General features: G+C 74.0%; 56 protein-coding genes, 1 tRNA gene and 1 pseudogene (1 of these 58 cut by a window edge). 27 read left to right on the top strand and 31 right to left on the bottom strand.

Translation table 11 applies throughout. The features are described from left to right. Positions 1-26, bottom strand: the beginning of a protein-coding gene (locus KIK08_RS05680; protein WP_250556363.1) for a LysR family transcriptional regulator. 889 nt of this gene lie to the left of the window's left edge; the window shows 26 of its 915 coding nt (coding positions 1-26); it begins with the start codon at positions 24-26; its stop codon lies beyond the left edge, outside the window. 68 nt (positions 27-94) lie between these two features. Here KIK08_RS05680 and KIK08_RS05675 point away from each other — a divergent pair, with 68 nt between their 5' ends. Then, entirely contained in the window at positions 95-1,087 is a 993-nt protein-coding gene (locus tag KIK08_RS05675) for an EamA family transporter (RefSeq protein ID WP_308257417.1), read from the top strand. Here KIK08_RS05675 and KIK08_RS05670 read toward each other — a convergent pair. Next, entirely contained in the window at positions 1,084-2,838 is a 1,755-nt protein-coding gene (locus KIK08_RS05670) for a sulfatase-like hydrolase/transferase (protein ID WP_250556362.1), read from the bottom strand. The genes KIK08_RS05675 and KIK08_RS05670 overlap by 4 nt on opposite strands. A gap of 98 nt (positions 2,839-2,936) precedes the next feature. After that, the gene (locus KIK08_RS05665) at positions 2,937-5,342 is read right to left on the bottom strand and encodes a phosphotransferase (protein WP_214401925.1); all 2,406 of its coding nucleotides are present in this window, start codon (positions 5,340-5,342) and stop codon (positions 2,937-2,939) included. 453 nt (positions 5,343-5,795) lie between these two features. Here KIK08_RS05665 and KIK08_RS05660 point away from each other — a divergent pair, with 453 nt between their 5' ends. Then, positions 5,796-6,839, top strand: a complete 1,044-nt coding sequence (locus tag KIK08_RS05660; RefSeq protein ID WP_214401924.1) for an FAD-dependent oxidoreductase — start codon at positions 5,796-5,798, stop codon at positions 6,837-6,839. A 7-nt stretch (positions 6,840-6,846) separates the two neighbouring features. On the opposite strand, the gene KIK08_RS05655 is transcribed toward KIK08_RS05660, so the two are convergent. Together KIK08_RS05655 and KIK08_RS05650 are read right to left on the bottom strand one after the other, a co-directional pair. Further along, positions 6,847-7,230 (bottom strand): hypothetical protein, encoded by a 384-nt coding sequence (locus KIK08_RS05655; RefSeq protein WP_214401923.1) that lies wholly within the window; start codon positions 7,228-7,230, stop codon positions 6,847-6,849. A 180-nt stretch (positions 7,231-7,410) separates the two neighbouring features. Then, complete coding sequence (locus KIK08_RS05650; protein ID WP_214401922.1) at positions 7,411-8,745, bottom strand: ferredoxin reductase family protein; 1,335 nt, start codon at positions 8,743-8,745, stop codon at positions 7,411-7,413. Positions 8,746-9,174: 429 nt separating this feature from the next. Between KIK08_RS05650 and KIK08_RS41545 the strand changes: the two genes are divergently transcribed. Next, the gene (locus KIK08_RS41545) at positions 9,175-10,317 is read left to right on the top strand and encodes a right-handed parallel beta-helix repeat-containing protein (RefSeq protein WP_214401921.1); all 1,143 of its coding nucleotides are present in this window, start codon (positions 9,175-9,177) and stop codon (positions 10,315-10,317) included. A 149-nt stretch (positions 10,318-10,466) separates the two neighbouring features. On the opposite strand, the gene KIK08_RS05640 is transcribed toward KIK08_RS41545, so the two are convergent. Then, on the bottom strand, positions 10,467-11,897 hold the full coding sequence (locus tag KIK08_RS05640; protein WP_214401920.1) for an Nramp family divalent metal transporter: 1,431 nt from the start codon (positions 11,895-11,897) through the stop codon (positions 10,467-10,469). Between the two features lie 146 nt (positions 11,898-12,043). Beyond that, positions 12,044-13,582: an amidase gene (locus tag KIK08_RS05635; RefSeq protein WP_214401919.1), complete on the bottom strand. Its 1,539-nt coding sequence runs from the start codon at positions 13,580-13,582 to the stop codon at positions 12,044-12,046. Between the two features lie 185 nt (positions 13,583-13,767). Here KIK08_RS05635 and KIK08_RS05630 point away from each other — a divergent pair, with 185 nt between their 5' ends. The 3 genes from KIK08_RS05630 to KIK08_RS05620 all read left to right on the top strand — a co-directional run bounded on the left by KIK08_RS05630 (position 13,768) and on the right by KIK08_RS05620 (position 14,809). Then, positions 13,768-13,959 carry a hypothetical protein gene (locus KIK08_RS05630; RefSeq protein ID WP_214401918.1) on the top strand — a complete coding sequence of 64 codons (192 nt, stop codon included), beginning with the start codon at positions 13,768-13,770 and terminating at the stop codon, positions 13,957-13,959. 125 nt (positions 13,960-14,084) lie between these two features. After that, on the top strand, positions 14,085-14,558 hold the full coding sequence (locus KIK08_RS05625) for a DinB family protein (protein WP_214401917.1): 474 nt from the start codon (positions 14,085-14,087) through the stop codon (positions 14,556-14,558). A gap of 62 nt (positions 14,559-14,620) precedes the next feature. Then, entirely contained in the window at positions 14,621-14,809 is a 189-nt protein-coding gene (locus KIK08_RS05620) for a hypothetical protein (protein ID WP_214401916.1), read from the top strand. Between the two features lie 12 nt (positions 14,810-14,821). Here KIK08_RS05620 and KIK08_RS05615 read toward each other — a convergent pair whose 3' ends face one another. Continuing rightward, a complete protein-coding gene (locus KIK08_RS05615; protein WP_308257416.1) occupies positions 14,822-15,556 on the bottom strand; it encodes a methyltransferase domain-containing protein in 735 nt (244 codons plus the stop codon). 98 nt (positions 15,557-15,654) lie between these two features. Between KIK08_RS05615 and KIK08_RS05610 the strand changes: the two genes are divergently transcribed. Then, a complete protein-coding gene (locus KIK08_RS05610) occupies positions 15,655-15,870 on the top strand; it encodes a putative signal transducing protein (protein ID WP_214401914.1) in 216 nt (71 codons plus the stop codon). Positions 15,871-16,242: 372 nt separating this feature from the next. Continuing rightward, positions 16,243-17,376, top strand: coding sequence for a right-handed parallel beta-helix repeat-containing protein (locus KIK08_RS41540; protein ID WP_214401913.1), 1,134 nt, complete (start codon positions 16,243-16,245; stop codon positions 17,374-17,376). Positions 17,377-17,426: 50 nt separating this feature from the next. Here the strand turns inward: KIK08_RS41540 and KIK08_RS05600 are convergent, their stop codons facing one another. Continuing rightward, a complete protein-coding gene (locus tag KIK08_RS05600) occupies positions 17,427-19,007 on the bottom strand; it encodes an ArnT family glycosyltransferase (protein WP_214401912.1) in 1,581 nt (526 codons plus the stop codon). Between the two features lie 50 nt (positions 19,008-19,057). Then, positions 19,058-20,382, bottom strand: a pseudogene (locus KIK08_RS05595) (MFS transporter). A gap of 74 nt (positions 20,383-20,456) precedes the next feature. Between KIK08_RS05595 and KIK08_RS05590 the strand changes: the two are divergent. Next, complete coding sequence (locus KIK08_RS05590) at positions 20,457-20,957, top strand: winged helix-turn-helix transcriptional regulator (protein ID WP_214401911.1); 501 nt, start codon at positions 20,457-20,459, stop codon at positions 20,955-20,957. A 188-nt stretch (positions 20,958-21,145) separates the two neighbouring features. Continuing rightward, positions 21,146-22,315: an LLM class flavin-dependent oxidoreductase gene (locus tag KIK08_RS05585; RefSeq protein WP_214401910.1), complete on the top strand. Its 1,170-nt coding sequence runs from the start codon at positions 21,146-21,148 to the stop codon at positions 22,313-22,315. A 5-nt stretch (positions 22,316-22,320) separates the two neighbouring features. On the opposite strand, the gene KIK08_RS41535 is transcribed toward KIK08_RS05585, so the two are convergent. Beyond that, positions 22,321-22,704 (bottom strand): DUF732 domain-containing protein, encoded by a 384-nt coding sequence (locus KIK08_RS41535; protein WP_214401909.1) that lies wholly within the window; start codon positions 22,702-22,704, stop codon positions 22,321-22,323. An 81-nt stretch (positions 22,705-22,785) separates the two neighbouring features. On the opposite strand from KIK08_RS41535, the gene KIK08_RS05575 reads away from it, so the two are divergent. Further along, the gene (locus KIK08_RS05575) at positions 22,786-23,166 is read left to right on the top strand and encodes a hypothetical protein (protein ID WP_214401908.1); all 381 of its coding nucleotides are present in this window, start codon (positions 22,786-22,788) and stop codon (positions 23,164-23,166) included. Positions 23,167-23,368: 202 nt separating this feature from the next. Here the strand turns inward: KIK08_RS05575 and KIK08_RS05570 are convergent, their stop codons facing one another. From KIK08_RS05570 to KIK08_RS05545, 6 genes are all read right to left on the bottom strand, one after another. Further along, a complete protein-coding gene (locus tag KIK08_RS05570; RefSeq protein WP_214401907.1) occupies positions 23,369-24,751 on the bottom strand; it encodes an alpha/beta hydrolase domain-containing protein in 1,383 nt (460 codons plus the stop codon). 85 nt (positions 24,752-24,836) lie between these two features. Next, a complete protein-coding gene (locus KIK08_RS05565; RefSeq protein WP_214401906.1) occupies positions 24,837-26,108 on the bottom strand; it encodes a glycosyltransferase in 1,272 nt (423 codons plus the stop codon). A gap of 120 nt (positions 26,109-26,228) precedes the next feature. Continuing rightward, positions 26,229-26,867, bottom strand: a complete 639-nt coding sequence (locus tag KIK08_RS05560) for an AmiS/UreI family transporter (RefSeq protein ID WP_214401905.1) — start codon at positions 26,865-26,867, stop codon at positions 26,229-26,231. Between the two features lie 79 nt (positions 26,868-26,946). After that, positions 26,947-28,200, bottom strand: a complete 1,254-nt coding sequence (gene fmdA / locus KIK08_RS05555) for a formamidase (protein WP_214401904.1) — start codon at positions 28,198-28,200, stop codon at positions 26,947-26,949. An 88-nt stretch (positions 28,201-28,288) separates the two neighbouring features. Then, a complete protein-coding gene (locus KIK08_RS05550) occupies positions 28,289-28,576 on the bottom strand; it encodes an FmdB family zinc ribbon protein (RefSeq protein WP_214401903.1) in 288 nt (95 codons plus the stop codon). Positions 28,577-28,665: 89 nt separating this feature from the next. Then, positions 28,666-29,760, bottom strand: a complete 1,095-nt coding sequence (locus KIK08_RS05545; RefSeq protein ID WP_408004642.1) for a substrate-binding domain-containing protein — start codon at positions 29,758-29,760, stop codon at positions 28,666-28,668. Positions 29,761-29,820: 60 nt separating this feature from the next. Here KIK08_RS05545 and KIK08_RS40895 point away from each other — a divergent pair, with 60 nt between their 5' ends. Further along, positions 29,821-30,252, top strand: coding sequence for a MarR family winged helix-turn-helix transcriptional regulator (locus KIK08_RS40895; protein ID WP_214401902.1), 432 nt, complete (start codon positions 29,821-29,823; stop codon positions 30,250-30,252). Between the two features lie 142 nt (positions 30,253-30,394). Here the strand turns inward: KIK08_RS40895 and KIK08_RS05535 are convergent, their stop codons facing one another. From KIK08_RS05535 to KIK08_RS41530, 4 genes are all read right to left on the bottom strand, one after another. Then, positions 30,395-30,583, bottom strand: coding sequence for a hypothetical protein (locus KIK08_RS05535; RefSeq protein WP_214401901.1), 189 nt, complete (start codon positions 30,581-30,583; stop codon positions 30,395-30,397). Between the two features lie 75 nt (positions 30,584-30,658). Then, entirely contained in the window at positions 30,659-33,091 is a 2,433-nt protein-coding gene (locus KIK08_RS05530; RefSeq protein WP_214401900.1) for an FtsX-like permease family protein, read from the bottom strand. After that, positions 33,091-33,795, bottom strand: coding sequence for an ABC transporter ATP-binding protein (locus tag KIK08_RS05525; RefSeq protein WP_214401899.1), 705 nt, complete (start codon positions 33,793-33,795; stop codon positions 33,091-33,093). The genes KIK08_RS05530 and KIK08_RS05525 overlap by 1 nt, the downstream gene beginning before the upstream one ends. After that, a complete protein-coding gene (locus KIK08_RS41530; protein WP_308257414.1) occupies positions 33,795-34,271 on the bottom strand; it encodes a M15 family metallopeptidase in 477 nt (158 codons plus the stop codon). The genes KIK08_RS05525 and KIK08_RS41530 overlap by 1 nt, the downstream gene beginning before the upstream one ends. Before the next feature lie 410 nt (positions 34,272-34,681). Between KIK08_RS41530 and KIK08_RS05515 the strand changes: the two genes are divergently transcribed. Continuing rightward, positions 34,682-35,359 (top strand): response regulator transcription factor, encoded by a 678-nt coding sequence (locus KIK08_RS05515; protein WP_214401898.1) that lies wholly within the window; start codon positions 34,682-34,684, stop codon positions 35,357-35,359. Then, a complete protein-coding gene (locus KIK08_RS05510; protein ID WP_214401897.1) occupies positions 35,352-36,446 on the top strand; it encodes a sensor histidine kinase in 1,095 nt (364 codons plus the stop codon). Before KIK08_RS05515 ends, KIK08_RS05510 begins: the two co-directional genes overlap by 8 nt. Before the next feature lie 123 nt (positions 36,447-36,569). On the opposite strand, the gene KIK08_RS05505 is transcribed toward KIK08_RS05510, so the two are convergent. From KIK08_RS05505 to KIK08_RS05490, 4 genes are all read right to left on the bottom strand, one after another. Further along, positions 36,570-37,649 (bottom strand): epoxide hydrolase family protein, encoded by a 1,080-nt coding sequence (locus KIK08_RS05505; protein WP_214401896.1) that lies wholly within the window; start codon positions 37,647-37,649, stop codon positions 36,570-36,572. Next, entirely contained in the window at positions 37,646-38,704 is a 1,059-nt protein-coding gene (locus KIK08_RS41525) for a Gfo/Idh/MocA family protein (protein WP_214401895.1), read from the bottom strand. Before KIK08_RS41525 ends, KIK08_RS05505 begins: the two co-directional genes overlap by 4 nt. After that, positions 38,701-39,780 carry a Gfo/Idh/MocA family protein gene (locus KIK08_RS05495; RefSeq protein ID WP_214401894.1) on the bottom strand — a complete coding sequence of 360 codons (1,080 nt, stop codon included), beginning with the start codon at positions 39,778-39,780 and terminating at the stop codon, positions 38,701-38,703. The genes KIK08_RS41525 and KIK08_RS05495 overlap by 4 nt, the downstream gene beginning before the upstream one ends. Positions 39,781-39,872: 92 nt before the next feature. Then, positions 39,873-40,337 carry a winged helix-turn-helix transcriptional regulator gene (locus tag KIK08_RS05490; protein ID WP_214401893.1) on the bottom strand — a complete coding sequence of 155 codons (465 nt, stop codon included), beginning with the start codon at positions 40,335-40,337 and terminating at the stop codon, positions 39,873-39,875. Between the two features lie 158 nt (positions 40,338-40,495). Between KIK08_RS05490 and KIK08_RS05485 the strand changes: the two genes are divergently transcribed. Together KIK08_RS05485 and KIK08_RS05480 are read left to right on the top strand one after the other, a co-directional pair. After that, the gene (locus KIK08_RS05485; protein ID WP_214401892.1) at positions 40,496-41,899 is read left to right on the top strand and encodes an MFS transporter; all 1,404 of its coding nucleotides are present in this window, start codon (positions 40,496-40,498) and stop codon (positions 41,897-41,899) included. Further along, positions 41,896-42,570, top strand: a complete 675-nt coding sequence (locus tag KIK08_RS05480) for an SGNH/GDSL hydrolase family protein (protein ID WP_214401891.1) — start codon at positions 41,896-41,898, stop codon at positions 42,568-42,570. The genes KIK08_RS05485 and KIK08_RS05480 overlap by 4 nt, the downstream gene beginning before the upstream one ends. Here KIK08_RS05480 and KIK08_RS05475 read toward each other — a convergent pair. Beyond that, positions 42,567-43,052 carry a hypothetical protein gene (locus KIK08_RS05475; protein ID WP_214401890.1) on the bottom strand — a complete coding sequence of 162 codons (486 nt, stop codon included), beginning with the start codon at positions 43,050-43,052 and terminating at the stop codon, positions 42,567-42,569. The two genes, KIK08_RS05480 and KIK08_RS05475, sit on opposite strands and share 4 nt — an antisense overlap. A gap of 114 nt (positions 43,053-43,166) precedes the next feature. Here KIK08_RS05475 and KIK08_RS05470 point away from each other — a divergent pair, with 114 nt between their 5' ends. After that, complete coding sequence (locus KIK08_RS05470) at positions 43,167-43,391, top strand: hypothetical protein (RefSeq protein ID WP_214401889.1); 225 nt, start codon at positions 43,167-43,169, stop codon at positions 43,389-43,391. Between the two features lie 735 nt (positions 43,392-44,126). On the opposite strand, the gene KIK08_RS05465 is transcribed toward KIK08_RS05470, so the two are convergent. Beyond that, positions 44,127-44,199 (bottom strand) — tRNA-Arg (locus tag KIK08_RS05465). Positions 44,200-44,220: 21 nt separating this feature from the next. Further along, positions 44,221-45,234: an SDR family oxidoreductase gene (locus KIK08_RS05460; protein WP_214401888.1), complete on the bottom strand. Its 1,014-nt coding sequence runs from the start codon at positions 45,232-45,234 to the stop codon at positions 44,221-44,223. Between the two features lie 79 nt (positions 45,235-45,313). Here KIK08_RS05460 and KIK08_RS05455 point away from each other — a divergent pair, with 79 nt between their 5' ends. Continuing rightward, positions 45,314-45,964: a TetR/AcrR family transcriptional regulator gene (locus KIK08_RS05455; RefSeq protein WP_214401887.1), complete on the top strand. Its 651-nt coding sequence runs from the start codon at positions 45,314-45,316 to the stop codon at positions 45,962-45,964. A gap of 94 nt (positions 45,965-46,058) precedes the next feature. Beyond that, positions 46,059-46,784 (top strand): SIR2 family NAD-dependent protein deacylase, encoded by a 726-nt coding sequence (locus tag KIK08_RS05450; RefSeq protein WP_214401886.1) that lies wholly within the window; start codon positions 46,059-46,061, stop codon positions 46,782-46,784. On the opposite strand, the gene KIK08_RS05445 is transcribed toward KIK08_RS05450, so the two are convergent. After that, positions 46,781-47,518: a TetR/AcrR family transcriptional regulator gene (locus KIK08_RS05445; protein WP_214401885.1), complete on the bottom strand. Its 738-nt coding sequence runs from the start codon at positions 47,516-47,518 to the stop codon at positions 46,781-46,783. The genes KIK08_RS05450 and KIK08_RS05445 overlap by 4 nt on opposite strands. A gap of 87 nt (positions 47,519-47,605) precedes the next feature. On the opposite strand from KIK08_RS05445, the gene KIK08_RS05440 reads away from it, so the two are divergent. The 8 genes from KIK08_RS05440 (at position 47,606) to KIK08_RS05405 (ending at position 54,808) form a co-directional block, all read left to right on the top strand. After that, positions 47,606-48,544, top strand: coding sequence for an ATP-binding cassette domain-containing protein (locus KIK08_RS05440; RefSeq protein WP_308257413.1), 939 nt, complete (start codon positions 47,606-47,608; stop codon positions 48,542-48,544). A 17-nt stretch (positions 48,545-48,561) separates the two neighbouring features. Next, entirely contained in the window at positions 48,562-49,362 is an 801-nt protein-coding gene (locus KIK08_RS05435; protein WP_214401884.1) for an ABC transporter permease, read from the top strand. Between the two features lie 90 nt (positions 49,363-49,452). Then, a complete protein-coding gene (locus tag KIK08_RS05430) occupies positions 49,453-50,151 on the top strand; it encodes a response regulator transcription factor (RefSeq protein ID WP_214401883.1) in 699 nt (232 codons plus the stop codon). A gap of 65 nt (positions 50,152-50,216) precedes the next feature. Then, positions 50,217-51,647, top strand: coding sequence for a sensor histidine kinase (locus KIK08_RS05425; RefSeq protein ID WP_408004644.1), 1,431 nt, complete (start codon positions 50,217-50,219; stop codon positions 51,645-51,647). A gap of 607 nt (positions 51,648-52,254) precedes the next feature. Further along, positions 52,255-52,980: a response regulator transcription factor gene (locus KIK08_RS05420; protein ID WP_214401882.1), complete on the top strand. Its 726-nt coding sequence runs from the start codon at positions 52,255-52,257 to the stop codon at positions 52,978-52,980. Between the two features lie 12 nt (positions 52,981-52,992). Then, complete coding sequence (locus KIK08_RS05415) at positions 52,993-54,027, top strand: sensor histidine kinase (RefSeq protein WP_214401881.1); 1,035 nt, start codon at positions 52,993-52,995, stop codon at positions 54,025-54,027. Between the two features lie 104 nt (positions 54,028-54,131). Next, positions 54,132-54,620, top strand: coding sequence for a MogA/MoaB family molybdenum cofactor biosynthesis protein (locus KIK08_RS05410; RefSeq protein WP_408004643.1), 489 nt, complete (start codon positions 54,132-54,134; stop codon positions 54,618-54,620). Next, on the top strand, positions 54,620-54,808 hold the full coding sequence (locus tag KIK08_RS05405) for a hypothetical protein (protein ID WP_214401879.1): 189 nt from the start codon (positions 54,620-54,622) through the stop codon (positions 54,806-54,808). Before KIK08_RS05410 ends, KIK08_RS05405 begins: the two co-directional genes overlap by 1 nt. A 54-nt stretch (positions 54,809-54,862) precedes the next feature. Here KIK08_RS05405 and mscL read toward each other — a convergent pair whose 3' ends face one another. Both mscL and KIK08_RS05395 read right to left on the bottom strand, forming a co-directional pair. Next, a complete protein-coding gene (gene mscL, locus KIK08_RS05400) occupies positions 54,863-55,279 on the bottom strand; it encodes a large-conductance mechanosensitive channel protein MscL (protein WP_214401878.1) in 417 nt (138 codons plus the stop codon). Between the two features lies 1 nt (position 55,280). Then, on the bottom strand, positions 55,281-55,846 hold a 566-nt coding region (locus tag KIK08_RS05395; RefSeq protein WP_214401877.1), incomplete at its 5' end, for an SAF domain-containing protein.

Below are 55,846 nucleotides of genomic sequence, written 5' to 3'. Positions count from 1 at the left end.
CGGGTCTCCACCACCGAATCGTCCATCTTCGACGAACGGTTTGTCCACGATCAGCGCGTGGACCTGGACGGTTTGTGGGACGTCTACTGGATCGGTGACCCCACCCCCCGCCGCCGGCCGCACCGGCGCCACCCTCGCCGTCGCCGCCATGACCTGCGTGCAGCTGGGCCTGGCCGTGTCGGTCGGGCTGCTCGACCAGCTCGACCCCGACGGCGTGGCCTGGCTCCGGCTGGCCTGGGCGGGCGTGCTGTTCGCGGTCGTCGTGCGCCCCCGCCCGTCGTGGTTCACCCGCTCCGGCTTCCTGGCCTGCGTCGCGCTCGGGATCGTCACCGGCGGGGTGACCATGCTGTTCATGGCCGCCGTCGCGCGGCTGCCGCTGGGCACCGCGAGCGCCCTGGAGTTCCTCGGACCGCTCGCGGTGGCGGTGTTCCGCGGCCGCGGGGGCGCCAGGCGGCTGCTGTGGCCGGCGTTCGCCGCCGTCGGCGTCCTGCTGCTGACCGAGCCCTGGCACGGGGACGTCGACCTGCTCGGCGTCGGGTTCGCGCTCGGCGCCGCGGTCTGCTGGGCCGCCTACATCGTGCTGACCCAGCGGGTCGGCGACGAGGTCACCGGCATCCGAGGGCTGGCGGTGTCGATGCCGGTCGCCGGGCTGCTCGCCACGGCGGTGGCCGGCCCGTCGGTGTTCGGGGAGCTCACCGCCGAGCTGGTGCTGGCCGGGCTCGGGATCGCGGCGCTGCTGCCGGTGATCCCGTTCTGCCTGGAACTGCTGGCGCTGCGGCGGCTGACGGCGGCGGCGTTCGGCACGTTGATGAGCCTGGAGCCGGCGATCGCGCTGGTGATCGGTCTGCTGGTGCTGCACCAGGTGCCCGGCACGGGGGCGGTCGTCGGGCTGGCGTTCGTCGTTGCCGCCGGCGTCGGCGCGGAGCGCACCGGCGCCCGGACACCCGCGCCCGCCCACGTCGCAGAGTCCGCCTACTCCTCGCAGAGGCCGCGGCCCCTGCGACGAGCACACAAACTCTGCGACGACGACCCGCCCGCCGCGCAGGAGCCGCCGGAGGCCCCAAGAAGCCGCCGAAGGCGGCTCTAACCGGGCCCGTACGCCGCCAGGAACCGGTCGCGGAACTCGTCCATCCGCCACACCGGGGAGTCCGGGGCCGGGGCGAGGCCGTCGCGCCAGCCCCAGTCGGCGATGCGGTCCAGAACGGCGGGGTCGCGGGCCAGGATCGTGATGGGCACATCACGGCCGGCGCCTTCGCCGGTGATGTTCGGGGCCGGCTGGTGGTCGCCGAGGACGACCATCACGGTGTTGTCGTCGCCGTAGGTCTCGGCGTAGGAGATCACGGTCTCCATCGTGTACTCCAGCGAGCGGCGGTACTCCGCGCGCACGCGGGACTCGTCGGCCCAGACCTCCTCGTAGGTGAGGCCCTCGGCGATCTGCGGGTTGAAGATCGAGCCGTCGCCGAGTTCGTCCCAGCCGACGGTGCGCGGCAGCGGGGCCCACGGCCAGTGGCTGGAGACGAGGGCGATCTCGGCCATCACCGGCGGGTGGCCGGGGGTGCTGAGCTCGCCTTCGTGCAGCCGCTTCATCGTGAACTGGTCGGGGATGGGGCCCCAGCCGAAGTTGGGGCCGTGGTAGTCGAGGGTGGGCTTGTCGTAGAGGTGCTGGTAGCCGAAGAAGCGGCCCTCCGGCCACTCCTTGGTGATGCCCGGCATCACGCCGACGGTCCGCCAGCCCGCCTTGCCGAACGCCTTGTTCAGGGTGAGGCGGTCGGTCTGCACGACCTGGTTGTAGCGCTGCTGGTCGTTGGTCCACACGCCGGCCATCAGGGCGGCGTGGGCGAGCCAGCTGTTGCCGCCGGACGTCGAGGAGGTCAGGTAGCCGGTGCGGGCGGTGAAGCCGGCCGCGGCGAGGCGCTGGGTGCCCCGGTCGAGCAGCGCGTTCATCTCCGGCGCGTACTCGGGGTTCTCCAGCGCGCTGCGGCCGTAGCTCTCGATGAACGTGAACAGCACGTCCTTGCCGCGCAGCGCGGTGAGGAGCTGGTCGCCGGGGGTGTCGCGGTAGGCGTCGACGGCGATCTCGTCGGCGAAGACGTAGCGGTCGCGGATGCTGCTGACGACCTGGACGCTGCGGTCGGTCAGCATGTCGGCCGCGTTGGCCGAGGCGACCGGGACGCCCGGGACGACCTGCACGCCGAGCAGGGCGCAGACGAGCCACACCGGGGCGGCGACGGCCAGCACCCGCAGCGCGAGCGGCCGGCGCCGGCCGGCGAGCCGGGTCAGCCGGTTGACCGCCAGCGGGAGCAGGACCATCAGCGCGACGGCCAGGGCGATGGCGCCGACCGTGGCGGCGGTCGTGGCGGTCTCGCCGATCGAGTCGCGCAGGACGTTGAGCGCGTCGCCGAGCTGCTTCCAGTCGACCAGCACGTTGAACTCGCGGTCGAGCACGGACAGGAAGCCGAGGTCGAGGATCCGCAGGATGAGCAGCACGGCCAGCACGAATCCCAGCACCGGCGCGAGCACCCGCCGCGCCCGCACGGGCAGCAGGAGCAGCACCGCGAGGCAGACGATGGCCTCGACCGGCAGCCGCAGGAAGGCGCCGACGGTCAGGTCGGCCAGCCGGCCCGGCGCGAGCAGCGCGACCAGCACGAGCAGCGCGGCCAGGGTGGTGAGCAGCCACGCGAGCGCGATCAGCACGGGCCGGCGGGGGCGCTGCGGCTCCACGGCGCCGTCGGTGTCAGCGCCGTCGGTGTCAGCGTCGGTGTCGACGCGGGCGTCGGCGACCGCCGTGTCGTCCCGCTCCGTGGTCGACGACCGGCGGAAGTGGGAGAGCAGCGACAAGACCGGGTCCTTCTGTCCGTGGCACGACCGGGAGGGCGCCGGTGCTGTGGGAGAACATCATGGCAACCCGGTGTGACCGGGCGGCCGGCAGGTCCCGGTCAGAGTGACACGCGGCCGTTCGTCGGCGGCACGAACAGCTGCTGCGGCTGCGGCCGGTGCCGCCGCGCCGGGCGCGACGGCCGCGACAGCAGCTCCGGCGCCCCCTGCACCACCGTGACCAGGTTGCGGCGCACCCACAGCGGGTTGGCCGCGAACTGCGACGACTTCTCGATGTTGTGGGCCACGTGCATGAGCCAGCCCAGGAGCATCACGACCCGGCTGTCGAGCACGTCGCTGCCCAGCATCCGCTGGGTGCGGGCGAAGAGCTGGTGGTCGGCGGGGCGGATGTCGGTGAGCCGGTTGAGCACGGTCGCGCCCAGCTCGGCGCCGTCGGTGACCATGAACGTGGCCACCAGGTGGAAGCCGCTGACGTCCATCAGCGGCATGCCCAGCTCGTCGGCCTGGCACCAGTCGATGACGGCGACGACCTGGCCGGCCGGGTCGGTGAGGACGTTGTCGGGGGTGTAGTCGCCGTGCGCCCACCCGGTGGCCACCACGGCGCCGCGGACGTGGTCGGCGAGCAGGTCGGCCAGGGCGAGCGCGGCCGGCCGGTGGGCCTTGGGCAGCGCCCCGACGACCTCGGCCATCGGCTCGTGGATCCAGCGGACCAGCTGGGCGTCGCCGGCGACCACCGGCGTGGAGGTGAGCCGGTGGAACTCCGAGATCGTGGCGATCGCGCTGGAGCGGAACCGGCGGGTGCGGCTCAGGTCGTAGAGCGCCCCGACGCCGCGCTCGCCCGGCAGCCGGGCCTCCACGATGCAGTAGCTGCCGCCGACGTAGCCGGCGCGCTCGATGGTGGGCACCAGCGACCGCCAGCCGCCGAGGCGGGTGTCGGCGTGCAGGCGGTCGAGCACCTCGGTCTGGCGGAGCAGCTGCGAGCGCCCCGCGACGCTGTCGGCGGCCTTGAGCAGCGCGCCGGTGCCACCGGAGAGGTTCTTGAAGTCGATGACGATGGAGTCGGACTTGCCGGCGATCAGCTCGCCGAGGTCCCACTCCTCCGGGGACGCGGCGTTGTGCTCGTGGGCCAGCGGGCGGACCCGGCGCACCAGCGCCGCGCTGCGCATGGCGTCGATGCGGGTGCTCAGCAGCGGCGGCAGCCACGGCGCGGTGGCGATCAGGATGCCGATGGCCATCAGGGTCTGGGCGACCAGCCAGGACAGGCCGACCGCGGTGATGCCGATGTGCGGCATCAGCAGCCAGGACCCGAGGATGACCGACACCGCGAGCGTGGCCGGCACCCCGAACAGCACGCCCATGCGCTGGCGCACGCGCGCGGCGTTGACCGTCGAGGCGGTGATGACGTTCGGGATCGCCGACAGCGAGGCCAGGATCAGCGCCATCGAGCCGTTGGCCGCGTAGTGGTCGCCGAAGACCATCAGCCACAGCGGCGCGCCGATGGAGACGACCGCGGCGACCGGGACGACCAGCGTCATCGCCCGGCGCACCATGGCCTTGCGGGCCTTCTCCAGGCCGGCCAGGTCGGAGGCGCTGTGCGCCACCATCGACTGGCCCATGCCGGAGGAGACGGTGTAGAGCGCCTGGGAGATCGTCCAGACGATGCCGTAGACGGCCGCGGACTCGGCATCCAGCCGGGCCAGGACGAGCAGCGGTAGGCCGAACAGGGCGCACTGCCACAGCACGGCGCCGGCGTAGTCGGCGCGGATGAACCGGGTGAAGCCACCGAGGGTGATCGGGGTGGCGTCGGAGACGGTGGCCCGGCCGTGCGCCGGCAGCACCTTGAGCAGCAGCCAGACGTTGATCCCCAGCACGATCACGGCGGTCGAGATGACCCAGGAGATCGCGATGCCGCCGTCGACGGCGCCCACGAAGGCCACCAGCAGCAGAGCGATCTTGAGCACCGAGAAGACGGCGTTCTCGGCGGGGACGGCGGTGGCCCTCTTGACCGCGGTGAGCACGAAGTCCTGGATCACGAACAGCGACCAGACGGGCGTTGCGACCAGGAAGAACACGATCAGCCGGCCGTGGCCCCAGCCCTCGACGAGCTGGGGGGCCCACACCCCGGCGCCGAGCGCGAAGACCCCGCCGACGATCGCGGCGAAGATGATGGCGGCGAGGTAGCCGAAGCCGACCAGCCTGCGGGCCGCCAGGCCGGCGACGGGCACGAACCGCAGCAGCGCGTAGGTCATGTTCAGGTGCGCCACGCTGCCGAGCAGCATCATCGTGTTCAGCGCGACCTGGTTGACGCCCAGCACGGCCGGCGGGAAGAGGCGCGCGGCGATGACCCAGTAGAGCAGTCCGACCGCCGAGGTCAGACCGGAGCTCAGCACCAGGGCGAGCCCGTCGCGGTGGGCGGGCGCGAGGCGCCCCCCGGGCCGTCCGCGGGTCTCCGGTCGAGGTGTGGCGCCGGGGGCGGGAACCACGACCTGCCGCTCCGCCGTCGTCATGGCGCCGGACTCTAGCAACCTGCCAGGACCCGCTCGTTCGCCGAGGCTTCACGTCGGGATCGATCACCTGGTTCACCGCAACAGCCGCGGGTGTCCGGTTTCTGTGCGCTCGCACCAATCCGTCGGCCTGCGGAGAGAAACTTTCCGTAGCGGTTGCTGGGCGCTCCGTCATCACTGTTCGTGAGCCACGTTGTAGCCGAATGGGGACCATTAGCGCTAGGGCGATGCCCCGAACGGCTCTCTCGTGTTTCCGGGGCCGGAATCGTCCGCGCCGGTGCCCGCTCGCCCACAATCGATCACAATTCGTGACCGTCGACCGTTCCTGGAGCGCGTAAAGCGGTCTTTGCCGTGGCAGTCGGGCCAGTGATCGTTACAACATGTGGCATGGGTCACATTTTTGTGACGTTCGGTAAGTGGCTGGGCCGTACGGGCCCGCCGTTATCGTCGGTCCCCGTGCGGATCGCCGTGATCGGGGCCGGGGTCGTCGGGCTGGCCACCGCTGCCGAACTGCTGGTCAGGGGCCACGATGTGGGCTGCTACGAGTCGGGGGCGCCGATGGCGGCGCGTTCGGTCGGCGACACCCGCATCTTCCGCCTCGCCCACCAGCGCCCCGAGCTCGTCGAGTGGGCCGCGCGGGCACGGGAGCGGTGGAGCGCATGGGGCGAACGGGCCGGGCGGCCCCTCGTCGGCGACGAGGGCACGGTCGTCAGCGGCGACATCGACGCCTGGGCCGCCGCCATGTCCGCGGCCGGCGCGCCCTTCGAGGTCACCGATGCGCCGCCCGCGCTCCCCGCCGCCGCGGCGGGCGGGCCGTTCCTGCGCGACCCGACCGGCGGGGTCGTCCGGGCCGCCGACACCGGCCGCTTCCTGCTCGACGTGGTCGGCCCCGCGCTGATCGGCGAGACCGTCGAGGAGTTGCGCCCCGTCGGTGGTGTGGTCGAGGTGGCCTCCGCGACGCGAACCGCGACCTTCGACGCCGTGGTGGTCGCCGCCGGCACGGGGACGCCGGCGCTGGCCGCGCAGGTGGGCGTCGCGGTGCCCGACGCGCTGGTCCACCACACCCGCTTCACCTTCGCGCTGCGCGACCCCGGCGCCGTCCCGCCGGCCTGGATCGACCGCTCCGGGAGCTGGCGCCCCGGGTTCGGCAGCTACGGCCACCTCGTCGGGCCGGGCCGCTGGGCGATCGGCGCGCACTCCGACCAGCTCGACGAGAGCTGGGAGTCCGGCCGCGAGGCCGTCGAGCTGCGTTCCCGGGAGCTGGTGACCGCCTACGTCGCCGAGCACGTGACCGGGGCGCTGCCCGAGGTCGTGGAGACCGTCTACTGCGCCTCCCCGCCCGGGCTCGGCGACGGCGTCCGCGCCGCGGTCGCCGGGGCGGTGGTCGTCGTGTGGGGCGACAACCTGTTCAAGTTCGCCCCGGTGCTCGGCCCGGCGCTGGCCGACGCCGCGCTCGACCGGGAGGTGCCGGCGCAGCTGCGCGCCGCCGCGCCCGGCTGACCGCCGGCTAGTGGTCGTCGACCAGCGGGGTGGGCCCGCGGTCGGCGGCCCGCAGCGCGGCCACCGCCTCCGGCACGGTCCGGGCGAACGACAGCGGCCCGATGCCGGCCAGGGCGGACAGGTCGGCCATCCAGCGCGGCGCCCCGACCAGGGCCACCGCCGGGAACCGCGCCGTGGCGTCGTCGACGCAGCGGATCGCGGCGGCCCCGACGAAGACCAGGGTGAGGTCGAGCAGCACGGCGTCGGCGTCGCGTACCGCGGGCCCGGTGATCTGGGTGCGGGCCGCGGCCTCGCTGGCGATGTCGAGGTCGGCGCGCGCCGTCAGCACCACCCCGCGCCGGCCCGGCCCCGGCACGTCGACGACGTCGGCGACGTCGAACACCCCGCTCATGCTGCCCCTTCCGCGTGCACGTCACAGGTCGCTTCCGCGGGGGCCACGGCGGATGGATGACGTCGAGCTTAATGCTCATCGCCGACATCCGCGCGCGCCGTCATCGGCGACGCCGCGCACGATGCGACCGAGCTCGCCCGCCGGCCGCGCCACGCGCCGGACGACCGGGGCGCCGGCGCCCTACCCGAGGCCGAAGCGCTCGGCGTGCACCTGCCGGGCCGGCACCCCCAGCGCCCGCACGCTCTTCAGCACCGCCTCGGTCATGGCCGGCGGGCCGCAGACGAAGACCTCGCGCTCGACGATGTCGGGCACCAGGGCCAGCAGGTTGCCCGGGTCGAACGGCGAGTTGCCCGGGACCGTCCGGCCCGTCAGCACGTGGAGCTGGGCGCCGCGGGACCGGGCCAGCTCCTGGATCTCGCCGAGCAGCACCGCGTCGGTGGTGGAGCGCGCCCGGTAGAGCACCACGGTGGGGCCGGTGCCCTCCTCCAGCAGCGCGCGGACCGGCGTCACGCCCACACCGCCGGCGATCAGCAGCGCGCCGGGGCGGACGCGGTGCATCCCGGTGAACGCGCCGTAGGGGCCCTCGATGAACACCCGGGAGCCGACCGGGACGTTCCGCAGCCCGGCGCTGGTCTTGCCCGCGGCCTTCGCGGTCAGCCGCAGGGAGCGCCCGTCGGGGGCGGCGGACAGCGAGAACGGGTTGGCCTGCCACCACGGGTTGTGGCCGACGAAGCGCCAGATCATGAACTGCCCGGCCCTGGCCGGCAGCCGGTGCAGGTCGCGGCCGGTGATGTGGACGGAGACGACGTCGTCGGACTCCGGCACGACCGCCGCCACCCGGTACCGGTGGCGGAGGTTGCGCCAGACCGGCACCCCGATCCGCCCGACGAGCAGCGCGAGGATCACCAGCGCCCACAGCGTCCACCAGTAGCCCGCGGCGATCGGCGAGCCCGGGAACGTGGTGCCCTCCAGGAGCTGGTGGGTCACGCCGAGGGCGATCGTGATGTAGAGCAGGAAGTGCACGGCGTGCCACGCCTCGTAGGACATGCGCCGCCGCGCGTAGCGGACCGAGGTCGCGGCCACCACGACGATGATCGTCGCGGCGACCATGCCGAACAGCGAGGCGGGCACCGCGGCCAGGCTCAGCCAGGTGGCCAGCGGCGTCATCGAGTACAGCGCCCCGTAGCCGGCGATGATGAACGACGCGTGCAGCAGCACCGTCCAGAACAGGCCGAAGCCGACCCAGCGGTGCCACGCGGTGAGCCGGTCCATGCCGACGCGCCGGTCCAGCCACGGCAGCCGGGCGATCAGCACCAGCTGCACCATCAGGATCAGCCCGGCGTGCAGCCCGAAGAACTTCGCGATCGTCAGGATGCCGTTCTTGCCGGTGCCGTAGGCGACGAACAGGACCTCGACGAGCAGCAGGTTGGCGAGCACGAACCCGCCCAGCACCAGGCGGGCGGTCTGGGCGGGGGTCGTCGCGACGCGGGGGACCGGAGGGCTCGTCGCCGTCATCGGGTGCTCCTGTTCTTCGGCGGCGGACACCGGTGGGCCGGCGGGGCAGCGGGAGCGTACGGCACCCCGGGTGACCGGACGATCATCTCGCGCGAGCGGTCGGGGGAAATCCCGCAGGGCCGACGACCAGCGGTGATGATCCGATCGACGGAGAGTTGCTAACGCGGGGGTCACCCGGTCGATACGTAGACGGCTTCTCGATCGGTCTGTCGGGGACGACGCGGAGCCCGTGCACGGCGAGCCCGCGCGCGGTCGGTCGCGCACCGGTCGGGCGGGACGCCGCGGCGGGTTCGCGTCCCCGCCCGGCGCAACCCCGGTCGGGGCCAGACCCACGCTCCTCCGGTCGGCGCTCCCCAGCGTCCCCGGCCCGTGCCCGCACGGCGCCGGTCCCGGCCGCGGGCGCGCGACCGACCGACAGGAGTACCGAACGTGCCAAGCCTCGTTGCGCTCGCCACCGCCGCCGTAGCGGCGGCGCTCTCCTTCTCCCCGGCGCAGCCGCCTCCGGGGCCGGTGCCGCCGGTGCCGCTGGACGGCCCGCAGAAGCTGTCCGTGGCGGAGCGGACCGTGCCGTGCCGCAACAGCCTGCGCGACGCCGACTCGATCAACCGCCGGATCGCCCAGAGCCAGCCCGGCGACGAGATCATCTTCGACGGCACCTGCCTGATCAACAAGACGATCAAGCTGATCGGCGGGCGCACCTACCGCGGCGGCTCGCGCACCGGCACCGTCATCAAGCAGGCCGACGGGGCCAACCTCGACGCGATCTTCGCCAGCGACGGCTACCTGGACAACACCACGACCACGGGCCTGCCGTTCGCGCTGCGGACGCTGACCGTCGACGGCAACGTCGAGAACAACCCGAACGCCAAGGACTCGATCGTCATCCGCTCCTGGCAGACCCAGGTCGAGGACATCGAGATCAACGGCAGCAAGCGCCACGGCGTGCGGGTCACCAGCCTGTCGCAGAACGGCACCCGCATCACCAACACCCAGGTCAACGGCCGCATCGCCAGCATGCAGATCAACGACTCCGGCGGCAGCGGGCTGTACGTGGAGGACCCGGGCAACAGCGTCACCGACTGGCAGTTCGCCGACAACTACGTCGCCGGCACCGGCGGCTACGGCGTCTCGCTCGACAACGCGGCCGGCTGGATGATCACCGGCAACCACATCTACGGCGTCGACGGCAACTACGGCCTGCGCGCCAACCGCATCTACGGCACCGGCATCAGCGACAACTACATCGAGGACTTCGGCACCGTCGGGCTCATCGCCCGCGTCCAGGGCGACGCGGCCAGCACCATCTCCAACAACCGCATCTTCAAGTTCAACGACGGCGACGGCACGTTCCTGCGCGTCGAGGGCAACTACGGCGACGGCAAGGTCGCGGTGACCGGCAACGCCATCCGCGGCAACGGCGGCGGGGTCGGGCTGGACTACATCAAGGGCAACGCGAACAGCCTGGAGGTCGTCTCGGCCGGCAACCTGGTCACCGAGGTGGCGATCCCGATCCAGGTCGGCCCGGGCGTCGTCGTCAGCTCGGGGCAGTTCGCCGCGCTCGGCGGCATCTGAGCGGCGCGCCCGTCACCCGGTCGGGTCGGGCGCACGCGCGCGCCCGGCCCGACCGGCCGGTCAGATGATCCCGACCAGCCACATCAGCCCGATGAGGACCAGCCAGATCGTCATGGCCGTGAGCACCCGCAGCCACAGCTGCCGCACCGTCAACCGGTGAGCCCCAACTCGTCGAGGACGAGCAGCACCGACAGGAAGCCGAAGAACAGGAACGACAGCCCCAGCACGGCCAGCCGGAACCCGCGGACCTTCAGCTCCGCCGGCAGCGCCCGCCGGTTCAGCAGGATCAGCAGCCCGGAGTAGATGAACATCTGCACGCCCGCGATCGAGGACGCGATCACCACGAGCAGGAACGGCCGGTCGACGCCCACCAGCAGGATCGTCGAGCCCACCGCGATCATGAGCCAGACGGTCGCGGCGTAGATCCGGCTCTCGGTCCAGACCGCGCTGTCCCGCAGGGCGTTGATCTTGAACTGGTCGGCGATCAGGCGGCTGGTGTAGTCGAGGATGCCGAGGTTGGTGGTGAAGAGCGCGATGGTGACGGCGATCCAGAACGCGGTGCCGAACCACGGCGCCACGGTCTCGGACAGGACCTCGCCCTCCAGCCGCAGGAAGGCGAGGTCGCGCTCCTGCACCTGGCCGACGCCGAGCGTGGAGTGCGCCAGCACCGCCAGCACCACCAGCGACGCGACGCCGATGAGGAAGAAGGTGATGAACTGCTCCCAGTTCGCCACCTTCCACCAGCCCCGCCAGCGCCGCATGTTCTCGGCGTCGGTCGGGAACATGAAGCCCAGCGAGGGCCTGGCCTCCTCGTGGCCGGTGATCGGGGAGACGATCCGGGGCATGTGCCGGCCCATCCCCATGCCCTTGTCGCGGATGTAGTTGCTCTGCACCAGGTTGTTCGCCCCGCCGGCGCCGGCGAAGGCCAGCGCCCCGAGCAGCAGGGCGATGGTCAGGTCCGACTGCCCGACGGGGAAGCCGACGCCGTCGGTGACCAGCGCGCCCCACGACGCCCCGGCGGTGGCGGTCGGGATGGCGACCAGCACGAACAGCATGATCAGCACCACCAGGACGCCCTGGATCTTCTCCACGGCCTGGTACACCACCGGCGACAGGGTCAACGTGAGGCCGATGGCGATCAGCGCCGCGATGGTGATCGGGACGATCGGCGCGTCATCGCCGAGCCCGAACACGAACGTCGCGGTGGTGGCCGCGCCGGTGGCCCAGCCGGGCCAGAGGTTCTGCAGCAGCGCGAAGACCACGAACAGCCACCACCACGGCTTCCAGAACCGGGTGAAACCGGTGATGGCGGACTCACCGGTGGCCAGCGTGTAGCGCTCGATCTCCATGTTGAGCACGAACTGGATGCCGAAACCCACCACGGCGGCCCACATGAAGATGAAGCCGACCTGCGAGGTGATGTAGGGCCAGAGGATCACCTCGCCGGAGCCGATGGCCGTGGCCAGGATGATGACGCTCGCCCCGGCGACCTTGCGCAGGGGAACCGGTTCTGGCAGGTCGCGGAAGTCGACCGGCGGTAGGTACTTGCTCGGAAGGGTGGTCTGGGTCTTCTCGGCCACCGCGCCTCCTAGCGCGTCCGGGGACGCCACCGACTGCCCCCGCGGAGCCGGACCGGCGTCCCGTGCGCACGGAGTGTCCCAGATCACGCCGGCCCGTCACGAGGGCTCCGGGCGAGCAGATCTTGCGCATCCGCACGTATGTGCGGTCAGGCGGTGCTCGCCGCCGCCGGTCGCGGCGCCGGGAACCCGCCCACCGCCTGCTCGAACGCGTGCGCCACGCGCAGCACGGTGGCGTCGTCGAACCGCCGCCCGACGATCATCAGCCCGGCCGGCAGGCCGCCGACCAGGCCCGCCGGCACCGTGCACGCAGGGTGGCCGCTGACGTCGAACGGCGCGCAGTTGCCGATCATCGACAGCGCCGTCGGCAGGTACTGCTCCAGCGGGGCGTCCAGCCCCACCAGCGGCTGGGCCACGAACGGCAGCGTCGGCATCACCAGCACGTCGTGGGTGGCCAGTGCGTCGTCGTAGGCCCGGCGCAGCTCCAGCGCGAGGTTGCGGGCCATCGCGTAGTACCGCCCGCCGCCCAGCTCGAACGTGTACCGGCCGGACAGCCCGACCAGCTTCACCGTCTTGGACAGCTGCGCCCCGTGCGTCGCCCGGCCCCTGGCGAAGTGCGCGATCAGCTCCGGGTCGTAGAGGCCCTGCCAGTTCATGCCGTAGCCGTTGCCGTCGAGCATCTGCAGGGCGGCGCCCTCGGTGGCGATCACGTTCCAGACGGCCATCGCGTCGGCGTGCCAGGGGACCGACACGTCCTGCGCGACCAGTCCGGCCCCGCGCAGCACGTCGACCGCCGCGTGGACGGCGTCGTCGACGCCGGGCTCGGACACCGGCGTGCCGAACCCCTCCGCGACCACGCCGACCCGCAGCCCCGCGACCGGTCCCTGCAGCGCGGCCAGGTAGTCGACCGGTTCCAGCGCCGTCGGCTGGCGGGGGTCGAACCCGTCGACACCGGCCAGCACGCCCAGCATCAGCGCGGCGTCGGCGACCGTGCGGGTCATCGGGCCGAGGTGGTCGATCGTCTGCTCGATCGGGAACGCCCCGGTGTAGGGCACGAGGCCGTGCGTGGGCTTGTGCCCGACGGTCCCGCTGAACGCGCTCGGGATGCGCACCGAGCCGCCCTGGTCGCCGCCCAGGGCCAGGTCGACCTCCCCGGTGGCCACCAGCACCGCGCTGCCGCTCGACGAGCCGCCCGCGTTGCGCGTCGGGTCCCACGGGTTGCGCACCGGGCCCGGGTGCGAGGTGAAGCTGCCCCCGGAGAAGCACAGGTCCTCGCACACGGCCTTGCCGGCGATCGTCGCGCCCGCCTCCAGCAGCCGGGTGACGACGGTGGCGTCGCGGGAGGGCACGAAGCCCTCCACCGTCCGCGAGCCGTTCATCATCGGCACCCCGGCCACCGCGACGTTGTCCTTGATCGCGACCGTGCGGCCGGCGAGCGGGCCCGCGGCCGCGCCCTCGATCGACGTCGTGACGTACCAGGCGCCGAGCGGGTTGTCGGCGGGCTCCGACCACGCCCGCTCCGGCGGCTGCGGGGCGCCGGCCGCGTACAGCTCCGCGACCCGTTCGGAGGAGGCGAACGTCGAGGCGACGGCCGGGCCGAACACCTCCAGCTCCTCGGGGGTGAGGCCGAACGAGTAGTGCTCGCTCAACGCGGCGAGGCGGGCGGCATCGGGGGGCGGGATCGGCACGGTGACTCCTCGGGACGAGGCGGGGGCCTACCAGCCGGAACGTAGGAGCGCCGCGGAGAACCTGTCAACGGGCCGGGCGACGGGGGCCGGCGGGGTTTCACGGAGTGTGATTCGGCGTCGCGCGAAGTGGGCACTCAGCTCCCGAGCGTCCCAGGCCGTCGTGGCCCTCGACCGGGAGGAAACCCGTGACCGCGATCATCTCCGCTGTTCTGTTCGGCCTCGCACTGCTCTTCGCCCTCTTCGGGCTCAGCCTCTCGGTCATCACCGCCGAGGTCCTGATGCTTGCCGGGCTGCTGTGCCTGGCGCTGCACCTCGGCGGCGTCGGCGGCGGGCCGGTGAAGGTGCGCAGCTACTCGCGCCGCCGCCCCGTCCGCTGACGATTCCGGTCCGCTCCCGACGCGCCCTCGCCACGGTGGGGGCGCGTCCGCGTTCCCGGGCGTGAACACGTCCCGATCCCCGCGACGGGGCCCGGTGGGCGGCGCGGGCGCGTAGCGTCCGACCCGTGGCCGATGGCGAACCCCCTCGGGTCGACGGCGACGACCGTCGTGTGCTCCGCGCCCTGCTCCAGCTCCAGCGGGAGTCACTGGTCCGCCAGGTGGACGGGGTGGACGAATGGGACGCCCGGCGCGCACTCGTCCCGAGCGGCACCTCGCTGCTGCGGCTCGTCCGGCACATGGCGTGGGTCGAGTCGAGGTGGGTCGAGGAGCGTTTCGCCGGCAAGGCCCCGGCGATCCCCGACGACGCCGTCGGACCGGACGACACCGTGGCCGCCGCCCTCGACGCGTACCGCGCGGGGTGGGCGCGCGTCGATTCCGTCGTCGAGTCCGCGGACCTCGACGACGCCTGCCGGAACGCGGGGCAGGACGATCCGCCGACGCTGCGCTGGGTGCTGGCGCACCTCCTGCAGGAGACCGCCCGGCACGCCGGGCACGCCGACATCATCCGCGAGCAGATCGACGGCGAGATCGACCGGTAGCGCCGCCGGCGTTGCTCCTCGCCGGTCGGCGGCGATGGGGCCCGGGCGGGCATCATCGCGGGATGCGCTTCCTCCTCCCCGCCCTCGGCGTGGTCCTGGCCCTGGTCGGCGCGGTCTGGACCCTGCAGGGCGCCGGCCTGCTGGGTGGCAGCTTCATGACCGGGTCCCGGCTGTGGCTGGTGATCGGCCTGGTGTGCCTGGTCGGCGGCGTGTGGCTGCTGGTGCGGGCCGTGCGCGCCAGGGCGCGGTGAGGCTGGACCCGCTCACACCGCGCCCGGTGCCGTGGCCGCGGCCAGGAACACCGGGACGGCGACCAGCACCCGCCCGTCCCGCGCCCGCCGCCGCTGCTCGTCCATCCAGGCGCCCGCCCCCTCGACGGGCGCGCCCGCGTACCCCTCCAGCATCGGGAGCGCCACCGCCGGGTCGGTGAACACGCTGACCCGGGCCTCGACCATGACGTCGGTGAACCCGTTGTCCAGCAGGGTCGCGCGGTAGGCGCGCGCGGACCGCGGAGCCGGCATCGCGTCCGCGCGAGCGCGCAGGAGGGCCCGCGTCGTCCCCGGGTCGTCGGAGTCGACGACGATCGCGTCCCAGTCCTGGCCGGTCAGCACGACGCGACCGCCGGGCGCCAGCACGCGCCGGGCCTCGGCCAGCGCCCGGGCCGGGTCGTCGAGCAGGTGGAAGACCTTGTCGGCCCGGTACCCGGCGACCTCACCGTCCGCCAGCGGCAGCGCGTACGCGTCGGACCGGCGGAAGTCGTGGCCGGGTCGGCGCCCGGCGGCCACCGCGAGCACCGCCGGATCGGGGTCCACGCCGATCGCGCGCACGCCCCGCGCGACGAGTTCGGCGACGGCGAGCCCGGACCCGCAGCCGACGTCGACCACCGCCGCGCCGGGCGGGACGGCGAGCAGGTCGTAGGAGCGCGCCCGCAGCCGGGCGGCGGCGGGCAGGGCGTCGGCGAGGTCGAGCCGGGCGAGGGAAGCAGGGGGAGTGGGCACGCCCGGAGCCTCGTGCTTCATGTCGACGTGAGGTCAAGCCGGCGTCGGCGCGGTAAAGGCGCACGACAGGGACCCGCCGCGTCAGTACGGTCGGGGTCATGGTGGAGCTGTTGCGGACCGCGGACCAGGTGCTGTTGAGCTTCGCCTCGGCGCTGCTGGCCGGTTCCGGCATCGATCACCACGTGGCCGACCGTCACGACAGCGACCTCGCGGTGGGCGGGATGCAACCCCGGCTGCTGGTGCCCGACGACCGGCTCGACGACGCCCGCTGGCTCCTGGTCGACGCCGGCCTGCTCGGCACCGCACCCCGCTGACCCGGCCGCCCCTACCGTCGAGAACGAACTTGTCGTTATAATCCCGCCCTGTCGATCACGACAAGTTCGTTCTCGACGGGGCCCTGTGTCGAACCGGTAACGCCGCGACCGCCCGTCACGATACGTAGACAGCCTTTCACTCGGTCGTGTCGGGGGACCGACGGGTGGGGCCCGCGCAGGAGCTCGTCGACGGCGGTGCCGGACGGGCGGTCAGGAGCGGGTCCGCCCGTCGACGAACATCCGATCGAGGCGTCTGGCACCCGCTCCCCGGTCCGGCTGCTCCCCGCCCGCCCGGTGATGGCGCACGCGCGCTCACCGGTCGGGCCGCACTCCGGCGACGGGCGCGCAGTCGAACGGACAGGAGTACCGAACGTGCAGAGCCTCATCGCCCTGGCCGCCGCCGCGGTGGCCGCCACGCTCTCCTTCTCGCCGGCGCAGCCTCCGCCGCCGCAGCCGCCGGACGCGCCGCTGGCCCCGGCCGTGCTGGCCACGCGCACGGTGCCGTGCACCAACACGCTGACGGACGCCCGGCTCATCAACAACCGGATCGCGGCGAGCAAGCCCGGCGACGAGATCGTCTTCAACGGCCCGTGCCTGGTCAACGAGACGATCAAGCTGCTGGGCAACCGCACCTACCGCGGCGGCTCCCGCACCGGCACGCAGATCAAGCAGGCCGACGGGGCCAACCTGCCGGCGATCTTCGCCAGCGACAGCTGGGTGGACAACTCCTCCACCACCGGCCTGCCGATCACCCTGCGGACGCTGACGATCAACGGCAACGTCGCGAACAACCCGACCGCGGGCGACTCGATCGTGCTGCGCTCCTGGCAGACGACCGTCGAGGACATCGAGATCAACGGAAGCGCCCGCGACGGCGTCCGGGTGACCAGCGTGTCGGCCAACGGCACCCGGTTGACCAACACCCAGGTCAACGGCCGGATCGCCAGCATGCAGATCAACCGGTCGGGCCGCCACGGCGTCAACGTGGACGACCCGGGCAACAGCGTCACCGACTGGCAGCTCGCCGACAACTACATCGCCGGGACCGGCAGCGACGGCGTCTCGATGGACAACACCGCCGGCTGGCTGATCACCGGCAACCACATCTACGGCGTCGACGGCGAGACCGGGCTGGCCATGAACCGGCTCTACGGGTCCTCGGTGCACGACAACTACATCGAGGACTTCGGCACCTACGGCATCTACGCCGCCGTCCAGGGCGGTGCGGCCAGCACGATCTCCAGCAACCGCATCTTCAAGTTCAACGACGGCAGCGGCACGTTCCTGCACGTGCGCGGCAACTACGCGAACGCGTTCGTGAGCGTGACCGGCAACGCCATCCGCGGCAACGGCGAGGGCATCGGCCTGGACTACCAGCGGGGCAGCGCGGAGAGCCTGGAGGTCGTCTCGACCGGCAACCTGGTCAGCGAGGTCACCATCCCCCGCCAGGTCGGCGAGGGCGTCACCCTCTCCTCCGGCACCCTGGCCGACGACGGCACCCTGTAGCCCCGTCCGGTGCGGCACCCAGGTCACGGGGTGCCGCACCCGGGCCGGTCTCAGCCCCGGTGCGTCAGCACCAGCGGGCTGCGCCCGCCCAGCGGCCCTTCGACCTCCCACACCCGGACCACCCGCCCGGTCGCCGCGGCGGGGTCGACGAAGTCGAGGCTCCACGGGGTGTCGATCGGCGGCGGGCTGCGGCGGTGGAGCCCGTTGAGCCGCATGAGCTCGGCGCGCAGCCCGCCCTCGGCGGCGCGGGCGCGCATGACCCGGTCGGTGCGGGCCGGTTCGCTGAGGAAGTCCAGCGTCGCGACCGGTGCCGCGTAGTAGGCCAGCGCGCCGAGCTCCCCGGGCCCGCTGATCGGCTCGCCGCCGGTCAGCGCGGGCAGCTCCGCGGCGACGGCGGCGTACTCCGAGGTCAGGGCCAGGTTCGCGACGAGCGGCGCGGACGTCCACGGCAGCGCCCCGGACGTCGCGACCCCGGCGCAGGCCGCCAGCACGACGACCCCGCTGCCCACCCCCGCCAACACCGGCCGACCCGCCGCGCCGACGGCGACGCCGAGCGCCGCGGCCGAGCACGCCACGGCCGGCCCGTAGTACCAGCCGGCGCCCTGCGCGCCGATCAGTTCGAGCGCGCCCAGGTGCGCCCACCCGGCCGCCACGAGCAGCAGCACCGCGACCGCCCAGCGCCGCCGCGGGCGCACGGCCGCGACGACGGCCGCCACCACGGCGAGCACGACGGGCACCGCGCTCGCCCCCGTCACCAGGGGGAAGGCCCGCAGCCACCCGAGCACCGCGGGCAGGATCGTGAGCCCCGAGCTGTCGTCGGTGCGTACCCACGTCGTGTCCGGAACCGCCCCGCCGAGGTGGAACCACGACCAGACGTGCCAGGGCAGCGCGACCAGCGCGGCCAGCCCGGCGGCGGCCGCGAGCCCCCCGACCCGTCGCCAGCGGGTCTTCGGTGCCGTGAGCAGGCCCAGCGCGAGGACGGCGGCGGGTACGGCCAGGTCGGGCCGGGTGAGCACGGCCAGCCCGCACAGCACCCCGGTGACGACCACGCGACCGCCCAGCGCGGCCTGGGCGAGCCCCAGCAGGACCGCGGCACCCAGGTAGGCCTCCAGGCCGATGGTCGCGGACAGCACGGGCGAGGTCGCGATGACGGCGACCGTCAGCCACCCCCCGGCGGGCGCGACGCCCACCCGACGCGCGAGCCCCACCGCGAGCCACCCGCACGCGGCCAGGCACAGCACCGCGAACCCGGACGCCACCAGCAGCGGCTGGTCGACGAGCACCATGCCGGCGGCCAGCAGCCACGCGTTCAGCGGGCTGGTCTGGGTGTTCGCCGTGATGCCGGGGAACACGCCCCACGTCCCGGACTCCGCGAGCGTCCGCGCGTAGCTGACGGTGATCAGCGCGTCGTCGCCCAGCGCCCGCTGCATCAGCCAGCAGACGACGACCCCGACCACCGCGCCGAGCAGCGCCCCGACGACCTGGACGCGGCGACCCGACGCCGTCCGCGGCCCGGCGTCGTCCGTGCTGGTGGCGGCCCGGTGCGCGGGCCGGCGACCGTGCTCGCCCGGCGCGGGACGCGGCGCACGTCGACCACGGCCGGTAGCCGCGTGCCTACCCGTCCCCACCATGGCTCACACGATAGGAGTACACCGCCCTGACCCGGAACTCGTGTCAGCGGTCACGAACGCGCTCCCGCGTCCGGCGTCCTGGTCGCCTCCGGGGTCTTCCCGGGCCGGCGCCGGTGCTCCCGCGCGACCACCGACAGCGCGGCCGCGATCGCGCACATCGCGGCCCCGCCCCACCAGGCGTAGGTGTAGGCGCCGAAGGTGTCGCGGATGACGCCGGCGCCGAACGCGGCGACGGCGGCGCCGATCTGGTGGGAGGCGAACACCCAGCCGAAGACGATCGTGCCGCGCTCGCCGAAGATCTCCCGGCACAGGGCGGCGGTCGGCGGGACCGTGGCGACCCAGTCGAGGCCGTAGATGACCACGAACAGGACCATGCTCGGGTGCACCTCGTCGGACAGCAGCCAGGGCAGTATGAGCAGGCCGACGCCGCGGAACGTGTAGTAGCCGACCAGCAGCTTGCGCGGGTCGAACTTGTCGGTCAGCCAGCCGGAGGCGATCGTGCCGGCGATGTCGAAGATCCCCACCAGGGCCAGCAGGCCGGCGGCGGTGGTGGCGGACATCCCGTGGTCGTGGGCCGAGGGGATGAAGTGGATGCCGATGAGCCCGTTGGTGGTCGCCCCGCAGATCGCGAACGCGACCGCCAGCGCCCAGAACGCCCGCCGGCGGGACGCGAAGGCCAGGCCCTCGACGGCGCGCCGGACCGCGCCGCCCACGGCCCGCGTCGGGGCGACGTAGGTGGCCGGGTCGGCGCCGTAGGGCAGGACGCCGCGCTCGTCGGGGAAGTCGCGGACGATCCACCACACCAGCGGCGCGACGGCGAGCGCCGACGCGGCGATGACCAGCGACGCCGCCCGCCAGCGACGTTCTCGGCGAGCGCGGCGACCGGGGGCAGGATCACCAGCTGCCCGGTGGCCGAGCCGGCGGTGAGCACGCCCATGACGAGGCCGCGGCGCTCGACGAACCACCGGTTGGCGATGGTCGCCGCGAACACCAGCGCCATCGCCCCGGTGCCGGTGCCGATCAGCAGGCCCCAGAACACCAGCAGCTGCCAGGAGGCCGTCATGACGATGCTGCCGCCGGAGCCGAGCGCCACCAGGACCAGGGCCGCGGAGATGACCCGGCGCATCCCGAAGCGGTCCATCAGGGCGGCGGCGAAGGGCGCGACGAGCCCGAAGAGCACCAGGTTGATGCTCACGGCCAGTGACATGACGCTGGTCGACCAGCCGAACTCGTCGTGCAGCGGCACCATCAGGGCGCCGGGTGCGCCGCGGAAGCCCGCGGCCCCCAGCAGCGCCAGGAACGCGACGGCCGCCACCCACCACGCCGGGTGGACGCGGGACCGGTGGGGTGCGCGCTCGTCTGACCGTGACGCCATGGATTCCTGACTTTCTTGAACGAAGCTATATGCTCGCGGCAGCCTAACCGAGGAACGAGCTGACGGGAACGGCCATGCCCCTGCGATCCGACTGGTCCGACGACATGTGCCCGATCCGCCGCTCGCTGGACGTGCTCGGCGACGGCTGGGTCCTGCTGATCATCCGCGACGTGCTGCACGGCCGCGGCCGCTTCGACTCGCTGCGCGACGGTCTCGGCATCTCCGAGGCGGTGCTCAGCCGCCGCCTGCACGCCATGGTCGACGCCGGCCTGCTGGTCCGCGTCGACTACGACAGCGGCGGGCGCACGCGCCAGGGCTACGCGGCCACCGAGGCCGCGGCCGAGCTGCTGCCCGTCCTGCAGTTGCTCGCGCTGTGGGGCGAGCGGCACACGGCGATGCCGGCCGGTGGCGGGCACATGGCGATGATCCACCGGACGTGCGGCAGCGAGACCGCGCGCGGGGAGGTGTGCAGCGCCTGCGGCGAGCCCCTCGTCCCCGAGCGCATGACGTGGGTCAAGCCGTGGAAGGGCACGCGCGACGCGCTCGTCCCGCCGGGGGTCCTGGCCGACTCCTGAGCTGTTCCACGCCATTCCGGGAAATGGCTGGGGCGAACCGCCGGCAATCGCCCGATGGTGTTTCCGTCGACCCCGTTCGCGCGCGATTGATGACCGGCCGTTCCGGCCCGTGGACCGAGCGTGCGACTTTGTGGCGGAGACGCCGCGGTCGCTGGTTCATTGCTCGCAGGACGAGCGGCGGAGGCCCGATGAAGATCGACCTGTTCAACGAGATCCAGAACCCCCGACCGTGGCCGGAGGGCCACGAGCAGCTGCGGTTCTCCCGGGCTCTCGAGCAGGCCGTCCTCGCCGACGAGCTCGGCTACGGGTGCTGGTGGCAGGTCGAGCACCACGGTGCGGGGGAGTTCAGCCTCTCCTCGGCGCCCGAACTCATGCTCGCGGCCCTGTCGCAGCGGACCAGCCGGATCCGGCTCGGGCATTCGGCCGTGCTCGCCCCGGGCCGCTTCAACCACCCCATCCGCATCGCTGAACGGGCCGCCACGCTGGACCACCTGAGCGGCGGCCGGGTCGAGCTCGGCCTGACCCGCTCGACGATCCCGGAATGGCGCCTGTTCGGTATCGAGCCCGACGACGCCCGCGCCCAGACCGGGCAGGCGTTCGAAATGGTGCCCCGGATGTGGACGTCGGAGCGCTTCTCCTACGAGAGCGAGCACTACCGCATCCACGACGTCCCCATTTCCCCGAAGCCGCTGCAGCGGCCCCACCCGCCGTTGTGGCAGGCGGCGGCGACCCCGCCGTCGTTCGAGGAGGCGGGCCGGCGCGGGGTCGGCGTGCTGGGCACCACGATGTGGCAGTCGCTGGAGCGCGCCGGCCGGCTGGTCGAGCTGTACCGGGCGGCCGCGGCCGCGTGCACCGACCCGGTCGGGGCGTTCGTCAACGACCAGGTCGGCTTCTTCACCTTCGTGCACTGCGCCGACACCGACGAGGAGGCCATGCGCAACGGCGCCGCCGCGGCCGCGGCCTGGTACACGGTGACGGCGCTGACCTTCTTCGAGGCGGCCGGCGAGTTCGTGCGGGCCACCGCGCGCCACGCCGAGATCGTGGCCGCCCCCGACGGCGGCGGCCTCACCGGCGAGTTCCTGCGCTCCGAGGTGCGCGACGCGCCGACCGAGGCGAACCTGCTGATCGCCCGGATCCTGCAGGGCGAGGCGGTGTCGGACGACGAGGTCTTCACGGTCCTGAGCGCCCAGGACTCGCTGATCGTCGGCAGCCCGGAGACCTGCCGCAAGAAGCTGCGGGCCTACGCCGACCTGGGGATCGACCGGATGATGTGCCTGCAGCAGATCGGCGGCATCCCGCACGAGGCGGTGATGAGGAGCATCCGGCTCGTCGGCGAGCTGATCCCCGACCTGGCCTGACCCGGTCAGCCGGCCGCGCAGAGCGTCTCCCGCGCCGCGTCGACGATCTTCGTGGCGTCGGCGTCGGAGAGTTCGACGCCGTCACCGCCGAACCGCTCGGCGGCGTCGGCGGCGAGCTTGTCGGCCGGCGAGTCGTTCCGCAGGCCGAAGCAGATGCTCTCGCCCCGGCCGACGGCCTGCTCGGGCCGCTGCGCGAGAGCGGGCGAGACCGCCCCGACCCGCTCGACGAACGCCAGTTCCGACGGCGTCAGCGGCGCGGTCGCGGACTTCCCGGCGGCCGTGGCCGGGGCGGCCGCGACGGGTGCGATGGCGGGTGCGGCGGCGGCGCAGCCGGCCAGCACGAGCAGGGGCAGGGCGATGGTGGTGGCGAAGCGCGGGGAGCGGGTCACTCCTGATCATCGCCGAGTGCGAGCGGCTGGTTACGGACCGGGTGGCGCGGGGCTAACCTGCGCTGGGGGCAGGGGGTGTCCATGGTCGGCATCGCGATGGTCACCGCGCTCGGCGGGGCGGTGGCGGCGGCCGTCCTGCTGGTGGTCGCCCGCCCCGCCGATGCCCGCCGCACCGTCCGGCTGGCCGCCGCGGCGATCGTCGTCCTGACCGCCGGCCTGCTCACGCCGTTCGCGGTCCAGGACTCCGGTCCGGCGGCGATCTACCTGCTCGGCGTCCCCGTCGTCGCGGCCGTAGTCCCACCGCTGGCCCGGCGCACCGCCGTCGACCTGCTCGCCGCGGCGGCGATCGGCGGGTGGGGCCTGCTGCTCGGACTCGGCATCGGCGGAGCCTTCCTCCCGCCGGCCCTCCTGCTCCTGGCCGCCCCCGCCCTGGCTCCCCCGTCGAGAACGACGTTGTCGTGATCAACAAGCCCTGTTGATCACCACAACTTCGTTCTCGACGGGACCGCGGGCGCGGGGGTCAGCGGCGGATTGGACGAGAACCGCTTTCGTCCAACCCGGCGCCGTCCCCGGGCAGCGCGCGGCGCGGGACGAGCGCGGCTTTCGTCCGGCCTCGTCGGGCGAAAGCCACTCTCGTCCACCAGCCCCCCGCCACGGGGCGGGGTCAGGTCGGGACGCGGTCCGTGGCGCAGGCCCGCCGGTACTCCTCGGCGGCCTCCGCGACCGCGGGGGCGACGTCGCGGGGCAGCAGCACCCCGGCCTCGACCGCCCGCTGCGCCGCCGCCTCGAAGCGGGCCAGGTAGCCGGTCTCGTCGCCGTAGAGCGCGTCGAGCTTCTCCCGGGTGAAGGGGTCGTTGGAGCCGCGGAGCGCGCCGACGAAGTCGGTGCTCAGCGGGACCGAGCTGTTGGTGGCCACCGGGGCCTCGACCTGCGGCAGCCGGATGCCGCCGCGGGCGATGCCGTGCTCGTCGCGGACCACGGTCGGCTCGGCGCCGGCGAACTCGACCAGCGGCTGGCTCGGGGCCGGGGCGCCGCCGCCGGCCCAGCGGTTCATGTGGTGCAGCGCCGCGTCGTAGAGCGGGGTGATCGCGATGCGGTTCATCCGCTCGGGCTCGGGCGGCGGGGCGACGCCGAAGTCGCGCCGGTACTTGCGGTTGCGCAGCAGCTGCGACTGCACCGCGACGTGCGTGGTGCCGGCCGACTCCCAGGTGACGACGCGGTCGGTGTCGGGTTGGCGCACGGAGTGGCAGGCGATCGCCTCCAGCTCGGAGTTGACCACCATGACCGGCACGTCGAGCTCGCGGAGCAGGTTGGCGCCGCGCGGCAGCCGGGCCGGGCCGGGGACGGCGGCGGGTGCCACGGTGCGGTCGCCGCCTTCCAGCGGGGTGCCGGCGCCGAAGTAGATCTGCAGGATGAAGCCGTCGAAGACGCGGCCGAGCGGGTGGATCGCGTTGACGTAGGTCGACAGCCTGCCGGCCGACTGGGAGGCGCCGAGTGCGATCACCCGCTGCACGTCGAGCCCGCCGAGCGGGTCGATTCCCGAGCGGTCGCGGTTGGCGCCGACGGCCCGTCCGACCTGGGAGAAGATGTCGTAGGAGCAGTCGTCGGTCGGGATGTCGAGCGATCCGTAGCGCCCCGGATCCCATGCGGCGAGGCCCTGCGGGGCGGCCGGGAAGCCGTGCACGCCGACGCGCTGCACGGTGGCGCCGACGAAGGCGTACCCGCCCTCGATGATCTCCGGGGTCTCGCCGTGGAACAGCTCGTAGCCCGCGGTGACGTTGTTCCAGCAAACGACCGCGGTGCCGTTGAACCGCTCGGGGTCGGCGGGCCGGTAGACGAGCAGCCGGGTGGTGAACGGCAGCGTGCCCTTGGGCTCGACGCGCCACAGCCCGTCGCGGCCCAGTTCGGTGCCCACGACGGGGCGGTAGGTGGTGGCGTCGCCGGAGAGGAAGAACTCCTCCTCGACGTAGCCGTGCTCGGCGAGGTCGAGGATCGGCCGGCCGAAGGCCCAGCCGTGGTCGCCACCGGTGACGGGTCCGTGGATCATCGCGCTCCCTGTTGGGCTGACGGCGTTGTCGTCCCCCAGGGTGACCGATAGTTGCCCTTGGGCAAAGACTTTGGAGCGGTCCCGGTCACGCCGAGGCACGGGTCGGGCCGGATCGGACCAGCCGCTCCAGGACCTCGACCGCCGTGCCCGTCCCGTCCTCGGCCCGGATCAACTCCCCGATCGCGGCCGCGCGGCGCCGGTAGGACTCGTGCTCGACGAGTTCGCCGAGGCGCCGGGTCAGGCCTGCGGCCAGCTTCCGGGCGGGCAGTGGCCGCGGGCCGGCGCCCGCCGCGTGCACCCGGGCACCCCAGAACGGCTGGTCGCCGAGGAACGGGCAGATCAGCGTCGGCTTCCCGGCGCGCAGGCCGGCCGCGGTGGAGCCGGCGCCGCCGTGGTGCACGACGGCGGCGACCCGGTCGAAGAGCCAGTCGTGCGGCACGGCGTCGACGACGAGGACGTCGTCGGTGGGCGCGTCGCCCGCGGTCAGCCCGCCCCACCCGGTGGCGACGATCCCGCGCACGCCGTTCGCGCGCAGCGCGCCGAGCACCGCCTCCCGCCGCTGGTCGGCTCCCTTGCCGAAGCCCATCGAGCCGAACCCCACGTAGACCGGCGGGTCGCCGGCGGCCAGGAAGTCGGTGAGCCGGGCGTCGGGTCGCCAGCCGGCGTCGGCCGGCAGGAACCAGTAGCCGGTCACGTGCGCGGACGGCGGGTAGTCGGCCGGCACCGGCACGACGTGGCGGCTGTACGGGTAGAGCACGGTGACCGGCGACCCGTCCGGGTTGCGCAACGGGTCGGCGAGCCGGCCGGTGCGGCCCAGCCCCACGCGGCGCCGGAAGTCGTTGATCATCGCGCCGTACATGACGGTGGCGATGCGGGGGAACAGGTAGGAGGCGCGGTTGCCCCAGCCACCCAGCGAGGCGCCGCCGAGGAACGGGATCGGGTGCGCCCGCGTCGGGGTGTAGAAGGGCAGCGGGATCGACAGCACCCCGGGCACCCCGAGCGCCTCGGCCATGTGCGGTCCGGCCAGGCACTTGGGGTGGTGGACGATCAGTTCTGGCCGGCTGGCCAGCGCCGCCGCCCACTGCTCGTCGAAGTGCTCGCGCATCGCCTCCCGCATCACGCCCAGCGTCCGCAGCGCGTCGCGCGGCCCGCTCAGCTCCGGCATGACGTCCTGCAGCGTGGTCAGCATGCGCGAGCCCGCGGGGTGCAGGGCCAGCCCGGCGCCGGTGACCAGGTCGCGGAAGCCCTCCGGGACGGCCAGCGCCACCTCGTGGCCGCGGGCCCGGAGGGCGCCGCCGAGCGCGACGTAGGGCTGGATGTCGCCGCGGGTGCCGAAGGTGGTGATCAGGATGCGCACGGTGCCGCCTCGGTCGGCCCGGGCTTGGCCCGGGGCACGGGAAATCGGAGCCGACCAGACTTCCCGGCGCACCTGTTCCGCAGCGTAGACCCGAGCCGTGCCAGGCGCGAGACCCGGCGCTCAGGCCGGGACGTGCCGGTCCGGCGCGACCGGCGCGTCCCGGTGGCCCGCCCGCCGCACCATCACGACGAAGAGCCCCCCGTAGACGACGACGCCGAACACCGCGAGCACCACGGCCAACGGCGTCGCGAGCGCGGCGTAGCCGCCGGTGAGCAGCAGCAGCGCCGGCACCCACCCCGTCACCCAGCCCTGGATCGCGCAGACGGCCCCGGTGTAGCGGCCCAGGCTCTCCCGGCGCAGCCCGAGGACCAGGAAGAACAGCAGCCACAGGAACGCCCAGTGCAACCAGATGACGCCGAAGCCGGGGTCGGCGAAGCGGGTGAAGTTCAGTCCGGAGTAGACGAGCGCGGACAAGAACACGAACAGGCAGAAGTAGCCCAGCCCGGTGCCGTCGAGGTCGAAGGTGAGGTTCAGCCCGACGTAGAGGTAGGTGAAGGCGAACAGGTACAGCCCGGCCGCCGACAGGATCGTGTCGGCGTCGCCGTCCGCGGTGAAGATCAGGTAGGTCGGGGTGATGATCTGCAGCGCGCCGACGAAGAAGTTGATCGGCGCCGCGGACTTGGCGTCCACCCAGCCCAGCAGCATCACGCCGTTGATGAACAGCACGGCGCCGACGAAGAGCAGCCCGACGGATCCCATGGCACGTCCCCTTTCTCGGGGTACACGGGTGGGCCGGTGCCGGGCGGCCGCGCGCCGCCCGGCACCGGGAGGGGAGGGGTCAGGCCCTCGCCACGGGGACGCCCTGACCGGGGTCGATCTGCTGCGGCCCGTTCGCGCTGGGCCGCACGTCGATGTCGAAGATGGCGGTCGGGAGGTAGACCGTCGAGCACGAGTTCGGGATGTCGACGACGCCCGACAGCCGGCCCTCGATCGGCGCGGCGCCCAGGATCATGTAGGCCTGGATGTCGCTGTAGCCGAACTTCTGCAGGTAGTCGATGGCGTGCAGGCAGGCCCGCTGGTACGACAGGTGCGAGTCGAGGTAGCGCTGCTCACCGGAGAGCGTCACCGACGTGCCGGAGAACGCGAGCCACTGGTCGTAGCGCGGGTCGACGTTGCCCGGCATGAAGATCGCGTTCTCGCTGACCCCGTAGGTCGCCATGCCGCCCTTGATCAGGTCGACGTGCAGGTCCATGAACCCGCCCATCTCGATCGCCCCGCAGAAGGTGATCTCGCCGTCGCCCTGGGAGAAGTGCAGGTCGCCCATCGAGAGCTTGGCGCCGTCGACGAAGACGGGGTAGAAGACCCGGGAGCCCTTGGTGAGGTTCTTGATGTCCTGGTTGCCGCCGTTCTCGCGCGGCGGCGCGGTGCGGGCCGCCTCGGCGGCGACCCGGTCGAACTCGTCGCCGCGCAGGCTGCCCAGGATCGCCGAGTCGGGGTTGGGCGGCAGCGCCAGCGGCGGCACCCGGTCCGGGTCGGTGTCGATGAGGGCCTGCTCGCGGGCGTTCCACCTGGCCAGCAGTTGCGCCGACGGAGCGGTGCCCATCAGCCCGGGGTGCACGATGCCGGTGAACGAGACGCCCGGCACGTGCCGCGACGTGGCCCGGCCGCCCTGGAAGTCCCAGACGACCTTGTAGGCGTCCGGGAACTGCTCGGTCAGGAACCCGCCGCCGTTGCGGGTGGCGAAGACACCCGTGTAGCCCCAGCCCTGGCCGGCGAGCGGGCCGGAGTCCTCCTGGGGGATCGGGCCGACGTCGAGGATGTCGACGATGAGCAGGTCGCCCGGTTCGGCGCCCTCGACGGCGATCGGGCCGGACAGCACGTGCACGCCGGGCAGTGGCGCGTTGAGGATGTCGTCGGCGGAGTCGTCGTTGTGGATGGCGCCGTCGAACCACTCGCGGCAGTGCACGCGGAAGCTGTCGCCGGGCTTGACGTGCACCAGCGCCGGGATGTCGGGGTGCCAGCGGTTGTGGCCGACGATGCGCTGCTCGGTGAACTTCTTCTGGGAGTCGAGCGGGAACACGACCTCGGGCATGCGGGAGCACCTCTCTCGTGGACGGCACGGTCGAGCAGGCCCACCGACGGGTGGGCCGATCGGGTCGCGGCCGCGGGGCCGCCTGGGGTCAGGGGCGCGGCAGGTGGCGCGTGCGCGGGTCCAGCCGCGGCGCCGCGCGGCGCGCCCGGGGTGCGGCCGGGACCGCCGACACGACGGCCGGGTCGGTCCGGGACGCCTCGGACCGGTCGATGAGGGCCATCCGGCCGCGGTCGGCGAGCCCCAGCATCGGCGCCGTGATCATGCGCGGCGCGGTCGCGCCGCAGGCCGGGCACGGGACCGTCGCCGGGGCCGTGCCGATCGGCCGGCGGACGTCGAGCGGGCCGTCGACTTCGCAGCGGTAGGTGTAGGTCGCCATCGGGTCCTCACCGTCAACATTGACGAGCGCGGAAATAATTTCTCTGGAAAGTAACGACTGAGCAGGCCGGTGTCAACGGGCCTCGCCGGTCAGAGCTGCTGGATGACGTCCCAGGTCAGGCCGTCGGCCACGGCCAGGAACACGCGCTGGCGCAGGTGCCGGTCGCGGATCTGCACGGTGCCGCGCGGGCTCTCGTACGACAGCCCCTCGGCCACCGACATCATCGGCCGGACCGCCGTCGAACCCGCCCGCCGCATGAGCGCAGTGAGCAGCCGCACCCCCTCGTAGCAGGACTCGCCCAGGCTGTTGAGCACCGGAGCGTCGGCGCCGAAGCGGCGGAAGTACGCCGCCGCGAAGTCCAGGCTCGACGTGGTGGTGAGGTCCTCGAAGTAGCCCGCCGAGGTCATCAGCCCGCGGGTGTTGTCGGCGCCGGAGGCGAGCAGCACGTTCTCGTCGATCAGGGAGCTGAACCGCAGCATGTCGCGGTCCAGGCCGAGCGCGCTGAACGCCCGGTTGAACTCGACGGCGTCGGCGCCGATGAGCAGCATCAGGACGGCGTCGCAGCCGCTGCGCTCCACGCGCTTCAGCACGGGCCCGAAGTCGGTCGTGCCCAGCGGCACGTACATCTCGTCGCAGACGGTGCCGCCGATCCGGCGCAGGAAGCGCCGCGCCACCGCGGCCGAGCGGCGCGGCCAGACGTAGTCGTCGCCGACGATCGTCCACCGCCGGGCCCCGGCCGCCCCGGCGAACCAGTCCAGCGCCGGACCCAGCTGCAGGTCGGGCGTCTCGCCGGTGAGGAACACCCCCGGCCGGTGCTCGCCGCCCTCGTAGAGCGCGGTGTACGCGTAGGGCACCCGGCCGTCGATCACCGGGGCGACGGCCTCCCGCACGGCCGAGATGTGCCAGCCCGTCACCGCCTCGACCGCGCCCGCCTTGAGCAGCGCGTCGACCTCGCGGGCCACCGCGGCCGGCCCCGCGCCGCCGTCGACCGGGACGAGGTTCAGCTCCCGGCCGAGCACGCCGCCCTCGGCGTTGACCTCCTCCATGGCCAGCTCGCCGCAGCTCTCGCAGGACGGCCCGAAGATGCCGGCCGGCCCCTGCAGCGGGATGACCAGCGCCATGTTCAACACGTCCGGTCCGCGGCCGGGCGACGTGGGATGCTGAAGGGCCTCGTAGCGGGCCATCCGGCCACGCTAGCCACATCCGCAGCCCGCGAGCTGCTCCGTTCGGAGGATCGGGATCGAGTGAGCGACGAATCGCTGCGCCTGCTCTCGATCGTCGAACGCGCCGCCACCCAGCGCCTCGACGACGCCCTGCGCGCCGCGGGCGCCGACATCGACCAGTGGCGGATCCTGTCGCTGCTCGCCGAGCGGGGCGGCTGCCCGATGAACGTCGTCGCCGAGCACGCCCTGCTGCTCGCCCCGAAGCTGTCCAAGCTCGTCGACCGCATGGTCTCGGCCAACCTGGTGCTGCGCCGCGTCGACGACGAGGACCGCAGGCGCGTGCTGGTCTTCGCCACCGCCCGCGGCCGGAAGGCGCTGGCCGGCTGGGACATCGCCGCCGCCGGGGTGCAGGAGCAGTTCCAGGAGATCCTCGGCCCCGACAAGGTGGCCCTCGACGAACTCCTGCGCCGGCTCTCGCACGGCCTGCGGTCCTCGGACGCGCCGACGGGCTGAGCGGCCGCCTGGCGGCCCAGCGCGTCAGTTCGCCCAGGGTGACGAAGGTGATGCCGCGATCAGTTGCCGCAGCAGAACCGGGGGAGGCGGCGCTTGAGGCCGAGCGGGGCGACATCGGTGTCGACGACGACACGGCGCATCGTCAGGCGACCTCCGAGCGGCGCATCGCGTAGAGGTCGGCCAGGAAGTCCTCGACCTCGCCGTCGTCGAAGACGCCGTCGCGGGCGAGGTCGTCAGCCGAGCGGATGGGCTCGCCGGCTCCGAACAGATCATCCGCTGTGGGCCCGGGCCGCTCCGGCCGCTCCGGCCGTCCCGGATCGCTCGTGCTCATGATCGTGCCTCCCGATCCGGATCCGGGTGTCCTGCTCCGCGTCCCGGCCCAGCGGTGGGACGCCGACCACCGGTGTCAGTCGTGGGTCAGCCCCGCGGCCGGGGTCACCCGCGCGGCCCGCCGCGCCGGGACGACGGAGGCCAGCACCCCGGCCAGCGCGGCGACCAGGACGACGGCGCCGAGGGAGGGCCAGGGGATCTGCAGTGTGGCGCGGGTCAGTGCCTGCTTGATGAGCGTCTCGTGGGTGACCCAGGCGAACGCGACGCCGATGGTGGTGCCGAGCAGGGTGGCCACCACCGCCATCAGCGCCGCCTCCGCGGCCAGCATCCGCCGCAGCTGCCGGCGCGTCAGGCCCAGCGCGCGCAGCATCGCGTGCTCGCGTGCGCGTTCGAGGACCGACAGCCCCAGCGTGTTCCCGATCCCGACCAGGGCGATCGCCACCGAGACGCCGAGCAGCCCGAGCACCGACCAGGTGAGGACGTCCAGCTCCCGCTGCTGCACGGCGCGGGCCTGCAGTTGGTCCTCCACGCCGGCGCCGGCCCCGGCGGCCAGGCCGGTCAGGTCGTCGACGAGCCGGAGCGGGTCGGCGTCAGGGGCGGTGCGCACCCAGACGGCCCGCGGCTCGGGGGTGTCGACGAGCCGGGCGAGGTCCTCGGGCGCGACGAGGCCGGCGTTGCCCCAGCCCGAGAGGGAGATGACCCGCAGCTCGACGCGCCGGTCGCCGACGCGCACCGCGACCCGGTCGCCGGGCTCGATCCCCAGGTCGCGGAACGAGCCCAGGTCGAGCCGGATCGTGCCCGGTTCCACCCGGGCGAACCCGCCGCCGTCGCGGGCCACGTGCGCCGCGTCGGGTGCGCTGACGACCGGGATCGGGTGGGCGAGGCCGTCGACCCGGGCCACGGCGCCGTGCACGGCGATGGCCCGTTCCACGCCGGTGGTGCCCCGCACCTGGTCGAGGAGGTCGGCGGGCAGCGGCGCGGCGGTCGAGCCGAGCGCCACGTCGACGGGGTGGTTGCGGTTGGTCGTCTCGTCCAGCGCCGCGCCGTAGGTCGCCAGCCCGGTGAGCACGGCGGTCGTCAGGGTGACGCCGATCAGCAGGGCGGCGGTGGTGGTGGCGGTGCGGCGGGGGTTGCGCACGGCGTTCTCGGTCGCCAGCCTGCCGGCGGGCCCGAGCAGCGCCCCGGCGACCCGGACCATCCGGGGGACGACCACCGGCCCGAGCAGCAGCACGCCGCCGAAGAACGCCGCCCCGCCGGCCACCATGACCATGGTGTCGCGGCGGGCGATCGCCACCCCGAGCAGGACCGTCCCGACGACCAGCCCGGACGCGGCGAGCGCGAGCCGCGAGCGGCCGGTGGCCGTGCGCGCGTCGACCGCGGACTCCGGGCGCAGCGCCGCCAGCGGGCTCACCCGGACCACGCCCCGGGTCGGCAGCCAGGACGCGACCGCGGTGACCAGCGTGCCGACCGCGAACCCGGCCAGCAGCCAGGGCACGGGCAGCCCGGGGACACCCATCGGGGTCGTCGGCGCGACCGCGTTGACCAGGGCGATGAGCCCGTAGCCGAGGCCGCCGCCGACCGGCACCCCGATCAGCGACGCGAGCGCCCCGACGGCGAGCGCCTCCCGGCGCACCGACCCGAGCACCTGTCGGCGGGTGGCGCCGACGCAGCGCAGCAGGGCGAAGTCGCGCATCCGCTGGGCGAACAGGATGGCGAACGTGTTCGCCACGACCAGGCCGGCCACGACGAGCGCGACGGCGGCGAACAGCACGCCCATCAGCGCGTACGCGTCGGTGTCGTTGCTGAGCCCGGCCAGGCCCTCGGTGACGTGCTCCTCCGCCGTGCGCGCCACCGCGCCCTCCGGGACGGGCCCGACGTCCCCGCGCACCGCGATCTTGCCGATGTGGAACAGGGGGTGCTCGCGCCAGTGCAGGTACTGCGCCCAGGCGACGTACACCGAAGCCTGGGACTCGGTGGAGGGCGAGTTGACGAGACCGACCACCGCCAGTTCGGTGGCGTCCGCGCCGACCCGGATCCGGTCGCCGACGGCGATGTCGAGGGCAGTGGCGTCCCACACGTGCACGACCGCCTCGCCGTCGCCGGCCGGGAAGCGACCGGCGGTGAGCTCCTGCCAGCGCAGCTCCTCCGACGCGGCGATCGGCCCCACGGTGGTGCTGCCCCGCTCGTCGCCCACCTGCATCGGCAGCAGCACCCGGCCGAGCCCGGACGCGTCGTCGCCGAGGCGGTCGACGAGGGCGATCGCGGCCGCGACGTCGAGGGTGTCCGGGCAGCACGACGGGCCGCGCGGCGGCCGGACCCCCGGATCGGCGACGACCACGTGGTCGGCGCCGCGGTACGGCGCCCCGAAGCCGTCCATGAGCCCGGCCCGCGCCCCGGCGGTGAGCACGCCGACCACGACGACGAAGGCCACCCCGACGACCACCGCGACCGCCGCCGCGACGTAGCGGCGCAGGTGGGTGCGCAGCGACGCGAGCAGGACCGTGCGCATCAGGCGATCCGCCCGTCCCGCATCGTGACGACGTCGTCGGCGTAGGCCGCCGCGTCCCGATCGTGGGTGACCATGACGACGGTCCGGCCGAGCTCGCGCGCCGACCGCCGCAGGTGCTCCAGCACCTCCGCGGACGTGGCGCTGTCCAGGTTGCCGGTGGGCTCGTCGGCGAACAGCAGGTCCGGTCCGGTGACCAGGGCCCGGGCGATCGCGACCCGCTGCTGCTGGCCGCCGGACAGCTCCGCGGGCCGGTGGTCGAGCCGGTCGGCCACGCCGAGGGTCTCGGCGAGGGCGTGCGCGCGCTCCCGCGTCTCCTCGTCGACCCGGCGGCCGCCCAGTTCGAGCGGGAGCAGGATGTTCTGCAGCGCGGTGAGCATCGGCAGCAGGTTGAACGCCTGGAACACGAAGCCGACGTGCTCGCGGCGGAAGACGGTGAGCGCGTCGTCGTCGAGGGAGCCCAGCTCCGTGCCGGCCACGGTCACGGTGCCGCCGCTGGCCTGGTCGAGCCCGGCCAGGCAGTGCATCAGCGTGGACTTGCCCGACCCGCTCGGCCCCATGATCGCGGTGAACCGGCCCCGGACGAGGTCGAGGTCGATGCCGCGCAGGGCGTGCACCTGGGCGTCGCCACGGCCGTAGGTCTTGGTCAGGTCCCGCGCGCTGACGGCGAGCGCCTCCCGGGTGGCCCGGCGGGCTGTGCTGGTCACTACTGGGTCCTCGGATCGTGCGTCGGGTCGGCGTAGAGGGTCGGGCAGCCGGCGTCGGGGGCGTCGGGGCGGAGCTCGAAGTGCCAGGGTTCGTTGCGGTAGACCCGGCACAGGCCGTGCCCGGCGCCGTTCTCGGCCAGCCAGGCCGTGGCGGCGGCCGGACCGATGTCGATCGCCTCGCCGGAGACGTGCAGGGACGTCTCGGGCGTGGCGACCCAGCGGGCGGCCTCCGCCTTCGAGCCGTAGGTCGAGATCGCTTCGTCGAGCAGGTGCTCCTGGTACCCGGGCGAGCGCCAGCCGCTGTTGACGGTGAACGCGACGCCGTCGTCCTCGGCGTCCTCGGCGGCCGCGCGGAGGGCGTCGAGCAGGGCGGGGTCGAGGTTGGCGACGGCCGGGACGTCGTCGAAGACCGTCACGCCGTCGGGGACGACGCCGTCGGCGGCTCCGAGGCGGTCGCCGACGGGACGGTCGGCCACCGGGGGAGCGAGCGGCGGGGCCGCGGTCGCCGGACCGGGTGCGACCGGAGCCGGGGTCGTCCACGACCGGGCCGCCGGTGCGACCGCGACCGCGGCGACGACCAGCGCCGCGACGACGAGGATCGCCGCCGGTCCGCCACGGGACGCACCCCCGGCCGGGACGCGGTGCTGGGGCCGGGGCGGCGGCGGATGTCGCCGGCCCGTGGCCCCTGGCGCCCGCCGCCGGTCGTGGACGGACCGTCCCCGGCCGGTGACGACCGGGATCGGCTGCGTCGGGAACGCATCGGTGGCTGGGAGCGGCGCCCACATCGTCCGGGTCATGCCACCAGCGAAGCCGGGGCGGTGTTGCCGGCGCGTATCCGGTTCTCGATACGTCCACGACATGTCCCGGCTCGTAGCATCGGGGACTTGTGCGCGTGTTGATCGTCGAGGACGAGCCCCTGATGGCCGAGGCCATCCGCGACGGCCTGCGCCTGGAGGCGATCGCGGCCGACATCGCGGGCGACGGCGACACCGCCCTGGAGCTGCTCGACGTCAACTCCTACGACATCGCCGTCCTCGACCGCGACATCCCCGGACCCTCCGGCGACGAGGTCGCCTCGCGCATCGTCGCCTCCGGTCGCGACACCCCGATCCTGATGCTCACCGCGGCCGACCGGCTCGACGACAAGGCGTCCGGGTTCGGGCTCGGCGCCGACGACTACCTCACCAAGCCCTTCGACCTGCGCGAGCTGGTGCTCCGGCTCCGCGCGCTCGACCGCAGGCGGGCGCACAACCGCCCCCCCGTGCGCGAGATCGCCGGCCTGCGCCTGGACCCGTTCCGCCGCGAGGTCCACCGCGACGGCCGCTACGTCGCGCTCACCCGCAAGCAGTTCGCCGTGCTCGACGTCCTCGTCGCCGCGGAGGGCGGCGTCGTCAGTGCCGAGGAGCTGCTGGAACGCGCCTGGGACGAGAACGCCGACCCGTTCACCAACGCCGTGCGGATCACCGTCTCGGCGCTGCGCAAGCGCCTCGGCGAACCCGGGATCATCGCCACCGTCGCCGGCGTGGGCTACCGCATCGACACCGGGGGAGGCGACCGTGGATAGGGCACCCGGTCTGAGCGTCCGGCTGAAGCTGACCCTGAGCTACGCCGGCTTCCTGATGGTCGCCGGTGTGCTGCTGCTGACCGCCGTGTGGGTCTTCCTGCTGCGGGGCGTCGCGCCGCCGAGCCTGTACGCCCCCAGCTTCGCCAACGTCCTGCGGGTGTTCGACCCGAACAACTTCGGCCCGGTCGTCTTCGGCTCGGCGGCGGCCGTGGTGCTGGTGTTCCTGCTGGTGTTCGGCCTCGTCGGGGGCTGGATCCTGGCCGGGCGGATGCTCGCTCCGCTGACCCGCATCGCCGACGCCACCCGCACGGCCGCGACCGGGACGCTCTCCCACCGCATCGAGCTGCCGGGCCGCCGCGACGAGTTCCGCGAACTCGCCGACGCCTTCGACTCCATGCTCGCCCGGCTCGAAGCGCACGTCGCCGAGCAGCGCAGGTTCGCCGCGAACGCCTCGCACGAGCTGCGCACCCCGCTGGCCATCACCCGGACGCTCCTCGACGTGGCCCGCAGCGAACCCGACGGCGACCCCGCCGACCTCGTCGACCGCCTCCGCGTCGTCAACAGCCGGGCCATCGACCTCACCGAGGCGCTGCTGCTGCTCAGCCGCACCGAGCAGCGGTCCTTCACCCGCGAGCCGGTCGACCTGTCGCTCGTCGCGGACGAGGCCGCCGAGACGCTGCTGCCCCTCGCCGAGAAGCACGGCGTCACCGTGGAGACCTCCGGCGACGTCACGCCCACCACCGGCTCGGCCGCGCTCCTGCTGCAGATGGCGACGAACCTCGTGCACAACGCGATCGTGCACAACCTGCCCGGGCGGGGCACGGTGCGCGTCACGACGGGCGTCGACGCGGGGGGCGCGCTGCTGGTCGTCGAGAACACCGGGGAGGTGCTCGCCCCGGAGCTGGTGGCGACGCTCGCCGAGCCGTTCCGCCGCGGCACCGACCGCGTCCGCACCGACCACGCGGGCATCGGCCTGGGCCTGGCGATCGTCAAGAGCATCGCGCAGGCGCACGACGGGACCCTCACGCTCACCCCCGGGCGCGCCGGCGGGCTCCGCGTCGCGGTGCACCTGCCCGCCCCGCGCTGACCCGTTGGCGTCACGCACACCTCGTTGCTGCGACGCACATGTCGTCACGTGTGCGCGACGACCAGCAGGTGTGCGTGACGCGAGCCGGAGGCCGAACGACCAGCGTCCGATACCCGCGGCGGGTCAGCGCAGGAGGTCGAAGAACGCGGCGAGTTCGGCGGCGAACAGCCCCGGCTGCTCCCAGGCGGCGAAGTGGCCACCGCGCTCGGGCTCGTTCCAGTGGCGGATGTCGGTGAAGCGGCGGGCGGCGTCGGCCCTGGTCGGCCGCTGCAGCTCGTAGGGGAAGACCGAGCACCCGGTCGGGACGTGCACGAGGTCGTCGTCGGTCAGCGGGCCGTCGATCCAGCGGCTGACGTCGGCCAGGCTCTCCCAGTAGAGCCGGGCGGCCGACGCGCCGGTGCGGGGCAGCCAGTAGTGCATGAGGTTGTCCAGGACCGCGTCGCGGCCGAGCCGGCTGCGGGGGTCGGTCCAGCGGTCGAGCTTCTCGCCGATCCAGGCGGCCAGGCCGGCCGGTGAGTCGGTGAGCGAGTACCCGATCGTCTGCGGGCGGGTGCGCTGCTGGTGGGAGTACCCCGATTCGTCGTCGTCGGCCGCGGCGGGCTCGGTCCGCGGGGCCAGCGGGGGCAGCAGGTGGATGCCGACGACGTGGTCGGGGTCCTGCTGGCCGAGGCAGGCGCTGACGCTGGTGCCCCAGTCGCTGCCCGCGGCGCCGTAGGCGCGGTAGCCGAGCCTGGCCATCAGGGTCGCCCACGCGTCGGCGATGCGCTGCACGCCCCAGCCGGCCTCGGCCGGTTTGTCGCTCCAGCCGTAGCCCGGCAGCGACGGCACGACGCAGTCGAAGCCGGCGTCGGTGAGGGGCCCGATCGCGTCCAGGAACTCGACGACCGAACCGGGCCAGCCGTGGGTGAGGACGAGCGGGAACGCGTCCGGGCGCGCCGACCGCGCGTGCAGGAAGTGCACGCCCACGCCGTCGATCGTGGTGCGGAACTGGCCGATCGCGGCCAGCCGGGCGGCGCAGGCGCGCCAGTCGTACCCGTCGGCCCAGTACGCGCACAGCTGCCGCAGCTCCTCCAGGTCGACGCCCTGCGCGGCATCCGGTGCGGGATCCGGCCAGCGGGTCTCGCGCAGCCGGGACCGCAGCGCGAGCAGCTCGCCGTCGGGGACGTGGGGGGTGAACGGCTCGACGTCCCGGCCCGGGCTCACGACCGGCCCCGCTCGCCGCGCCTGGCCGGGGCGACCCAGCGGCCCTGCTCGGCGCCGGCGTACATCGCCTCCATGACGGCGACGCGGTCGGCCGCCTCGCCCGCGGACACCAGCGCGTCGACGGGGTGCCCGAGCAGCGCGTCGAGGTAGAGGTCGAACGCGTGCGGCAGCGGCGGCGGCAGGTCGGTCCAGACCCGGCGGCCGTCCGCGCCGTCCACGTGGTCGCTGCGGTAGCGCAGCTCACCGTGGGCGAACGTGGCGTGCCCGTGGGAGCCGGCGACCTCGACCGAGACCGGCGCGCCCGGATCGACCCAGGACCCGGCCACGGCGGCGATCACCCCGTCGTCGAACACCAGCAGGCCCTCCCCGAACTCGTCGCACCCCGGTCGGCGGTCGGTGAGCGACCCGACCGCCGCCGTCACCCTGGCGACGGGGGAGCGGTCGCCGAGGACCCAGCAGAGCAGGTCGACGGCGTGCGTGGCGACGTCGCCGAACCCGCCGAAGCCGGCCTCGGCGGGATCGGCCATCCACCGCCACTCGTCGTCGAACCAGCCGTCGAGGGCGCCCCCGTGGGCGATGCGCACCCGGGCGCCGGTGACGGTGCCGAGGTTGCCCCGGCGCACCTCGTCGCGCAGGAACCGCACGGCCGGCTCGGCGCGGCGCAGGTAGCCGGTCTGGAAGGTGACGCCGCTGCCGTCGATCAGGTCGGCGAGCAGGTGCGCGTCGGCGGCCGTGACCGCCAGCGGCTTGTCGACGAAGACGTCCTTGCCCGCGCGCACGCACGCCGCGACGAGTTCGGTGTGGCGGACGTTCTCCGAGGCGATGACCACGGAGCCGATCGCGGGGTCGTCGAGCACCTCGCGCAGCTCGGTGCGGACGGCGGTCGCCGGGCCGAGCGCGGCGGCCACCCGCTCCGCCCGCGCGCGGTCGTGGTCCCAGACGGCGGCGACCTGCACCCGCCAGCGGAAGGACTCGACGTCGGCGCGCCGGCGCAGGCGCTCGACGAAGTCCCGCGTGTGGATGTGCGCGCACCCGACGAACGCGAGCCGGATCACGGGGCACCCACCGCGGCGGCCTCGGCCCACGGCAGGGGCGCCGGCGGGGCGAAGTCGGAGGGGACCGCGACCCGCTCACCGGTGCGGACCGCGGAGTCGACCGCCGCGAGCACGTCGACGACGTGGGCGGCCTGCTCGGCGCCGCACCGGTGCGGCCGGCCGGTCGCGACGGCCTCGATCATGTCGACCACACCGCGGCCGTTCTCGACGTCGACGCGGGCGTCGCGGACCAGCGGGACCGGCGCGAACCGGCCGTCGCGGCCGGCGCGCTCGACGGGGGCCCCGAAGTGCTGCCAGTCGCCCAGGTGCACCGTGCCTTCGTCCCCGTGCAGATCGACCGTCGCCGAGCCCCGGCCGCCGCGCGGCAGGTGGAACCCGGCGCTCAGCCGGACCGTCGTTCCGTCGGCGAGGGTGAGCACGGCGACGACGAAGTCCGGGGTCGTCACGGCGAACCGGGTGCCGTCGAGGGTCGTGCGCTCGTCGCGCAGCACGCGCCCCGTCGCGTGCACGGTGCGCACGGGCCCGAGCATCGCGGTGACCAGCGTGAGCGGGTAGACGGCCAGGTCGGCCACCGGCCCGATCCGGTAGAACGGCTCGGGCGCCGGGTGCCACGCCTCCAGCGGCCCGCCGTGCGCCTCGGCGAACACGGTGCGGACCCGCCCGATCGCCCCCTCGCGGACCAGCCGCCACGCCGTCTGCTGGGCCTCGCCCAGCAGCGTGCACGGCGCGCACCCCAGCCGACGACCGGTCGCGCGCGCCAGGTCGAGCAGCTCGCGGGCCTCCGCCGGGGTCGTGGCCAGCGGCTTCTCGCTGTACACGTGGGCGCCTGCACGCAGGCACCGCCGGGTGACCTCGGCGTGGGCGGCGAACACGGTGGTGTTGACGACCAGGTCGACGCCGTCGGCCAGGAGGTCGTCCGGGGTGGTGTGGGCCCGGGCCGAGAAGGCCCCGGCCAGGGCCTCGGCGCGCTCGGCGACGACGTCGCAGACGCCGACGAGCTCGGCGACCCCCGAGCGCCGCAGGTCCTGCGCGTAGGACCGCGCGATCTGCCCCGCGCCGACGATCCCGACCCTCATCGCCGCACCGCGATTTTTCTCATGCAGCGAGCATAATCAGTCGAGAGGTTGTCGCAAGCCTGATTCCGGGCCTCCCGCGGCAGGGCCCGGCATCACCCGGTGCCGGGCGCCGGTGCGTCGACCCGGGAGAGCCGCAATTGGCTCGCCGCGAAGGCGTCGCCGCACGCCGTGCAGTGCACCTCGGCCACGAACTCGTGCCCGCAGGTGTGGTCGAACCGCACCGGGTCGGCGCCGCCCCTGACGTGCTCGTGGCCCCAGCGCTTGAGGGTGAGCAGCACGGGCGCCAGGTCGCGACCGGCGGCGGTCAGCCGGTACGCGTAGCGCGGCGGGCGCTCGCTGTACAGCTCGCGGGCGATCACGTCGTGCTCGACGAGCTTCTTGAGCCGCGCCGCGACGATGTCCCTCGGCGCCCCGGTGTTGCGCACGATCTCGACGAAGCGCTGCTGGGCGTAGAACAGCTCGCGCACGACCAGCAGGCTCCACCGGTCGCCGACGACATCGAGGGCGTCGGCGATCGTGCAGTCCCTGGGGGTCTCCTCCGGTGGCGCTGTAGGCACGGTCACATTCTCGCACAGTGGGTTGTGCTTTCAAACCGACCCCTCCAGGGTGGAGTCGGTTTGAAAACTCGACTCACTTCGGGAGGATCGGTGTCCGCTGCCACCAGGACGACGTTCGACGACTTCGGGCGGGCCGGCGCCGGCCCGCGGGACCGGCGATGAGCACCCGGGAGGCGCCCCCGACCGGGGAGGTCGCGACCGAGGCGGCCACCAGGACGACGGTGCTGCTGTGCGTGGCCGCGTTCATGACGATGCTGGACCTGTTCATCGTGAACGTGGCGTTCCGATCGATCGGGGAGACCTACCCCGGGTCGTCGCTGGCCGAGCTCAGCTGGGTCCTCAACGGCTACACCGTCGTCTACGCCGCGTTCCTCATCCCGGCGGGCAGCCTCTCCGACCGGTACGGGCGCAAGCAGGGCTTCCTCGTCGGGCTGGGGCTGTTCACGATCGCCAGCCTCGGGTGCGCGGTCGCGCCGTCGCTGTGGGTCCTGATCGGGTTCCGGGTCGCCCAGGCCGTCGGCGCGGCGGTGCTGACCCCGGCGAGCCTCGGGCTGATCCTCAGCGTGCTGCCGCAGGCGCGACGCGCCGGCGCGGTGAAGACCTGGGCCGTCACCTCCTCGTTCGCCGGCGCGCTCGGACCGGTCGTCGGGGGCCTGCTGGCCGAGTTCTCGTGGCGGTGGGCGTTCCTGATCAACCTGCCGATCGGCCTGGTCGCGCTCGTGCTGGCCGCCCGCCTGATCCCCAGGAGCGCGCCGTCGTCGCGGGCCCGCGTCCCCGACCCGGTGGGCGCGGCCGCGATCGCGGTCGCCGTCGGGGCCGGCTCGCTGGGCCTGGTGATGGCCGACGAGTGGGGGTGGACGTCGGGTCCGATGCTGCTGACCGGTGCGCTCGTGCTGCTCGCCGCGGCGCTGCTGGTCCACCGGGTCCGGAGGCACCCGGAACCGGTGCTGCCGCGCCGGTTGTTCCGGGTGCCCAGCTTCAGCGTCGCGAACCTGACGATCCTGCTGTTCACCAGCGCGTTCAGCGCTGTCTTCCTGGGCGTGTCGCTGTGGCTGGGGGCGGCGGCCGGCTACAGCCCGCTCCAAGCGGGACTCGCGATGCTCCCCGGCCCGTTGGCCGTGCCGCTCTTCGCGGCGTTGACCCAGCGCTGGGCCGCGACCGCGCCGCCCCGGTACGTGGTCTCCGTCGGGCTCGCGGTCTTCGGGCTCGGCTCGCTGCTGCTGGCCACCAGCGGTGGAGCGCAGTGGGCCACCGACGTGCTCCCCGGCTGGATCGTCATCGGCGTCGGCATCGGGATCTGCATGCCCACCCTCATCGGCGCCGCGACCGCCGACCTCGCCCCGGCGGACGCCGCCACCGGGAGCGCGGTGGTCAACACCGCCCGCCAGGCGGGCTACGCGCTCGGCGTCGCCGGCCTCGTGGCGATCCTCGGCAGCCGCGCGAACCTGCACGTCGACGGCGCCTTCCGCGAAGGCTGGCTCTACGTCACCGCCCTGGTGCTCATCAGTGCGGTGGCCGCGCTCTTCATCCGGCAGCACGGAAGCCGGGTGACCCGGCGATGACCGCGTCCCGGCCGCTGACCGAAGCGACGGACCCCGACGTCCTCACCCCGGACGCGGGCGCACGGATCCTCGCGGGCGCCCCGTGGCGGCGGTTCGGCGTCTTCGGCGACAGCCTGTCGCTCGGCGTCGGGGACCCGACCCCGGGCTACGACGACCTGGGGTGGGCCGCGCGGGTGGAGCGGATCCTGCGGCGGGTCGCCCCCGACCTCGCCCACCTCACCACCGCGAGGGTCGGCGCGACGACCGCGCAGGCGCTCGCCGAGCAGGCGGCCCGGATCGAGGCCTTCGGCCCGGACCTCCTGCACCTCAACAGCGGTGCCAACGACATCATGCGCCGCAAGCCCGACTGGAGCCGGATCGAGGACGACCTCCGCGCCATGTACGCGTGGGCGAAGGGAACCGGCGCCCGGCTGACCGTGTTCACCCTCGGCCGCGCCTTCGTCGTCCCCGCCTTCCCCGACTTCAGCGCCCGCGTGGACCGCCTCAACGGCATCACGCGCGCGCTGGCCGCCGAGCACGGCGCGGCCGTCGTCGACTCCTGGGACCACCCGCTGAACGACCGCCCGAACCTGCTCAGCGAGGACCGGATCCACTTCGCCACGACGGGGCAAGCGGTCCTCGCCAGCCTGGTGGTCCAGACGCTCGGCGCCCTCCTGGCCGACCAGGCCTAGTCGGCCGGCTGCTGGGCGGCGAGGCTGGCCCGGGCCGCGACCATGAAGGCCGTCTTGTGCGGCTCCAGGTGCGCGTTCACCTCCTGATCGGAGGTGTCCCGCCACACCGCTTGGTTGAGGGCGCGTCCGTAGTCGTGCAGTGGCGCGTGCAGGACGGGATCGCTGAGCAGGGCCAGGGTCCGGTCCGCCGCCCACAGCTTGGCCATGACGGCCTGCGTCTCGGTCATCCAGCCGCCCTCGTCGTCGCCCCACGGATCGGGACGGCTGTAGGCAGCCCGCTCGGCCTCCTGCGCGTGGACGGTGAACTCCTTGATGGCCTGGATCAGCTCGGCCCGCCGCGCCTCCGCGGTGGCCAGCCGCTGGCGCCGCAGTTCCGACCGCTCGGCCGCGCGCTGCGTCGCGCGCTGGGTGAACGCCGTCAGCCCGCCGCCCACGAGGACCCCGACGAGCGACAGGACGGAGGTCCACAGCCCTGCGGCCATCCCATCGCCTCCGATCGGTCGGGACCGGTCCCGACGATGCTCCCATCCGCGGTCGGTCGGTGAGGCCGGGGTGCGTCGTGCGGCATCGCGGCGGCAGCGGGGTGGAAGCGGGCGTTGCTTGACTCGCACCCACACGCGCCATTCCCGGGCGCGGAACGGGAGGACGTCATCGTGCTGCTCAGAATCCGAACCGCCGTCGCCCTCGCGGCCTGTGCCGTCGTCGCCGGAATCGTCGTGGCGTCAGGTGCGGTCATCGGCTCGCCGGCGACGACCACGCTCGCCGGCGACGGCAACGATTCGGTCCGGATCACCACGGGGGTCGACAACCGAGACTTCTGAGGGGGCTGAGGTCGACAGCGCAATCGATCGAGGTGCGGTCCGCCTGCCGGACGTATCGACTCCGGTGGAAAAGCGCGGTGCGAGCCTCGAAGGATCCGCACGAGCGGATTGGCGCGTCCTATGGCGAATTGTCCGAGAGCCCTCACCGGACGGGGACCTGAGTGAGCACGGGCAACCGGGCGGTACGCCGAGCCGACGTGCGCTCGCGGCCTCGGCGGTGGAGGCGCTGGCCGCATCCCGGTTGTCCTGGCGCGCCGGCCGCGGGCTCTACCTGGGCCTGCTGGCCTGCACGCTGGTCGGCGGGCTGCTGCCGGCGGCCGTGGCGTGGTCGACGAAGGTGGTCGTCGACGTCGTCGGGGCGGGGACGGTGGGGCGCTGGTCGGGGCGGTGTCGACCACGTCCCTGCCCGCGGGCACGCTATTGGCGGTGCTCTCCACGGACTGCGCGCCGTGCCGGGAGCAGTTGACCCCGTTCACCGAGCGGGCCGCAGCACACCCCGGCGGCCGGGACCGGGTCCTCGCCGTCGTCGTCGGCGAGGACGACACGACCGCCGCGCCGTTCGTCGCCGCGCTCGCCGATGTCGCCCAGGTGGTCCGTGAACCGCTCGGCGGTCCGGTGGCACAAACCTTCTCAGCGACCGGCTTCATGGCCCCACCCGAGACACAGGGGCCACCCGAGGGCCATCGATCTTCGCGGCTGGATCTTGCGGGAGCCGTCGTCGCTGGTGGTGAAGGGTGCCCCCGGCAGGATTCGAACCTGCGACACACGGTTTAGGAAACCGATGCTCTATCCCCTGAGCTACGAGGGCGCACGGGCATCGTAGCCGCCGCTACCGGCGCCCCTTGGCCAGCCCGTGCTCCACCAGGCTCCGCCCCGTGTCCACCACGGTCTCCGCGGTCGGGCGCATCGTCCAGCCCAGGTCGTCGACGGCCTTGGCCGACGAGACGTGATCCTCGCGCCCGACGAAGGCCAGGGCCATGCGGAGGGTGGGGTCGAAGCGGGCGGCGAGCCAGAACGCCCAGTACGGGAGTCGGCGGGTGGGGACGCGGTGTCCGTCGGGGTTGAGGGCGGCGGCGAGGGTGCGGGCCATGTCGGGGAGCCAGGTGTGGGGGCCGGCGCAGATGTAGCGGTTGCCGGGGGCCTTGGGGCTCTCCAGTGCGAGCCGGTGGGCGGTGGCGAGGTCGCGGACGTCGACGGGGGCGAAGCCGAGCATCGGGACGGCGGGCATGCCGCCGTCGAGGAGGCGCTGGATCGTCTCCAGGGACGAGCGGGGGTCGGGGTGCTGGAGGGGGCCGAGGACGAGGCCGGGGTTGATGGCGGCGAGCTCGATGCGGCCGTCCTCCTCGACGAACTCCCAGGCGGCCCGCTCGGCGAGGGTCTTGCTCTTCGCGTACGGGGTGGCCTGCTCCGGCTTCGACCAGTCGGCCTCGGTGAGGGGGTGGGCGGCGTCGTGGGGGTTGCCGGCGGTGACGGCGGCGACCGACGAGGTCAGGACGACGCGGCGGACCGTGCCGCTCGCGGCGGCGGCGCGCAGGACGCGCAGGGTGCCGTCGACGGCGGGGCGGATGAGGTCGTCCTCGTGCTTCGGCGCCTCGGGCGGGAAGGGAGAGGCGACGTGCAGCACCGCTGAGCAGCCGGCCACGGCCTCGGCCCAGCCGCCGTCGCTGTCCAGGCGGGCCTCGACGAACTCCAGCGGGCCGCCGAGGCGGCGCAGGTGGTCGGTCTTGGCGGAGCCGAGGCGCCGGACGGTGCCGCGCACGGCGTACCCGTGCGTGAGCAGTTCGGCGATGCAGTGCCCGGCGATGAAGCCGGTGGCTCCGGTGACCAGGACGAGCTCGGACATGGGTGCCTCCAGGGAGTCGTCTAAGCGGTGTTCAGAATCTAAGCGCCGCATAGACCTGTCAAGCCCCTACGCTCTCGGGGTGTCCGCCAACCGACCGCGCGCCAGCTACCACCACGGGTCGTTGCGGGAGACCCTGGTGCGCGCGTGCCTGGAGCTGATCCGGGCCGAGGGGATCGGGGCGGTCAGCCTGCGGCGGGTCGCCCGCGAGGCCGGCGTCAGCCCGGGCGCGCCCTACCACCACTTCCCCGACCGCGCCGCCCTGCTGACGGCCATCGCGGGGGAGGGCTTCGCGATGCTGGAGGAACGGCTCGTCGACGCCCGGGCCGCGGCGCCGTCGCCATCCGCGGCGTTGACCGCGTTGACCGAGACCTACGTGCGGTTCGCCCACGAGCAGCCCGCCTACTTCCACCTCATGTTCCGCCCCGAGCTGGCCCACCCGGACAAGGACGAGGCGGCGAAGGAGGCGGCCGACCGCTCCTTCCAGGTCCTCTGCGACACCGTCGCCGACTGCCAGCGCGCGGGCGATGTGCCGGCGGGCGACCCGGGCCCGTTGGTCACGGCGCTGTGGGCGCTCGCGCACGGGCTGGCGTCGCTGTGGGTCGACGGCCCGCTCGACGGGCGGGCGAAGGGGTTCGCCGGGTCGACGGAGGCGCTCGTCGCGCAGGTCGCGCAGGGCGTCGCGGCGGTGCTGGCCGGGGCGGCGCGGGCCGGCGTGCGCCTCGGGCCGTGACCCGCCCCCGTCGAGAACGAGGTTGTCGTGGATGTGAGCGGTCACAACGCGCAGCACGTTCGTTCTCAACGGATGAGGGGGAGAATCGGGGGTGATGGGTGACGTGGAGGATCTGGCGGAGGTCGCGCCGCGCGGGCAGTACCTGCGGGTGTGCGCACTGACCGGGGCGGGCATCAGCGTGGCGGCGGGGTTGGGCACGTTCCGCGGCCCGGACGGGCTGTGGACGATCGCGCCCGAGGTGGAGCGGGCGATGCACGCGGACCTGCTGCCCGACAACGTCGACGCCCTGTGGGCGGTGTGGGGCGGCATGCGCGAGACCGCCGAGCGCGCCGGGCCGACGCCGGCGCACCGCGCGCTGGCTGCCGCGGGCGCCGCGGTGATCACCCAGAACATCGACGGGCTGCACCAGGCGGCCGGCTCGCCGGGCGTCGTCGAGTTGCACGGTTCCGCGGGGCGGGCGAGCTGCCTCGACCCGTTCTGCGGCTGGCGGGGTCCCGCCGCGCAGGCCCGCGAGTTCGACCCGCCCGCCTGCCCGATGTGCGGGTGCTCGGCCCGGCCGGCGGTCGTGCTGTTCGGGGAGAACCTGGACACGGGCAACCTGACGGCCGCGCACGCGCTGGCCGCCAACTGCGACCTGTTCCTGGCGGTCGGCACCTCCGGGCGGGTCGCCCCGGCGGCCTGGCTGGCCCCGGCCGCGCGCAAGGCGGGCGCGCTCTGCGTCAACATCGACCTGCACCCCGACGGCGAGCTCGACCCGGCGTTCCACGCCCGCGTCGTCGGCGACGCCCAGGACGTCCTGTCGCGCTGGGCGGAGAGTTAGCTCCGCCGCATGAACGCCTCGACGCCGTCGAGGTAGAGCTCCAGCCCGAACCGGAAGTCCTCCTCCAGGTCCTGGCCGATCATCTCCGGGCCGCTGAACGCGCCGCTGGAGACCACCCGGCTCAGCGCCGGGAAGCGGACCGGGTCGATCAGCTCGGCCAGCGCGCGCCCGTAGTCCGGCCCGAACCGGTCGGGGTCGCGGTCGTAGCTGCGCTGCAGGTCGCGGCCCAGGCGCATCTCGCCGTGCACGAAGGTGATCAGGTTCTGCACGATGCCGACCTTCTGCAGCTCGGCGAGCGGGGTGTCGGTCAGCGCTCCGAGCGCGGAGTCGAACCAGGCGAGGTTGTTGGGGCCGATCGGCGGCCCGTTCACCGGGAGCTGGGCGAACCAGCCGTGCTCGTGCAGCGTCGCCAGGATCGACAGCGCCCAGGTGGTCAGGCCGGTGCGCCAGTCCATGCCGGACAGGTCGGGCGGGTCCGCGAGGGCGGCGTCGCCCATCAGCATCAGCAGTTCGTCCTTGCTGCGCACGTGCCGGTAGAGCGCCATCGTCGACTTGCCCAGCTCGGCGGCGACCTTGGCCATCGACACCGCGGCCAGCCCGTCCGCGTCGGCGACGGTGACGGCCGCCCGCACGATCTCGTCGACGCTCAGCATGGCCTTGGGGCCGCGTCGCGCCGACTCCCGCCGTCCCCACAGCAGGGCGATCTCGTCGGGGAGGGGGACGGGATCGGGCATGGACACAGTCTAGGAGTGCCCTTCCGGACGAAACTGCGTAGCTGGTACGCTCACTAGCGTACGACATACGCAGTGAAGGGGGTAGCTGTGATCATCGAAGCGGCGGGCGTCGAGAAGTCCTACGGCGCGACGAAGGTGCTCGACGGGATCGACCTGGCGGTGCGCGAGGGCACGGTCTGCGCGCTGCTCGGCCCGAACGGCGCCGGCAAGACCACCATGGTGCGGATCCTCAGCACGCTGATCCGGGCCGACGCGGGCGAGATCCGCGTCGCGGGCCACGACGTGCGGCGCGAGGCCGCCGCGGTGCGCGCGCTCATCAGCCTGACCGGCCAGTACGCGGCCGTTGACGAGGAGCAGACCGGCCGGGAGAACCTGGTGATGGTCGGGCGGCTCATGCACCTGGGCCGGGCCGCCGCCCGCCGCCGGGCCGACGAGCTGCTGGAGCGCTTCGACCTCGTCGACGCCGCGGACCGGCGCGTGCGCACCTACTCCGGCGGCATGCGCCGCCGGCTCGACCTGGGGATGAGCCTGGTCAGCGCCCCGCGGGTGATCTTCCTGGACGAGCCGACCACCGGCCTCGACCCGACCAGCCGGGAGACGATGTGGGGCGCGGTCTCCGAGCTCGTCCGCGCCGGCACGACCATCCTGCTGACCACCCAGTACCTGGAGGAGGCCGACCGGCTCGCCGACCGGATCGTGCTCGTCGACGGCGGCCGCGTCGCCGCGTCGGGCACGGCCGACTCGCTCAAGGCCGAGGTCGGCGGCTCCCGGCTCGACCTGCACTTCGACCGGCGCTCCGAGCTGGACCGGGCCGCCGCCCTGCTCACCGGGACCGTCGACGTCGAGCGGCTCGTCCTGGGCGTCGCCTCCGACGGCAGCGCCGCCCACCTGCGCCACGTGCTCGACGGGCTCGCCGACGCCGGCGTCGACGTGGCCCGCGCCGACGGTCACCGCCCGACCCTCGACGACGTGTTCCGCGCCGTCACCGCCGCCCGGCCCGCCGACCGCGCCGGCGTCCCGGCCTGAACCGCGAGGAGCTGACGATGACCACGTCCACCGCCGTCCGACCCGTGCACACCGGTGTCGCCGCCGGTCTGTCCGACTCCCTCACGATGATCGACCGCAGCGTCCGGCTGACCCGGCGCAACCTCGACACGCTGATCGTCTCGGTTGTCCTGCCGGTGATGATGATGCTGCTGTTCGTCTTCGTCTTCGGCGGCGCCATCGACGCGGGCTCGGCCGAGTACGTGAACTACGTCGTGCCAGGAATCCTGGTGCTCTGCACCGGCTACGGCGCGTCGTCGACGGCGATGTCGGTGACCAACGACCTGACCACCGGCATGATCGACCGGCTGCGCTCGCTGCCGATCCGCGGCTCCGCCGTGCTCACCGGGCACGTCGTGGCCAGCGTGGCCCGCAACGCGGTGTCCACCGCGCTGGTCGTGCTGGTCGCGCTGGCCGTCGGCTTCCGCCCGACCGGCTCGCTCGCCGACTGGCTGCTCGCGGCCGGCCTGCTGCTGCTCTACGTGCTGGCGCTGTCCTGGCTGGCCGCCGGGGTCGGCGCGCTGGCTCGGACGGTCGAGTCGGCGAGCCTGTTCGGCTTCTTCATGCTGTTCCTGCCCTACCTGAGCAGCGCGTTCGTCCCGACCAGCAGCATGCCCGCGGTGCTGCGGGCGATCGGGGAGAACCAGCCGATCACCCCGGTCGTCGAGGCCGTGCGCGGCCTGCTCATCGGCACCCCGATCGGGTCCAGCGGCTGGATCGGCCTGCTCTGGTGCGCGGGACTGCTCGTCGTCGGCTACGCCTTCGCGACCACTGCGTTCGTCCGCCGCACCCGGCGCTGAGCGGCCCCCGCCGGGCCGGGCGCCCGTGATCGAACCCTCCGCACAGCAGCCTCTCAGGCATGTCTCAGACGCCGGGTTCACACTGACCGCATGCGCATTCTCGTGGTCGACGACGATCGGGCCGTCCGCGACTCGTTGCGCCGCTCCCTCGCCTTCAACGGCTACCAGGTCGAGCTCGCCAACGACGGCGTCGCGGCCCTCGACGCCATCGGCGCCCAGCGCCCGGACGCGGTGGTCCTGGACGTCATGATGCCCCGGCTCGACGGCCTGGAGGTCTGCCGGCGCCTGCGCGGCAGCGGCGACGACCTCCCCATCCTGGTGCTCACCGCGCGCGACGCGGTGTCCGACCGGGTCGCCGGGCTGGACGCCGGAGCCGACGACTACCTGCCCAAGCCGTTCGCCCTGGAGGAGCTGCTGGCCCGGCTGCGGGCGCTGCTGCGCAGGCGCACGCCCGACGACATCGCCGCCTCGGCCGGGCAGGACCGCACGCTGCGGTTCGGCGACCTCAGCCTCGACCCCGACACCCGCGAGGTCCGCAGGGGCGAGCGCGGCATCAGCCTCACCCGCACCGAGTTCTCCCTGCTGGAGCTGCTGCTGACCAACCCGCGCCGGGTGCTGTCCCGCGCGCAGATCCTCGAGCAGGTCTGGGGCTACGACTTCCCGACCACCGGCAACGCGCTGGAGGTCTACATCGGCTACCTGCGCCGCAAGACCGAGGCCGACGGCGAGCCGCGGCTGATCCACACCGTGCGCGGCGTCGGCTACGTGCTGCGCGACACGCCGCCGTGAGGCCCGGTCGCGCCGCGCGGGAGGCCCCCGGCCCCGCGGCCGACCGGCCGACCGTGCCGGTGGCCGTGCCGCGGCTGCGCTCCGACGGCTCCGTCGCGCGCATCGAGGTGCTCGACAACTTCTCGCTGCGCTCGCGCATCGCGATCCTGGCGGCGCTGGTGGCCGCGCTCGTCGTCGTGCTGGTGTCGGTGGCCGCGTTCATCACCGTGCGGCTCAACGTCATGCAGAGCCTCGACGCCAACCTCCTGCAGCGGGCGCAGGCGGCCGCGCAGAGCGAGCTGGCCAACCCCACCCTGCTGGCGACCCTCCCGACCGAGGTGCTGGGCGCCGGCGACATCCGGCTCGCGCTGCTGCACGCCGACGGCCGGGCCAGCTCGGCCCAGCGGCAGGCCTCCGCGCCGCCGCTGGACGAGCAGGAGCTGGAGGTCGCGGTCGGGCTGGAGACGTACTCGGTGCGGACCGCCGAGCTCGACCGCGTGCAGTACCGGGTGGTCGCGGTGGGGGCGGGCCCGGGCCGGGCGCTGGTGATCGCCCAGAAGCTGGGGCCGACCCAGCAGATGCTGACCGGGCTCGGCGTGGCGCTGCCGGTCGTCGGCGCCATCGGCGTCGTGCTGGCCGGCCTGGCCGGCATGGCGGTCGCCCGCGCCGGGCTGCGCCCGGTCGACCGGCTGACCGCGGCGGCGGAGCGGATCGCGGTCACCGGCGACCTGCGCCAGATCCCGGTCGACGGCTCCGACGAGCTGGCCCGGCTGACGCGCAGCTTCAACGAGATGCTCGACGCGCTGGCCGCCTCCCAGGACCAGCAGCGCCGGCTGGTCGCCGACGCCGGCCATGAGCTGCGCACCCCGCTGACCTCCATGCGCACCAACCTGGAGCTGCTGGCCGCGGCGAGCAGGCCGGGGGCGCCCGCGCTGCCCGAGTCCGACCGCGCCGAGATCCTCGACGACGTGCAGGCCCAGGTCGCGGAGCTGTCCACGCTGGTGGGCGACCTGGTCGAGCTGGCCCGCGAGGACGCGCCGCAGCGCGTGCACGAGCCCGTGGAGCTCACCGACGTGGTCCTGCGGGCGCTGGAACGGGCCCGGCGCAGGGCCGGGGACGTCGTGTTCGAGCCCGAGCTGGTGCCGTGGGTGCTGATGGGCGACTCGACCGCGCTGGAGCGGGCGGTGCTCAACCTGCTGGACAACGCGGCCAAGTGGAGTCCGCCGCAGGGCCGGGTGCGGCTGCGGATGCGCCAGCTCGACGACTGGTCGGTGGTCCTGGAGGTGGCCGACTCCGGTCCGGGTATCGCCGAGGCCGACCTACCGCACGTGTTCGACCGCTTCTACCGCGCCGACACCTCGCGCACGATGCCCGGTTCGGGGCTGGGACTGGCCATCGTCCGGCAGGTGGCCCTGCGCCACGGCGGGGCGGTCTGGGCCGACCGGGCCCCCGAGGGCGGGGCGCTGCTCGTGATGCGGCTCCCGGGGCGCCGCCCCGCCGGGTACGAGGGCGACTGAGAGGTGGTCACTCCGCGTGACTGCGATCGGCGCGAATGCGTCCCATGTGGACGGACATCGGTCGCTCGGACGGGTGGATTCTGGGTAGGGCTGTGCGGCCCTGCGTTGCTGAGGCTGAACGGTCTATGCGAGGGCTCACCCCAATGATCTTGGGCGCCGCGCGGGTCCACGTCCGTGTAACGCTTCGACGGGCCGTGGCGCTTCACTCGATCGCGCGACACGCCGTCGTGTCCTGGGCTGACCTGGCCAGGTTCGATACGATGGCCCGGTCGGCGCAGGTGCCCGCCGCGAACGGTCCTGCGGCGTGTCGGCGCGCGTCGCGAGCAGTATTCGTGTCGTTGATGCCCGCCGAGGTTGACGCGGTGGGTAGTCGTCTGGTGTCGTGGTGTTGTCCCGGCCGTGGTGCCCCTCTGCCGGGAGACAAGGTGGCCGCGCCGACGAAGGACCCCTCCCCGACGTCGGCGCGGCCTTGTCCTCGTTCGGCCTACAACCGGTTGCGCAGCGTGACGACGGGCCCATCGGCCCGGGTCTTACCGATCGCTTACGGGGCGCTGCGGCCCTCCGGCGACGGGATCCTGCGCGGCTACCCTCGCGGCGTGGGTGCCCGATGACCGACCGGCCGCTGGCGCTGGTCGTCGACGACGACGTGACCGTCCGCGACGTCGTGCACCGCTACCTCGACCGGGCCGGCTACCGCGTCCTGCTCTCCGGCGACGGCGAGCACGCCCTGCGCACCGTCGCCGAGAAGGCTCCCGACGTCGTCGTGCTCGACCTGATGCTGCCCCGTCTCGGCGGGCTGGAGGTCTGCCGCAGGCTGCGCCGCGACGCCGCCGGCGTGCCGATCGTCATGCTCACCGCGCTGGGCGAGGAGGAGGACCGCGTGCTGGGCCTCGAGCTCGGCGCCGACGACTACGTCACCAAGCCGTTCAGCCCCCGCGAGCTGGTGCTGCGGGTGGCCTCGGTGTTGCGCCGCGCCCGCGAGTTGCCGGCGCGCGACGCCGACCACGGACCCGTGCACGACGGCGACCTCACCGTGGACGTCCCCGGTCGACGGGCCCACCTCGCCGGTGCTCCGCTGCCGCTCACCGCCCGCGAGTTCGACCTGCTGGCCTTCCTGGTGCGCCGGCCGGGGCAGGTTTTCAGCCGGGCCGAGCTGCTGGAGCGGGTGTGGGGCTGGGACTTCGGCGACCAGTCGACCGTCACCGTGCACGTGCGGCGGCTGCGCGAGAAGGTCGAGCCGGACCCGCGCGCGCCCCGGCGCATCGCGACGGTCTGGGGCGTGGGCTACCGCTACGACGGCGTCGCCGGGCCGCGGCCCGACCCGGCCGCCTGAGCCGGCGCGCGGATGGACCAGCTGCTGGCCGCGGTCCCGGTGGCGCTCGCCTCGTCGCTGCCGGTGGCACTGCTGGGCGCGTGGCTGCTGCACCGGATGCGCCGGCGCTCGATCACCGCGGCGACCACCGTGCTGGTGCTGGTGCCGGTGGTCGCCACGCTGGCCGGGGTGGTCGGCACCAGCGGGTTCATGTTCACCCCGGCGCTGCTGACCGTCGTCGGGGTCGGGGCGGTGGTCGCCGCGGTGACCGTGCCGGCCGCGCTGCTGCTCGGGCGCGGCATCGCCCGCGACGTCATGTGGCTGCACGAGGCCCGCGAGGCCGAGCTGGTCGCCGAGCGGTCGCGCCGCGAGCTGGTCGCCTGGATGAGCCACGACCTGCGCACGCCGCTGGCCGGCATCCGGGCCATGAGCGAGGCGCTCGCCGACGGCGTCGTCGAGCGGCCCGACGAGGTGACCACCTACGCGCTGCGCATCCGGACCGAGACCGAGCGGCTGACCACGATGGTCGAGGACCTCTTCCAGCTCTCCCGCATCACCTCCGGCGCGCTGCGGCTGACGCTGTCGGACGTGCCGCTGCACGAGGTGGTGAGCGAGGCCGTCGCCGCCGAGCACGCGGTCGCGGCCCGCAAGGGGGTGCACGTGCGCGCGGCCGGGACCGACCCGTGGCCGGTGGTGCGCGGCAGCGACCCCGAGCTGGCCCGGGTCGTGCGCAACCTCCTCTCCAACGCCATCCGGCACACGCCCCCGGACGGCGCCGTGGTCGTGGCGGCCGGGACCGGGCGCGACGACAGCGGCCACGAGCGAGCCTGGCTGCGCGTCGACGACGGCTGCGGCGGCATCCCCGACGAGGACCTCGACCGCGTCTTCGACGTCGCGTTCCGCGGCGCCGGCCCCCGCACCCCCGGCGACGCCTCCCGCGGCGGGCTCGGCCTGGCCATCGCCCGCGGCCTGGTGCAGGCCCACCAGGGGGAGATCCGCGTGCGCAACACCGGGCCGGGGTGCCGCTTCGAGGTGCGCCTGCCGCTTGCCCCGGCGACCGACGGCTGAACCGCGGCGACGGCACCGTCGCCGCGGGTGGGTAGCCGATCGCGGCCGCGGTGTGGGCGGTGCTGATCGCCCGACCCCCGCCCCGCTACGGTGCACGCATGGAGATGGCTCCTCCCCAGATCGGTCGTGCGCTCGTGGTCATCGTGGATGACCGCGTGAGCCACGGCGAGCACGTGGACACGATCGGCCCGCTGGTCCGTGAGCTGCTCGAGGAGGCCAGGCTCGTGGTGGACGCCGTCGTCGTCGTGCCCGGCGACCCGGTGGCCATCCGCAACGCGCTCAACACCGCGGTGATCGGCGGCGTCGACCTGGTGGTGACGGTCGGCGGCACCGGCGTCTCCCCGCGCGACGTCACCGCCGACGCCACCGCAGGCGTGCTCGACCGCCCGATCCCCGGCATCGCCGAGGCGATCCGGGCCTCCGGGTTGGCGGCCGGTGCCGTCGACGCCGGCCTGTCCCGCGGCCTGGTCGGGGTCTCCGGCAGCACGCTGGTGGTCAACCTGGCCAACTCCCGCGCCGCCGTCCGCGACGGCATGGCCACGCTGACCCCGCTCGTCGCCCACGTCATCAGCGAGCTGTCCGGGCTCGACTAGTGCCGGCCGAGCCGCCCCCGCGCCCGCCGCTGACCGAGGAGCAGCGCCGGCGGCTCGCCGAGGTCTTCGGCGACGTCCTGCCGGCGACCACCGCGGACGAGCGCGACGACCGCGACGCGGTCGCGGAGCGCAGCGCGGACGAGGACCTGCTGGCCGACCGCCCGCCCCACCACGACCGCGACCGGTAGACCGGGCGCCGCCGTGGTGGGCGGCAGGCGCCGTGCGACCAGCGTCAGCGGTGGTCAGCGGTGGTCTTCGGGCTTGGCCGTCGGCGCCCCGTCGGCCAGCAGGTCGCGGATCTGCACCAGCAGCTCGATCTCGGTGGGCTCGGGCGGGCCGGCCTCCTCGCCGCGCTTGCGCCGCTCCTTGATCAGGTTCATCGGCAGCACGATCACGAAGTAGACGACCGCGGCGACGATCAGGAAGTTGATCGCGGCCGTGATCACCGCGGCGAAGTCGATGTAGGTGGTGTCCTTGCCGGAGATGATCGAGAACCCGAGCCCGGGGCTCTCCGGGGGCGTGATCGCGTTGATCAGGGGTTCGATGATGCTGGACGTGAAGGCGGTCACGATGGTCGTGAACGCCGTGCCGATGACCACCGCCACCGCGAGGTCGATGACGTTGCCGCGGAGCAGGAAGTCCTTGAACCCTTTGATCATGTCAGCGGAGCGTAACGGCGAGTGCGCCGCTTAGCGACATGGCGGCAACCCGCCCGGCGGCCGACCTCGGCATGGAGATCAACACCAGCAGTGCGCCGGAGCCCGAGCCGGGACCGGCGCGCGCCGCCGCCGCGGGGTCGAGCACGGCCCGGACCGTGGCGTCGGAGGTGAGCACGACCGGCTGGTCGGGTCGCTCGCCCGCGGTCACCACGTCGACGCGGCTGCCCGGGGCGAGCACGGCGGCCACGGCCGGGTCGGCGAGCCGGACCGGGACGACGGCCGTGCCCGGGTCGGTCTCCTGGGCGGCGCCGACCAGCCGGGCGTCGGTGATGGGCTCGCCGGCGCGGGCGGCGGCGACCAGCGACCGGCCGTCCAGGTCCGGGACGTCGTGCGCGACGCCCTCGGGCACCAGTTCGGCCGGCCACTCGCGCACGACGAGATCGGCGGGGGTGAGTCGGCCCACCGGGACGTCGGCCGCGGCGACCACCACGGGCACCGTGGCGGCGTGCTCGGCGGGGGAGAGGGCCAGCACGAGGGCGGCGAGGGCCAGCGCGACGGCGAGCAGCC

This window comes from Pseudonocardia lacus, from assembly GCF_018531445.1.
Classification (GTDB): domain Bacteria; phylum Actinomycetota; class Actinomycetes; order Mycobacteriales; family Pseudonocardiaceae; genus Pseudonocardia; species Pseudonocardia lacus.
This window is presented reverse-complemented; position numbering and strand designations above follow the sequence as displayed.

Coding starts and splice junctions, on each gene's coding strand:
- KIK08_RS05560 (WP_214401905.1), bottom strand. CDS start 26,867: ATGGGATCCGTCGGGCTGCTCTTCGTCGGCGCCGTGCTGTTCATCAAC.
- KIK08_RS05535 (WP_214401901.1), bottom strand. CDS start 30,583: ATGAGCACGAGCGATCCGGGACGGCCGGAGCGGCCGGAGCGGCCCGGG.
- mscL (WP_214401878.1), bottom strand. CDS start 55,279: ATGATCAAAGGGTTCAAGGACTTCCTGCTCCGCGGCAACGTCATCGAC.
- KIK08_RS05570 (WP_214401907.1), bottom strand. CDS start 24,751: ATGATCCACGGACCCGTCACCGGTGGCGACCACGGCTGGGCCTTCGGC.
- KIK08_RS05665 (WP_214401925.1), bottom strand. CDS start 5,342: ATGACGACGGCGGAGCGGCAGGTCGTGGTTCCCGCCCCCGGCGCCACA.
- KIK08_RS05650 (WP_214401922.1), bottom strand. CDS start 8,745: ATGACGGCGACGAGCCCTCCGGTCCCCCGCGTCGCGACGACCCCCGCC.
- KIK08_RS05655 (WP_214401923.1), bottom strand. CDS start 7,230: ATGAGCGGGGTGTTCGACGTCGCCGACGTCGTCGACGTGCCGGGGCCG.
- KIK08_RS05545 (WP_408004642.1), bottom strand. CDS start 29,760: ATGGCCCGCTACGAGGCCCTTCAGCATCCCACGTCGCCCGGCCGCGGA.
- KIK08_RS05435 (WP_214401884.1), top strand. CDS start 48,562: ATGACCACGTCCACCGCCGTCCGACCCGTGCACACCGGTGTCGCCGCC.
- KIK08_RS05480 (WP_214401891.1), top strand. CDS start 41,896: ATGACCGCGTCCCGGCCGCTGACCGAAGCGACGGACCCCGACGTCCTC.
- KIK08_RS05420 (WP_214401882.1), top strand. CDS start 52,255: ATGACCGACCGGCCGCTGGCGCTGGTCGTCGACGACGACGTGACCGTC.
- KIK08_RS05475 (WP_214401890.1), bottom strand. CDS start 43,052: ATGGCCGCAGGGCTGTGGACCTCCGTCCTGTCGCTCGTCGGGGTCCTC.
- fmdA (WP_214401904.1), bottom strand. CDS start 28,200: ATGCCCGAGGTCGTGTTCCCGCTCGACTCCCAGAAGAAGTTCACCGAG.
- KIK08_RS05415 (WP_214401881.1), top strand. CDS start 52,993: ATGGACCAGCTGCTGGCCGCGGTCCCGGTGGCGCTCGCCTCGTCGCTG.
- KIK08_RS05495 (WP_214401894.1), bottom strand. CDS start 39,780: ATGAGGGTCGGGATCGTCGGCGCGGGGCAGATCGCGCGGTCCTACGCG.
- KIK08_RS05585 (WP_214401910.1), top strand. CDS start 21,146: ATGAAGATCGACCTGTTCAACGAGATCCAGAACCCCCGACCGTGGCCG.
- KIK08_RS05485 (WP_214401892.1), top strand. CDS start 40,496: ATGAGCACCCGGGAGGCGCCCCCGACCGGGGAGGTCGCGACCGAGGCG.
- KIK08_RS05445 (WP_214401885.1), bottom strand. CDS start 47,518: ATGCCCGATCCCGTCCCCCTCCCCGACGAGATCGCCCTGCTGTGGGGA.
- KIK08_RS05530 (WP_214401900.1), bottom strand. CDS start 33,091: ATGCGCACGGTCCTGCTCGCGTCGCTGCGCACCCACCTGCGCCGCTAC.
- KIK08_RS05460 (WP_214401888.1), bottom strand. CDS start 45,234: ATGTCCGAGCTCGTCCTGGTCACCGGAGCCACCGGCTTCATCGCCGGG.
- KIK08_RS05410 (WP_408004643.1), top strand. CDS start 54,132: ATGGCTCCTCCCCAGATCGGTCGTGCGCTCGTGGTCATCGTGGATGAC.
- KIK08_RS05430 (WP_214401883.1), top strand. CDS start 49,453: ATGCGCATTCTCGTGGTCGACGACGATCGGGCCGTCCGCGACTCGTTG.
- KIK08_RS05590 (WP_214401911.1), top strand. CDS start 20,457: ATGCCCCTGCGATCCGACTGGTCCGACGACATGTGCCCGATCCGCCGC.
- KIK08_RS05610 (WP_214401914.1), top strand. CDS start 15,655: ATGGTGGAGCTGTTGCGGACCGCGGACCAGGTGCTGTTGAGCTTCGCC.
- KIK08_RS05600 (WP_214401912.1), bottom strand. CDS start 19,007: ATGGTGGGGACGGGTAGGCACGCGGCTACCGGCCGTGGTCGACGTGCG.
- KIK08_RS05620 (WP_214401916.1), top strand. CDS start 14,621: ATGCGCTTCCTCCTCCCCGCCCTCGGCGTGGTCCTGGCCCTGGTCGGC.
- KIK08_RS05450 (WP_214401886.1), top strand. CDS start 46,059: ATGGGTGACGTGGAGGATCTGGCGGAGGTCGCGCCGCGCGGGCAGTAC.
- KIK08_RS05575 (WP_214401908.1), top strand. CDS start 22,786: ATGGTCGGCATCGCGATGGTCACCGCGCTCGGCGGGGCGGTGGCGGCG.
- KIK08_RS05550 (WP_214401903.1), bottom strand. CDS start 28,576: ATGGCGACCTACACCTACCGCTGCGAAGTCGACGGCCCGCTCGACGTC.